This window comes from Streptomyces melanogenes (assembly GCF_014649795.1).
Classification (GTDB): Bacteria; Actinomycetota; Actinomycetes; order Streptomycetales; family Streptomycetaceae; genus Streptomyces; species Streptomyces noboritoensis.
In genome coordinates, this window is the sequence record NZ_BMTS01000001.1 from 793757 (window position 1) to 850192 (window position 56436).

Here is a 56436-nt window from a genome sequence, read left to right on the forward strand (position 1 = left end):
GCTCGCTGTTCGAGCACACGGGCCCGATCGGCGAGGCGGAGCGCAACGCGGCGCGGGTGTTCGGCTCCGCACTCACCTTCTTCGTCCTGCACGGCGACTCCACGTGCAACCGTCTGGTCGGCCACTTCAGCGTCACCCGCGACGAGATCGCGCTCGTGGACCGCAACTGCCACAAGTCGGTCCTGCACGGCCTCGTCGTCTCGGGCGCCCGGCCGGTGTATCTCATCCCCACCCGCAACGGCTACGGTCTGGCCGGACCCCTGCCCCTGGCCGAGATCGAGGCGGACGCGGTGGCGTCCCGGATCGCCACCAATCCGCTGGCCCGCGAGGCCATCTCACTGGACTGCCAGTACGCGGTGTTCACCAACTCCACGTACGACGGCCTGTGTTACGACGCCGTGTCGACGGCCCGGTCCTTCGCCGCCAGCACCCCTCGCGTCCACTTCGACGAAGCGTGGTTCGCCTACGCACGCTTCCACCCCCTCTACCGCGGGCGCTACGGCATGTCGGTGGACGAGAACACCCTCCCCGGCCCCGAGCGGCCCACCGTCTTCGCGACCCAGTCCACGCACAAACTGCTGGCGGCCCTCTCCCAGGCCGCCATGGTGCACGTCAGGCCCGCACCCCGGGCGCCGGTGGAGGACGCCCGTTTCAACGAGGCGTTGATGATGCACGGCACGACGTCACCGCTGTATCCGATGATCGCCTCGCTGGACGTGGCGACCGGAATGATGGACGGCGCTCAGGGCCGCTGGCTGATCGACGAAGCGGTGACCGAGGCGATCCGCTTCCGTCAGGAAATGGTGCGCATCGGGCGGCGGATCGAGGCCGCGGGCGACCGGCCCCTTTGGTTCTTCGGGGTGTGGCAGCCCGAGACTGTGACCGACCCGGCGAGCGGCACCCGCCTGCCCTTCGACGAGGCGTCCGCCGACCTGCTGCGTACCGAGCCGTCCTGCTGGCACCTCGAACCGGACGCCGACTGGCACGGCTTCCCCGGCCTCACCGAGGGCCACTGCATGCTCGACCCCATCAAGGTCACCCTGACCTGCCCGGGCATCAACGCCACCGGCGACATGAGCGACTGGGGCATCCCCGCCCGGGTGCTCACCGCGTACCTGGACACGCGGAAGATCGTCGTGGAGAAGACCGACAGCTACACCACCCTGGTGCTGTTCTCCATGGGCATCACCAAGGGCAAGTGGGGCACGCTGCTGGATGCCCTGATGGACTTCAAGGCTCTCTACGACGAGGACGCACCGCTCGACCGAGTCCTTCCGACGCTGGTCGGTGAGCACCCGCAGCGCTACTCGGGCCGTACGCTGCGGCAGTTGTGCCAGGAGATGCACGACTATCTGCGCTCGGTCCGCCTGGTCGCTCTGCTCGACGCCGCCTTCCAGGAGCTTCCCGAGCCCGTCGAGCCGCCTCAACTGTGCTACCAGCGCCTGATCCGAGGCGGCACCGAGCGGGTACGGCTGGCCGATGCGGCGGGCCGGGTGGCGGCGGCCATGGTCACCGTCACCCCGCCCGGCATCCCCGTCCTCATGCCCGGCGAGAGCACCGGCGCCCCGGACGGCCCCCTGCTGCGCTACCTCACCGCACTGGAGACCTTCGACCGCCACTTCCCCGGATTCCGCAGCGAGACCCACGGCGTGACCCTCGACTCCGACACGGGCGACTACCTGATCGAGTGCCTGCGCCCCCAGGCGGACGAAGTGCCGAGCGAATCGCGTACGCACAGTGCGTCGACGCCGGCACAACGCCGAGGCACCGAAGCTGTGCGCCCACCCCAATGAACGGGCGTGCCGGTCTGCCCGCCCCGCCCAGCCGCCGCGCCGCGCCCCGCGCTCTTGCCGGGCCGGTCGGCGGAGGAGCACCCTGGAGCCAGTGCGGCATCGGTACCCCTGGATGGAGGCCGAAGTGGCCAAGGACCGTTCTTCGCGTTCCCTCCGGTGTTCCTCCTGTCTGCGGTGTGGACGCCGACCGTGTGCCGCCTGGCAAGGGCCGCGCAGAGTGGCCCGGCTGCGGCGTACGGTCGTGACGTATCTCGGTTGTTTCCGCTGGTCGTTGGCCGCCTGGGTGGCGGTCGCCGGGCTGCTGGTGGGCGGTGGGGTCGCCGGTGTGCTGCTGCCCACAGGGGCTGCTGCCTCCGTGGTCGCTCTGGTCTGGCTGGCCCTGACCGTACGGGTACTGCGACGCGCCACCGCGTGCCCCGGCCCGGGCGGGGGCTTCGGACCGGGGGCGGGCGGGGTCCGCGAGCCTCGCCGCCCCAACCCCTCCCCGCCGGGCGGGGCCGTCGCCCTGGCGCTGCCCGAGGATCCGTCGGGTGGTGTGGTCTCCCTCGTCTGAGCACCGCCCGTCCTCGTCGCGTCGAGCGGGGCTGTCGAAGAGCGGGGCTGTCGAATATTCAGTGCCCTGTCGGCCCGTGGAAGTGCAGACTCGTTGCATGGCGGACATGTGGGCGTTCCGGGACGCGGTGAGTGGCTGGGCAGCCGGTGGGACCGGTGAAGCGGCGAGTGAACTGGCCGTACGACTGGGGTTGAGGACGGCGGTACTGCTGGAGGGGCCCAGTGATCTCGCGGCCGTCGAGGGTCTGGCCGCACGGCGTGGCCGGGACCTGGCCGCCGAAGGGGTGTGCGTCGTGCCGATGGGCGGGGCGATGAGCGTCGGCCGCTACGCCGGTCTGCTCGGGCCGCCCGGTCTCGGCCTCAGCCTGAGGGGACTGTGCGACGAGCGTGAGCAGTCCTTCTACGACCGCGGTCTGACCCGGGCCGGGGCGCCGCCCGGGGGCTTCTTCGTGTGCGTGGCGGACCTGGAGGACGAGCTGATCCGCGCGCTGGGCACGGCACGGGTCGAGGAGATCATCGAGGCCGAGGGCGACCTGCGCGCCTGGCAGACCTTCCTGCACCAGCCCGCACAGCAGGGCCGCCCCCGGCAGCGGCAGTTGCGGCGCTTCCTCGGCACCAAGAAGGGCCGCAAGATCCGCTACGGCAGTCTGCTGGTGGAGGCCCTGGAGCCGGGGCAGGTACCTGCGCCGCTGGACGAGCTCCTCGCGAGCGTGTGACGGAGGCACGACAGGCGGTCGGCACCGACCTCGGGAGCGTCGGCGCATGCGCGTACCGAGACGCACCCCGTCACGCCTCGTCAAGGCGCCCCAGATGCCGGATGTTCTGCTGGTCGGTGTGGTCCTGGCTCGCACTGGTGTCGAACCACGCGTCCAGGATCTCCCCGAGTGTCGCGGTAGATGTCAGCCGCAGGCTCAGGGCCAGGACGTTCGCGTCGTTCCAGCGGCGGGCACCACTGGCCGTGTAGGCATCCGTGCACAGCGCCGCGCGCACGCCGGGAACCTTGTTCGCGGCGATGCTCGCGCCGGTCCCGGTCCAGCAGCAGACCACGGCCTGGTCCGCCCGCCCCTCGGCCACGTCCCGCGCGGCAGTCTCCGTGCAGAACGCCCAGTCAGCCGTCTCCTCCGGTGCCAGCACGCCATGAGGGATCACCTCGTACCCCCGGCGGCCCAGCTCCGCCACGAGCGGACGGGCCACCCCATCGTCGGAGTCGGCGGAGACAGAGATCCGCAGGTTCGCCATGACATTCCCCTTCCGGCAGGTACGTAAGGTGCAGGAAACACCATGGTCTTACAGCAACGCCCCTGGACGCTCCGTCGGCGGGGGTCGGCCTGGAAGGTTGCCTGGAAAACCCCGAGGCGGGCGGCGGGCGTTCGGGCCCAGCGCCCCGCCCCGGGGCCGGTTGCTCGTACGAGGTGTGGCTACTGGCAGAGCGCGAAGGCCGTCAGGCTCTGCGATCTGCTACCGGTGTTGGTCCCCCGGATGTACCAGGCGTTCCCGGAGGCGTACGAGTCGGTGAAGAAGATGTCGTAGCCGCTGGTCACGCCCCCACCACCGGTCGGCGCGGTACCCGCCGGGCACTCGGCGTACACGATCCCGTGGTCGCGGTTGCCTTGGACGGTCACGGAGGCGCCGTACACCGGTGTTCCGGCCTGTGCCGCTGCGGCCTTGACCGGTTTCGGCGGCGGTTTGGGCGCGCCGGAATCCGACGACGCCGATGCGGCGGTGGCGATACCCACGGTCGCGATGACAGCGGCCGCGATACCCGCCGCCTCCCGCGCACTCTGGTTCCAACCAGTGGACCGGTCCGCTGAGCGGACCGCCGACTGGCGTGCCCGACCGGGCCCGGGCATTCTCGCGCTGTGCCGCATCTGTTCGTACGCGCGGGACTTCGAGGGAGCAGGTACGGGCCAAGCAGCCGTCACCGTATGGCTGTTGGGCGCTCCAGAAGCCGATGAGACGGGAGTGGGCAAAGGTGAAGAGATCGGAAAACGTGAGCCGGAGAGGTGTGCTCCGCATCGGCGGAACTGCGGTCGCGGCGGGTCTCGTCGGCCTCGCTGTCCCCCCGGCGGCCTCGGCGGCGGTACGAGGGCGTGCCCCGCTGGGCATCAGCGCCGGAAGCACGTTCATGGCGTGGAAGGGTATTTCCGGGGACCAGCGGATCTGGTGGAACGGGCTGCAGAACGGCGGTACTTGGACCGGGCCGCAGCCGGTGCCGGGCGCGAACACGAATGCCGGGGTTGCCTTGGCGGGCCAGTCCGGTGGTCCGCTCCACATGACGTGGAAGGGCGTTGAAGGGGATCAGCGGGTCTTCTGGAACACGTATCTCGGCAGTTCCACGGGCTGGACCGGGCCGCAGCCGATCGACGGCGCGTTCACCAGCGGCGGCGTCGCCCTGGCCGGCCCACCGGACGGGAGCCTGCAGCTGGCGTGGAAGGGCGCCCCCGGCGACCAGCGGATCTGGTGGAGCCGGCTCTACGCGGGGGCGACGAGTTGGACGGCTCCGCAGGTGGTACCCAGCGCCAACACCAGTGTGGGCCCGGCTCTCACCGTCTACGGCGATTCCCCCTACATGACCTGGAAGGGCGTCGAGGGCGACGAGCTCATCTGGTGGAGCCGTTTCAACGGCAGCACGTGGACCGCGCCCCAGTCCGTCCCCAGTGCCAGCACAAGTTTCCGTCCTGCGTTGGCGACTCTGGGGGTTTGAGGGGGTACGGGCTGTGGGCGGGGCCAGGGGAAAGCCGCTTTTCACGGCTCGTCAGACACCAGCGACAGCTCCCACAATGTCTCCAAGGCGCAGTTGGCCGGGTAGTCGTACGGCAGGTGGCGGGCGTAGTGCTGCTGGGCGATCGTGATCTGTTGGACCATGGTGTGGGTCAGGCGCAGGTTCTGTGTGGTGTCCAGGCCTGGGGCGTAGCCCGCGACGAAGGTGTCGAACGGGAGGCCCTCGGTGTGGTGGGCCAGGGCGGTGCCCAGAGTGCGCAGGGGGCCCGTCATGTGGCGGCGGGCGGCGCTGTGGAAGTGCATGCCCTGCCGGTAGGACGCGTCCAGCAGCATGCACACCGCCCAGTAGTGGAGGTTCGCGAGGTGGCGTAGGGCCGGGACCGTTTCGTCGGGGACGGGGGTGCCGGACGGGGGCAGCCCGCTGGAGTGGCTGAGGGGGACGACCGGGTGGTCGGGGCTGGCCGGGTTCCATACGTCCGTGCAGTCCTGGAGGGCGGGGTGGGTGGCTTCGAACATGGACCGGAACAGCGTGAAGTGTTCGCTTTCCCCTTCCTCGCGCAGCAGCTCCAGGCGGGCGAACCAGGACGTGTAGTCGAGCCGGTCCGGCTCCCGCTCCTGGAGGAGTTCCAGCACCCGGGTGACTTTGCGGTAGAGGCTGCCGACCTGGTTGGGGCGCGGAGCCGCAGGTGCCGTCGAGCCGAGCACCTCGTACAGGCGGTCGACGAAGGCGCGGTCCTCGGGTGTGTGCTGCTGGGCGGGGTCGACCGCGCTGGGCGACGCCTCGACGTACACGTACTTGGCCAGAGAGTGCAGGCTCAGTGGTTCCAGTACGAAGTCGAAGGGATAGATGTCCTGCTCGTACGGGAACTGCTGGCGGCCGAGGTGAGGGGCCGCTCCGAGAGCGACGAGCAGCGAGTTGACGATGTCGAGGTGGGTCATCTCCTCGATGGCCACGCCCATCAGGTGCAGTGGGCGGCCTCCGTAGCGGTGGCTGGGCCAGCCGGCGAGGTCGGCGAAACGCGGCACCTTGATCGAGAAGGCGGCGTAGAGGTACTGGACGAGCAGCGAGTGCTCGATCTCCGCGCCGTCGCGCAGCAGACGGATCAGTTCCAGCGTCGGATCGTCGAACACGGGGGTGTATCCGAGCCGTTCGGTGTCTGCCGTGGTGAGCGTTGGTGTCCTGCTCAGCCGGGGTGTGGTCTCGGGAGGTGTGGCGGGCGGGCCGAGTTCGCGTTCTGGCGGGGCCGCGCTCTGTGCGGCGGCCAGTACGGCCGCCCGGTAGCGCTCGTAGTCCGTGCAGCGGCATACGTGTGAGCCGAGTACGGTGTCGATGGTCTCCTGCAGTGGTTGTTCCGCTTCGTTTGCGGCGTGGTCGACGACGACGCTTCCGGCGACCGCGAACCCGGCCGCGCAGTATCCGCACTGGAACGCCTCACGCTCCAGGAACGCCTGCTGTACGGGGTGCAGTGCGCCCTCGGCCGCCAGGCCCTCGACGGTGGTGACGTCCCATCCGCGCACGTGCCGCATGCTGGTCATACAGGCCTGACGGGTCACCAGGGGCGCTTGGGGGCGGGTGCGGACCGCGACGGTGCAGGCGCGGCACTCCCCGATGGAGCAGCCGATCTTCGTTCCGGTCAGGCCCAGGTCCTCGTGCAGGAAGTGGACGAGCGACATGTCGCCGGGCACGGAACGGCCGTGGTGGCGCACGCCGTTGACGGTCAGGTCCAGGTCGGTGTTCGGCTCTTGCATCACGACCGCCCGTCGTCGGGGAGTGGCAGGTCCGCCAGGCGGATGGGGGTACGGGAGGGCCAGCAGCGGTCGTCGCCCTGTCCGAGGGCGTGCGCGACGGCGTTGGCCACGGCCGGTGCGACGCTCGTCATGGTCGCTTCTCCGATCCCCTTGTGGCGCAGGCTCGGACTTCCTGGACCGAGCACACCCGCCGACGGCAGGGGAACGAGGACCGTCTCGCGCCGGATCCCGGTGATGTCGGCGTAGCGTGCCAGCCGGTAGCGGTCGAAGTTGACGTAGGGACCGGCACCGGTCTCCGGCGGCAGTTCCTCGTGCAGGGTGTGGGAGATCCCCATGGCCAGCCCGCCCGCCACCTGGCCCTCCAACGCGGTCGGCAGCAGTGGGTCGCCCGCGTCCAGGAACGTCACCGCGTCCACGACACGGATCGTCCCGTGCCGGGGCACGATCTCCACGCCGATGAGGTGTCCGGCGGCCGCGTACAGCGACCGGGGCACGACGTCCCCGCCCGGCCCGCGCGCGGTCGGGGCTCTGAGCGGGCCGACCGGTGGGAGTGGCACGGGGTCGTCGTCCGGCGAGCGGACGAGCGCCAGCGCGTCGACGGACGCCTCGTGGGACACCCCGTCCACCTGGAACGTCGCCTGCGACCAGCCGTTGCAGAAGTAGCCGTGCGCCATGACGCACGTCTGGCCGCCCGTACGCACCAGCTCACCCGCCAGTGCGGCCAGCGGCACTTCGGGGCGGCCCGGCAGCCGTACCGCACCGTCGTGCCAGGCCGCCAGCAGGTCGGCGTCGCTCAAGGCGGGCTCGTTGAGGAGCGTGCGTGCCACGGGCAGCAGGCGCAGCCGCAGGAGTGCGCGGCACGCCTCCCGTACCGCGTGCACATGGAAGAACGCCGTCTTCGACGCGCTGCTCGCCCCGTGCGACAGCGAGATCTTGACCTGGTCGTGCAGTCCGAGCTCCTTGAGCCGCTGGGCGAAGCGCTCGAAGGGACCCACCACACCGAGCCGGGCCACCGCCTCCGCCCCCAGCACGTCGTGGGCGGCCCGCTCCAGAGCGGCGCGGGAGCCCTGCCCCATCTCCACGCTCTGGCCCCACACCACGATCCGGCCGTCCCCGGTCACCTGCACGGCCGTGTAGACACTGTCCTGGCTGGTTCCGTACGCCTCCATGCAGCAGGCGAAGCCGACCCCGTACAGCGTGCCGTCGCCGCGCGCGGCGACCCGGTCGCGGGCCTCGTCGCGCTGCCGCCACAGGGTGTGGTCGCGGGCCGCCGCACAGACTTCGGCGGCGCCGACGTGGAACCGCAGCGGAGTCCCCGCGAGGTCCGTGTCCGGGGCAGGAGCGCCGGGTGACCCGTCGGCGCCGGCGCGGACCACGTTGGCCAGGCGGACGTCGATGGGATCCATGCCCAGGCCCCGTACCGCGAACCGGTCGAGCGCGGTCTCCAGGTTGAACGCCACCTGCGGGATGCCGAAGCCGCGCATGGAGCCGACGGCGGGGATCGCCCGCTCCATCACGATGGCGTGCACCGAGGCCCGCGGCACCCGGTAGGGGCCGGTGGCGTGCAGGGCCGCGAGCCCCAGGACCGGACCGTTGAGGTTGGCCTCGACACCCCCGTGCAGCACGACGAACGACCGCACCGCCCGGATCCGCCCGTCGGGGTCCGCCCGGATCCAGCTGCGGACGCCGGAGGCGTGTCGCTTCAGACCGCCCTGGAACTGCTCGCGCCGGTCGTACGCCAGCCGGACCGGCCCGGGCGCGAACACCGCGGCGAGCGCCAGGTAGTACGGGAACGGCGACTTGTCCCGGCCCCCGAACCCACCCCCGCAGTCCTTCGACCACAGCCGCACGGCCCGCACGCTCGGATGTGCCGCGCGGCCGAGCAGCGTCTGGATGTCCGGCACGTCACCGTGCGGCGACTGCGTGCCGAGCACCAGATGCAGTGTGCCGGAGGAGTGGTCCAGCCAGGCAAGTCCGGCCTCCGGTTCCAGGAACCCCGGGTCGGTCTGCTGGGTGAACGTCGTGGTGACGGCGCCGAGCGCTCCGGGCTGGGCCATGTCGCCCGCGATCGCCGAGAACAGCTGTTCCGCGTCGGTGTCGGGCTGCCCGTTCCTGACGAACGTGCTCTGGGCGGCGTCGTAGGTGACACGCCCCCGGTTCCAGTGGGAGTACCCGTTGGGCACGGTGGCGTCCAGCAGGTAGTGCGCCTGGCGCGGCGTGCCGGTGAAGCTCCGCTGCGTCCATGCCTCCAGATCCTGCGCGAGCAGCTGCTCTTCCGTGGGCGGCTGGACGCCGGTGGCGGGGGCGGGCCCGTACACGACAGGAGCAGCGCCTTCGCGCAGCTCCTGTGCCGCGCGTCGGAACCGTACGAAGTCGTCGTAGACCACAATCGCCACTGGCTGGCCGATGTAGTCGGCCTTCTCGCCCGCGGGCAGCAGCGCCTGGACGTTGTCGGCGGACACCCGGTTGCTGTACGGGGGCTGCGGGAGGTCCGCGGCGGTGACGACCACGTCGGGCCGCAGCTCGACCGGCAGCCGTGCGAAATCCACCCCCGTGAAGACCCGGTCGACGTGCCGGCTGCGCAGCAGCAGGGCGTGTCCGCAGTCCGTGGGCCACCCCACGGCGGCCATGTCCACCGGCCGGAAGTCGCTGGCGAACACCTTTTCCCCGGTCACTCTGCGCATGCGCCCGTCGGCGGCGTCGCCGTCACTGCCCATGCGTCCGACCTCAACACCCCCCACCGCGCCCGGCAACATACGGTGCGCCTTATGGGGCCGTCGAGGTCACCCCGAAGGGCGGCCGAGGCGACGAGCCTCCTTGTGGGCGCCGATGCTCTTCAGGGCCCGGATCACCTCCTGGGCCCGGCTGGGGCCGGGCCGCCGGTCGTGGCTGAGCAGACCTTGGACGGCGTTTCTCACCAGGGCGAGCGCGGGGGTGCCGTCGAGTTCCCGGTGGGCGAGGTCGAGATCGGATGTGAGCGCCTCCCATTCGTAGTCGGACTCGACACCGGAGACTCTGCGGCGGACGGCCTCCGCCAGTGCCCGGGCCGCCTCGTCGCGTCGGCCGATGGCGAGGAGGAGGCGGGCCTTGCGTCGGAAGTGTGGGGGGACCTGCCAGTCCAGGACCGCACCGCGCGCGTGATCCTCGTCCAGCTTGGTGATCAGCTCGGCGATGTCGATGTCGGCGAGGGTGTGCGGCACGGCGGCGGCCCGTTCCTCGGGCGAGCGCGTGAGGGTGTCGGCCCACTCCAGCTCGTAGACGGCCCAGCCGTCCAGCATCAGGTCGATCTGCCCGTAGCCGAGGCCGGGAGCGGAACGGGACTGCCGGTAGTGGTGGTTGAGCTGGAAGCGCCGGTGCGTGTTGTTCGTCCGGTCCGCCACGTCCAGCACCATGACGCTGTTCGCGTCGATGTCCACCGTCAGCTCGACGTGCACCGCCGACTGCGGGGAGGGCAGGGTGATCGTGCAGATCTCGACGTCTTCGTGGGACGTCTTGGACTTCTCGATCACCGGAATGACGACGTCGGCTCCCGGTGGGCCTTCGAACACGAACTCCTCGGACCGCTTCGTGGGGATCGTGGTCAGCCTGTCCACCAGCACATGGCTGCTCGCGTCCGCAGCCGGTGTCTTGCGCAGCCGGTGTTCGCCACCGGTCCCCTGTGCGCCGCTTCCGCTCACGGGCGTGCATCGGATGCCGATACCCCGATGGCTCATGTCGAGCAGCAGCACGTCCTTTTGCAGCCCTTGCAGTACCCCGGCTTGCATCGCCAGTCCGTGGCAGACGGCGAACTCCTGGTAGAGGTCGATGAATTCGGCGTCGGGCAGCAGTCTTTCGAGGGCTTCGCGGACGGTGAACGTCTTTCCGCCCTGTCCGGTGAGCAGGACGGCGTCGATGGGCGGGCGGTCCCACGCGTCGTCGACGGCCGTGCGCGCGACGTACGCGAACCGTGCCGTCAGTTCTTCGCACACGTCCCGGAACTCGGCGCGGTCGACGGTGAAGTCGTGCGACATCACCTGCGATCCGACCTCGATGTCCTGGATGGCGACCACCGCCGACTGGTGCGTGGTCAGCAACTGCTTGGCGCGCTCGGCCTCTTTGAGGACCTGTGCCTCCAGCGCGGCGTCGAAGACCACCGCGCTGTTCCAGGCGAAGAGGCGCTGCTTCAGCCGGGCCGCGAGCGCCGCGTCGAAGTCGAGGCCGCCGAGGTGGTTGTCGCCGTAGACCGACTTGACCTCCAGCACACCGTCGCCCGCTTCGACGACCGCGACGTCCAGGGTGCCGCCGCCGAGGTCGACGACGAGGGCGTGGCCCTCCCAGCCGGGACGGTCCACGAGCAGCAGATAGGCCGCGACATTGGGTTCGCCGACCATCCGGGCGACGCGCAGCCCCGCCAGTTCGAAGGCGCGCAACAGGCTGTTGGCCTGTCGGATGCTGAAGTTGGCGGGGTAGGCGATCACGGCGTCCTGCGGCAGCCGCCCCAGGGCGTCCTCGGCGTTGCCGCGCAGGCTTCTGATGACCAGCGACGCCAGTAGTTCCGGCGACAGCTCCTTTCCGTCGAGCGACAGGGCGTAGTCGGTGCCGAGGTGACGCTTGACGGCCCGCACGGTGCGCCCGGGGGAGAAGTGCTCCAGCTCCACGGCGCGCGAGCCCACCAGATAGCTGAAGTCCGGGAGGAACGTGACCACGGACGGCACCAGTTTCCTGCCGTCCCCGGCTGGTAGGAGGTGTACGTTGCGGTCGGTGTCCATCACCGCGATGACCGAGGTCGTGGTGCCGAAGTCGATGGCGAAGATCGCCCGGTCGGGGATCCTGGTGCTGGCCGCCCGGACGACCGACCGCTGTCTGATCTCCTCGCCCACCCCGGCCGAGGCCCGCCACTCGTTTCTCTTGCGCGGCGAGACGAGTTCGAGGTCGACGAGTGCCGCCGGTTCGACGCGGGAGTACGGGCGCTGGAGCGGCTTCTCGTACTGCCGGGCGAGCCTGGGGACCCGTTCCGTCAGGAACGCGTCGAGCTGTCCGACGGTGACACATCGCCCTTCGTCCCCGAAGGCCTCCTGGAGGGCCTGGGAGAAGATGCCCGACTCCAGCCGGGCGCTCTCGTACGAACTCGTCTCGGGTGCGCACGAGCAGAACGACACCATGCCGGGCGGGCAGAGCTTCTCCACGTCCACCTTGGCGGCGGTCGGGGAGAGTGACTTGCCGCCCGCCACGGCGGTACGGCAGGCGTCCAGCAGCAGCACGACGTGGGCGGCGCCGGTGGCCCGGAGCATCCGCACGAGGAGGTCGAACCTGAGGCTCGTCTCCTCCAGGGCCGAGGTGAGGGACTCCCGCGTGATGAGGTAGTCGTTCCCGTCCACGGTGGAGTGGAAGCCGTGGCCGCTGAAGAAGAAGAAAAGCCGGTCGATGGGGGCGGTGGCGTGCGTGGCCAGCTTGGCGATCGTACGGAGCACGTTGTGGCGGGTCGGCAGTGCCTCCGGCAGCCCGTCGGCGAAGGCGAAGACGGCGTCCGCCGGAATGTCCATGGACGCGGCGAGCGTGTCCCGCATCCGCAGCGCGTCCCGGTGGGCGAAGCGCAGATCCGCGATGTCCTCGTCCTCGTAGCGGGAGCATCCGACGGCCACCGCCACGTTCACACCGAGCCTCCCGCCCTCCGCTGGAAGATCAGCTTCATGCCGCCGTTGACCTCGGCGGAGGTGGCGCCGACGAGCCGGACCTCTCCCTTGGCGGTGACCTGGACGTGCACCTCCAGGCCGGTCAGCTCCAGCGTGTCCGAGGCGGTGGAGGCCTGCTCGAAGACCCCGCCCACGTACTGGCACAGCGTGGCCACGTTCTGCGCCAGCGTGTCGGAACTGATCCGCGTGACCTGGGTGACGGCGGTGCGGGTACGGGAGAGGAACGACTTCTCCCCGTCGTCGACGCCGTAGTCGACGGTGATCACCGGTACACCGGCATTCCGCGGATCTGACACCCGGGCCCCCTGTGAAATGCTGCCTTACCGTCGAACTGTGCCTGTGTACACGGAACGTGGCCGTGTGAAAGCGAGCGTACTGAACCCGGCGCCGAAATGTGCATGTTCTTGCATGAGGTGATTTTCGCGGAAAGTGCTCCTTGTGGCGCCGCGGCTGTCATGGTCGTGAGGATTTCACACAAGTCCGGTCACCGATATTGACGCCGACTTGGCGGCGCCTCACATTACCTATGGGTAGAACCGGGCGGTAATCCCGCACCGGCCTTTCGTTGTTCGAGCCGCTCCTTCGTCGCGCCGGTCCGGCGCGCGCACCGTTCTCCGGGAAGAGAGAGCAACCATGGGTAAGTCACTTCGATATGTCATGTCTGCGTCAGTCGCGGCAGGTGCGCTGGCCCTCGGCCTCGTCGGCACCACCGCCGCGCACGCGGACACCACCTCCGTCCAGGCCCTGAACTACGTCGCCCTCGGGGACAGTTACAGCGCGGGCTCCGGCGTCCTGCCCGTGGATCCGACCAATCTGCTGTGCCTGCGGTCCACCGTGAACTACCCCCACGTCATCGCCTCCCGCACCGGTGCGCACCTCAAGGACGTGACCTGCGGCGGCGCCCAGACCAAGGACTTCTCCCAGTCCCAGTACCCGGGCACCGCACCCCAGTTGGACGCCGTCACGGCCGACACCGACCTGGTGACGCTGACCATCGGCGGCAACGACAACAACACGTTCATCGGCGCCATCCTGGCCTGCGGCACCGCGGGCGTTTTCAGTGGCGGTCAGGGCAGCCCCTGCAAGGACCAGAACGGCACCGCGTTCGACGACCAGATCGACGCGAACACGTATCCCGCGCTCAAGACCGCCCTGCGCGCCGTCCGCGCCAAGGCGCCCCACGCCCGTGTGGCGGTGCTGGGTTACCCCTGGATCACCCCGGCCACCGCCGACCCGTCCTGCTTCCTGAAGCTGCCCATCGCCTCCGGCGACGTCCCGTACCTACGCGGCATCCAGGCGCACCTCAACGCCGTCGTCGAACGCGCCGCCGACGAGACCGGAGCCACCTACGTGGACTTCTCCCGGGCGTCCGAGGGTCACGACGCGTGCGCACCCGCCGGGACGCGCTGGATCGAACCGCTCCTGTTCGGGCAGAACATCGTCCCCGTCCACCCCAACGCGCTCGGGGAGCAGCGGATGGCCGAGCAGACTCTGAGTACGCCCGGACTCGGACTCTCCGGACGGTAACTTTAGTTCCCAATTGGGCTTGCGTGAACTATGGTTGTCGCATGATGGTGCCTGAGATCACCCCAGAAGAGCAGGTGGAGCTCGACAAGGCTCTGTACGACGCCTTGAATCCCCTGGCCTCAGCCATACGCTCCCGAGAGACGGGTCTCCCGGCCGACCGCATATGGGACGCGGACCCCGTCGAAGTGACTCTGTCCGTCCTCGCCGCGTGGAAGGTGGTGGACGCCGAGGTCAAGCGGCTGACTGCGAACGCGGCGGCGACCGCCGGCTCCTACGGCGCGAGCTACGAGCAGTTGGGGGCCGTGTGGGGCATCACCCGGCAGGGCGCACGCAAGAAGTGGCCCGACGCGGTCAGCCGCCCGGCGCCCCCGACGAGCACCCTTGAACTCTTCGGCGGAACGGCTGCATTGGTGCAGGCGTCATCAGGCGGTTGGAGCTGGACAGGCAAGGGTGCCGATGGGGCATCGAGTGCGGCCGACGAGGGGACGTGCTACCCGAGCGCAGAGGAAGCGGCAGCCCATGCGGGTGCGTTCCTCAAGGAGCATGCCCTCGACGCTGTCGGTCGGCCCTGACGCATCGTCGCCGCGAACGGGCTGAGGGTTTCGGCCGGGAAGATCAGCTCAGTACTGCCAATGAGGGCGGCCGCTGACGGTCCGGCAGTAGATCATCCGCCCGTTCGCGGCATGCGTGGAACGGCCGAGGTCGGCTTTGCGGCAGAACTGGCCGGCGTTGTAGCAGTTGCCCGCGTTGGAGACGATCTCGCAGCTGCCGGAGTGGGTGGCGGCAGTCGGCTTCGTGCTCGGGTTGCCGCCCGGCGCCGGGGGCTTCGGGGTGCGTGACTTCGTCGGCGCCGGAGCCGGGGTGTGCGGCTTCGCGCTCGTCCGGGTCGGGGTCGGTGTGTGGCTGGGCGAGGCGGCGGGAAGCGTGGCCGGGGTGGTCGGGGGAGTGGCGGTGGGAGATCCGGTCCCCGGAGTGGCGCTCGCCGTGAGCGACGGCGGCGTCGAGGCCGCGCCGGAGGAGCTGTCCTGGCAGCCCGCGAGGGTGAGGACGGCCGCCAGGGCCGCGCCGACGACGGCCGCCGCTCTGGCGCGTGAGTGCGAGGGTCTGGATATGCGCATGGCGGAGCACTCCTCTTACGGGACGGATCGTGCACGCAGCGAACCTGCTCGCTCGCGCTGCGCAGCAGGCTACGCGCTCGACGCCGGTCGTACTGGGCAAATGGACTGCCTACTGCCGACGCTGAGGAGCTGGCAGGTTGGGAGCGGCGGTCCGGAGGTTTCTCCACCCCACGATGGCGCGTTCCCGAAGGGAGCTGCTGCCCACGGTCACCCGGACAGGCCCTGGTTCATGGAGCGGGGATTCTCCCAGTCGCCCAGCCGGTTGCCCATGCGGACGGCTCGGGACGACGGATGGGCGATGGCCTGGGTCGAGGGGCCTTCCTCGGCGTCGGGGCCGTGGCGCAGTTCGTGTGACCGGTGCATGAGCCGTCGCGCGAGGTCATGGTTTTCCAGCGCCCATTCGATCTTGGCGATCAGGCGGTAGGCGTAGCTGAGATGGGCGGGGGTGCCGACCACCTCGAAGTGCTCCAGCGCGAGACGGGCATGGTGGCGTGCCGTTGCCAGGGTTCCGGCCTTGCGGAGGGCTTCCGCCGCCGTCGCGTGTGCGTGGGCCGCTCCCTCCCGGTCGCCCCGCTCGTCCAGCAACCGGGCCGCCCTCTGGGCCAGTTCGGCCGCGTCCGGATGCTGACCGGCGTGGACACGCAGTGCCGCCTCGCCCACCAGGCACTCGGCCAGGAGTGCGAGGTCCCCGGCCTCCTCCACGCAGGAGCGTGCCTCGGCCTGGAACCGCAGGGCCTCCTCGACGAGATCGGCGGCCAGCGCCCGCTCGGCCAGGTCCATGAGGTGCCGGCCGTGCTCGGCCGCGCCTTCGGGTGCCGCCTCGGCGGCGCGCTGGAGTTCGTCGGCCACGTCCTGTCGGGTGGCCGAGGGGGCGCTCACCGTCGTCGCGACACGGCCGGGCGCGGGCTGCGCGCCCAGGCGGGCCAGTACGGCCCGGGCTCGGGCGACGCCGACTCCGTGGCTGTGGTCCTTGGCGTGGCGGTACGCGGCCTCGGCCTCCTCCTTGGCCTCCTCGGGCCGTTCCTCCTCGTGCAGGGCCTTCGCCACGTCGCAGGTGAGCTCGGTCGCGAGGTTCCACCGGTCCTCGCGCGCGGCCCGGGCCGCCGCGCGCAGTTCGCCGAGCGCGGCGGTCCGCCAGGCCGTGAGCGCACTGTCCTCACCCGCGGGTCTCAGTCGGCTGCGCAGGTGCAGATACAGCGAGGTCCGCCGCAGCGCCTCCTCCGCCGGTGTGGTGCGCGAGTAGCTGCGGTAGAGGTCGTGGAAGGCATAACGGCCGTTGGCGCGCTGGAGGAGTCCTCCGTCGACGAGCTCCTCCAGCATCAGCCCGCAGATGCCGGGTGGCAGTTGGCACAGGACAGCGGCGGAGCGGCGATCGAAGTCCGGGCCGGGGTGTCCGGCGCAGTCCCGGAGCACTTGCTTCTGCTGGTCGTTGAGTGCCTCGTACGAGACGGTGAAGGCCGTACGGACGCGGTCGTCGTCGGAGTGCAGGTGCTGCAGCGGGCGGTCCGACTCCCGCATGGCGTCCAGGAGCAGGTCGGGCGGGGTGCGGCGCAGCCGGGCGGCGATGGGGAGCAGGGCGAGCGGGAAGCAGCTCAACAGCTCGGCGATCTCGGCGAGCTCGCCGTCGTGCCCGGTCAGCCCGCTGATGTCCTGCATCAGCGCCACCGCGTCGCCCACCGCCAGCGGAGCGAGCGCGTAGCGGCGGACGTGCTGCGGTGGCATCGCGTCGGTGAGTGAGGCGCGGCTGGTGACGATGACCAGCGCGTCGCGCGCGGTCGCGGCGGTGTGGTTGAGCTCGGTGGCGTCCGTGACGTCGTCGAGCAGTACGACGGGTGTGACGGTTTGCCCCTCGGCGCGGTGGGTGAGCCGTTGGTGCAGCGACGCCGCCAGCGCCGACTTGCCGACGCCGGGAGGTCCGTGGATGACGAGGACGCCGGGCCCCTGGGCGGCTTCCGCCGTGAGCTCCCGCAGCTCGCGTTCGCGGCCGAACAGGCGTGTGGCGGGCAGGGGCCCCGGCACGTCGGCGGTGCGGTCGGCTTCGTGCGGGGTTGGCGCCGTGTAGGCGGGGTTGTGGAAGACGGCGATCCGCTCACCCGAGTTGTGGGCCCCGATCTGCGGATGTTGAGCGTGTTCCCGGTTGCTCAGGCTCTGGTGCAGCCGGGCGTGCACGGTCCCGAAGTCGAGCACCGGACCGGCCTCGGGCACGCCCGTGCGCAGCAGGTGGAGCAGGGCGCCGGTGAAGGCGGACAGCTCCTCGTCGGCCATCGAGTAGGCGACTTCGGTGGCCGCGCTGGAGGTGAGGACGCAGACGCCGTCGATGTCGGCGGCCTGTTTGAGCAGGGTCTCGCGGGCACTCATACCGCCTTCGACGGCGGCTCCGCTGAAGCAGCAGTCGAGGACCATGGCGCACTTGAGGCCGTGCCGCCGGTGGGCCGCACGCACCTCGTCGCGGATGTGCGCGTAGGGCAGGGCGCGCCACATCTGCTGTTCGTTGGAGTCGTGCAGCGCGAGGTGGAGTTCGGTCGGGCGGTCGGGGTGCAGCAGTCCGTGTCCGGCGTAGTAGACGAGCAGGGTGTCCGAGGCTTCCTGGACGGCCGTGTCGATGGCCCGCATGATGTCGCCGGTGTCGGCCTTGCCGTCGAGGATGCGGCAGCTCGCCGGGGCCAGGCCCCAGACGGTGTCGTCGCACAGGGCGTCCCGTAGCGCCGTGATGTTGCGTTCCACGGCGGGCAGTTGGGCGAGCCGACTGCCCGCGGCGTACTGGGGGATGCCGATCAGTACCGCCCGGGAGGCCGCCGGGTCGGACAGTCGGGCGGTCATGAGTCGGACTGCTCCGGCTCCCGACGGGCCTGGAGTATCCGCAGGACGTCCTCGGGCGTTCCCTCAAGCACGGTGCCGTCGCTCTCGGTGATCCGTACGGTGGGAGTCCGCGCTCCGCGTGGGCGGCGCCAGGCGGCGGTGCTGACCAGCAGTCCGAGCAGGCTCACCGTGCTGTTGGCCACGGCGGTGATCGTGTCCACGGACCCCATGGTGGTGGCCGGTGCGGCGGCGGGGCTCGCAGGCTCGATCGTGGTGCCGGAGCGTGCCACCGAGGGATCGCGGAGCAGCCATCCGGTCAGGGCCGTGGCGCCCGCGGCGCTTCCTACGCTGATCCGTACCTCGGCCATCCGGCTCCCCCGTGGAACATGCGACCAGCACCTGTTCAGCAAGGTCAGTATCCCAGGTCCGTCCGGCGCATGGGCGGATTTTCGACAGCTGGCCAGCCGGACGGATTACTACAGCGGCGTTTCGGCCTCATGGCGGAAACCCGTAAACCCTGGTGTCGCTTCACAGGTACGGACCAGACTCGGGCTCGCACGTCTGTGCATACGTTCTGTACCTCCAGAAGGCTCCACCGCGCATGTATACCTCCCTCAGATTCCGTGCCCCCGGGGCACACCTCCCGCGTGCGGTGAGGAGGTGGCGGGCGTGGTGCGGTATGTGACCCGCAAGGCGCTGGGCTGGCTCCTGATGATCGTGGTCGCGACCAACGCGACCTACTTCCTGGCCAGTTGGTTCCTGGATCCGCGGTCGAACTTCAAGGAGCTGCGACCCGTCCGCAGCGAGGAGCAGATCGACCGGGCCCTGGCGCCGTACAACCTGGACCCGAGCGTCCCCCTGGTGCACCGGTGGTGGGACTGGTTCACCGGGGTGTTCCTCCGCTTCGACTGGGGGAAGTCACCGACCGGTGTCTCGGTCAACGGGGAGATCGGCTACCGGTCGCTCATCAGCGCGGAGTTGGTGGTCATCGCGACGGTCCTGTCCGTGGTGATCGGCGTCGCGCTCGGGGTGTACACCGCGTCGCGGCAGTACGGCTGGGCCGACCGCGTCACGCAGGCGGTGTCCATCGCGGTGTTCAACATACCGACGTCGGTCGCCGCGCTCGCCGTGGTCTTCGTCGCCATCTGGCTCAACCAGCACGCCGGGCTGCACTTCCTCTACGTCGCCGGGGAGAACTCACCGAACGTCGAGGGGCTGCTCCCCACCGTCGGCGACCGGCTGCTGCACCTGATCCTGCCGACCCTGACGCTGACCCTGATGGGTTACGTGGGCTACCACCTGACGCAGCGTGCGCTGCTGCTCGACACGATCAACGCCGAGTTCGTACGCACCGCCCAGGCCACCGGGCTCACCCGGACCCAGGCGATCCGCCGACACGCCCTGCGCGCCGCGCTCATCCCGACGGCGGCGTCCGTGGCGTTCAGCATCCCGTCCATCTTCACCGGGGCCATCATCACCGAGACGATCTTCGGCTGGAACGGCATGGGCCGCTACTTCATCCAGACCATCAGCAAGAACGACGTGCACGGCACGGTCGCGACGGCCGCCTTCGCCGCGGCGCTGACCGCGATCGGCGCGATCCTCGCGGACATCGCCACCGTCTTCCTCGACCCGCGAGTGAGGGTGAGCTGACGTGACCACCGATGTGACCACAGAGGCGACGAGCGCCGACGCCTCCCCGGCGACGGCACACCCGGTGCCGCACAAGGCGCCCTCCGCCCGGCGCGACGGCCGCCACCTCGGCCGCGGACGGCTCTTCCTGCGCCGCTTCCTGCGCAACCGCCTCGCCGTCGTGGGTGTGCTGATCTTCGTGCTGCTGGTGGCGTTCAGCGCGTTCGGCGGCCTGTTCACCTCCTACGCGTACTCCGACGCCGACTTCGCCGCACTCACCCAGCCGCCGAGCGCCACCCATTGGTTCGGAACCAACCAGGGCGGCAACGACATCTACGCCTCCACCGTGCACGGACTCCAGCGCTCCCTGGTGATCGCCGTCAGCGTCTCCGTCCTGACCGTCGTCGTCGCCGCGATCGTCGGCTCCAGCGCCGCCTACTTCGGCGGGCGGGTGGAGAAGGCGACGCTCGCCGTCATCCACTTCCTGCTGATCGTCCCCTCGTTCCTCATCCTCGCCCTGGTCTCGCACCGCCTCGCGGGCGACTGGCGGGTCCTCATCGCCGTCCTGACGGTCTTCGGCTGGATGTCCACCGCGCGCGTGATCTGGTCGGTGTCGACCTCACTGCGCGAACGCGACTACGTGACCGCGGCCGAGTTCATGGGGGTGCGCCCGCTGCGCATCATCCTGCGCCACATCATCCCCAACCTCGGCTCCCTGCTGATCGTCAACCTGACGCTCGGAGTCGTGGCGACCGTACTGAGCGAAACCGCCCTGTCGTTCCTCGGGTTCGGCGTCCAGACCCCGGACGTGTCGCTGGGCACGATGCTCGCGGACGGCGCGGGCACCGTCACCAGCGCCCCCTGGCTCTTCGCCTTCCCCGCGGGCCTGGTCGTCCTGCTCACCGTGTCGATGACGTTCGTCGGCGACGGACTGCGCGACGCCCTCGACCCCACATCCGTGACCGGTGCGGCAGGAGGCCGACGATGACCCTCGCGACGACCGTCCCCACCCAACCGGCCACGCCCACCGGCGCCACTCCCGTGCTCTCGGTGCGTGACCTGCGGATCTCCTTCCCCTCCGAAGCCGGCCCCGTCCAAGCGGTGCGCGGCGTCAGCTTCGACCTCCTGCCGGGCCGCACCCTCGGCATCGTCGGCGAGTCGGGCTCCGGCAAGTCGGCCACCGCGATGGGCATCATGGGACTGCTGCCGCCCACCGCGGACCTGCGGGGCCAGGTGCTGCTCGGCGGACGCGACCTGGTCGGCCTCGGCGACAAGGCGCTCTCCGAGGTACGGGGCAACGCCATCGGCATGGTCTTCCAGGACCCGCTCTCCGCGCTCACCCCGATCTTCTCCGTCGGACGGCTGCTCAGCGACGCCCTCCGCGTCCACCAGGACCTCAGCAAGCGGGCCGCCTGGGAGCAGGCCGTCGAACTGCTCGGCCTCGTCGGCATCCCCGACCCGCGCGAGCGCGCCAAGTCCTTCCCGCACGAGTTCTCCGGCGGTATGCGCCAGCGCGTCGTCATCGCCATGGCGATCGCCAACAAACCCTCCGTCCTCGTCGCCGACGAACCCACCACCGCGCTCGACGTCACCGTGCAGGCCCAGATCCTCGACGTCCTGCGCCTGGCGCAGCGCGAGACCGGCGCGGGCCTCGTCCTGATCACCCACGACCTCGGAGTCGTCGCCGGTCACGCCGACGACATCGCCGTCATGTACGCGGGCCGGTTCGTGGAGCAGGCGGGAGTACGAGAACTGTTCCGCCGCCCGACCATGCCGTACACCGCCCGGCTGCTCGCCGCCGTACCGACCGTGGACAGCGGCGTCCACCGCCCGCTGGTGCCCATCGGCGGGGAACCGCCGCGTCTGGTGGACCTCCCGCCGGGCTGCCCGTTCGCGAGCCGCTGCGCCGTGGCCCTCGACGCGTGCCGCACCGACGAGCCGGAGCTGCGCGAGGTCACCGGCCACGGCCACGTGGCCTGCGTACGCGCCGACGAGATCGCCGACGGGTCGCTGGATCCGGCGGGCGGTGTCGCACCCGTCCACCGGGCCGCCGAACGTTCCGGGACAGGTGAGGTGGTGCTCCGCGTGGAGGACCTCGTCAAGACCTTCCCGATCACCAAGGGCGCCCTCCTCAAGCGCCGGGTCGGCACGCTGCGGGCGGTCAACGGGGTGGGCTTCGAGCTGCGGGCGGGGGAGACCCTGGGCCTGGTGGGGGAGTCGGGCAGCGGCAAGACCACGACCCTGCTGGAGGTCCTGCGGCTCAGGAAGCCCGAGGGCGGCCGGATCGAGATCGCCGGAACCGACGTCAGCACGGTCGAAACCACCGCGCGCAAACGGGAGTTGCGGCGGGACGTGCAGATCGTCATGCAGGACCCGCTGGGAGCCCTGGATCCGCGACTGCCCGTCTTCGACCTGCTGGCCGAGCCCCTCCAGGCCATCGGGCGGGACCGCGAGTCGATCCGCTCCCGCATCGCGGAGCTGCTGGCCCTGGTCGGGCTCGACCCCTCGGTGGGCGACCGGTTCCCGGCCGCTCTGTCGGGCGGCCAGCGCCAGCGGGTGGGCATCGCCCGCGCCCTGGCCACCGAACCCAAGCTGCTCGCCCTGGACGAGCCGCTCTCCGCCCTGGACGTGTCGGTGCAGGCCGGAGTGATCAACCTGCTGGCGCGGCTCCAGCGCGAACTCGGGCTCGCCTACCTCGTGGTGGCCCATGACCTGGCCGTGGTCCGGTACGTGTCCGACCGCATCGCGGTGATGTATCTGGGGCACATCGTCGAGACCGGCGACACCGAGACGATTTTCGCCGACCCCAAACACCCGTACACCCGGGCCCTGCTGTCGGCGATCCCGGTGCCCGACCCGGAGCGCGAACGCACCCGCGAACGCGTCGTGCTGCAGGGCGAACAGCCCAGCGCCGCCCGGCTGCCCGCCGGCTGCGCCTTCGTCGACCGGTGCCCGCTGTACCGCCTGGCCGCCGACGACGTACGCGAGCGCTGCCGTACGGAACGTCCCGCACCGGCCGAGGTGGCCGGGCAGCCGGGACACCAGTACGCCTGTCACGCGGTCTGAGCGGCCAGGCCCGAACCTCCAGAACTTTCATCCGTACCGAACCACAAAGGAACCACTCCGCCATGCGCACAAGACTGGCCCTGCCCGTCGCCCTTCTCGCCGCCATCTCCGTCGCCGCCACCGCGTGCCAGTCCTCCTCGGGGAAGGACGCGGCGAAGACGGACGGCAAGGACGTGCAGAAGGCCGCGTCGTCGGCCGCCGACTACAACCCGCAGCCGTACGAGAACATCAAGGACGGCGGCACCTACACCACCGTCGGAACCTTCGACGAGCAGGGCAACCCCTTCAACGTCAACTCCACCCTGACCGCGTCCCGGGTCTGGTCCTGGTACAACGCCGACGCCATCACCTACGCGCCCACCGGCGAAGTCCAGTACAACCCCGACTACTACAGCGACGTGAAGAGATCCGTGGAGGGCGGCAACCAGAAGGTCACGCTCACGATCAACCCGAAGGCCGCCTTCAACGACGGCACCCCCATCGACTGGACCGCGATCCAGGCCACCTGGAAGGCCAACAACGGGTCGGACAAAGCCTACGCGGCCTCGTCCACGGACGGCTACGACCGGATCACCTCCGTCGAGCAGGGCAAGGACGCCAAGCAGGCCGTCATCACCTTCAAGGGCGTCAACGCCGCCTGGTCGAGCCTGTTCACCACGTTCCTGCACCCCAAGGCCGCCACGGTCGACAACTTCAACAAGGCGTACGTCAAGACGGCCCACCCCGAGTGGGGCGCGGGCCCGTACACCGTCGGGAGCTGGGACACCCACTCGGGCAACATCACCTTCGTACGCAACCCGAAGTGGTGGGGGAAGAAGGGCAAGCTCGACAAGCGCGTCTACGTCAACCTGGAGTCGACCGCGGCGGTCAACGCCTTCAAGAACGGCCAGGTCGACTACGCCTCCGCCTCCGACGCGGAAAGCCTCAAGCAGGTCAAGGGGCTCAAGGGCACGGAGATCCGCAGCGGCGGCAGCCCGTTCGAGTACGCGCTGTACTTCAACACCAAGTCGTCCGTCCTCGCCGAGAGCGACGTCCGCAAGGCCATCCAGCAGAGCATCGACCGCACCCAGATCGCGAAGATCCAGTTCCAGGGCCTCGACTACAAGGAGCCGCTGCCCGGCTCGGCCGTGCTCTACAGCTTCCAGAAGGGCTACCAGGACAACGTCTCGGCGGTGCTGAAGTACGCGCCCGACGAGGCCAAGAAGACGCTCGACGCGGCGGGTTGGAAGCCTGGGGACGACGGCATCCGCGTCAAGAACGGCAAGAAGCTCGAAGTCGGCTACACGCTCATGGGCGACGACCCGCTGGCCAAGGCCACCGCCGGTGCGTTCGCCGCGATGCTGAAGCCGGCCGGCGTCCACGTCGTGATCAAGAAGGCCGACGACGCGGACTTCTCCAAGATCCTCAGCGAGCGCAGGTTCGACCTCTTCGTGTCGGGAAACCGCTCCATGGACCCGTTCGGAGCCCGCTACCTGTGCGACTTCTACTGCTCCGACCGTGACTCCAACATCACCGGCTCGGGCACGCCGGAACTGGACAAGGAGATCCGCGCCGCCGCGGACATCGCCGACCTGGACCAGCAGATCACGGCGGTCAACAAGATCGAGCAGAAGGCGCTCCAGCAGTACGCCTTCCTGCCCCTGTACAGCGGCCCCTCGACGTACGGCGTGAAGAAGGGACTCGCCAACGTCGGCGCGACCATCTTCAACAGCCCGCTGCCGGAGACGGTCGGCTGGCAGAAGTAACGCACAGCGAGGGAGGCTTGGAGGCGGTCCGGCCCGTCAGCCGTCGTGGCTGGCGGGCCGGCGCTGCTTGGCGCGGTGGGCGAGCGCGTCGGGTGAAGCCTCGGAGATCCGGCCCGGCGCCCTAGCGCACCCGGTAGACCTGCCCCGTCTGCGCCCCCTCGATCGAGCGGATGTACGCCGTCGCGACGCGTGCCGCCGGGACGGCTTCCATGCCCGCGAAGAACGGACCGTAGGCGGGCAGGGACTCCTCGGCCACCGTCGGGCTCACCGCGTTGATCCGCTGCGGCGGGAGCTCGATCGCGGCGGCCCGTACGAACGCCTCGACCGCGCCGTTGGCCGCGGAGGCGGCGGCGCCGGCCACGATCGGCTCCTCCGTGAGGATCCCGCTGACCAGCGTGAACGAGCCGGTCGCGGCCACGTGCCGGGCGCCCTGGCGGACCAGCTCCAGCTGGCTGAGGGCCTTTCCGCGGAACGTCGCCGCGAAGTCCTCCGCGGCCAGCTCGGCCAGCGGCTTGAACACGGCGTCGCCCGCCGCGACGGCCACCGCGTCCAGCGGACCGGCCTGCGCGTACAGCCGGGCCACGGCCTCCGGGTCGGTGACGTCGAAGACCAGGTCCCCGCGCGTGCGGCCCACGCCGATCACCTCGTGGCCGCGCTCCGCGAGAGCCTTGTGCACCGCCGAGCCCAGCGTGCCGCCCGCGCCGATCAGAAGAACCTTCACAACCCACCGTCCAATGCCTGGTAGACGCCTCCCGGAGTCACCGGGAGTTGCCTGCGAAATCCTGGGAGTGCCCCAGGAGGGAGCCGGGCGAACGAGCCACCCGGTGCACCCGACGCTACGGATCGCGCCCCGTACCCGGAAATGCCATCTGGGCAGTGACTATGCTTGGTGGGCATGGATGTGGAACTGCGTCATCTCAAGGCCCTGGCCGCCATCGCCGAGGCGGGCACCGTCACCGCCGCGGCCGCCGAGCTGCACATGACGCAGCCCGCCCTCTCCCGCACGCTCGCCCAGCTGGAAGCACGTGTGGGGGTCCGCCTGGTGGACCGCTCGTCCCGGCATCTGGACCTCACCCGGGCCGGGGCGACCCTCCTCGGCCACGGGCGGGCCATCCTCGCGCACCTCGACGCGGCACTCGCCGAGACCCGAACCGTCGACCGGCCGCTGCGGCTCGGCTACACCTGCGCGGTCCTGGGGCAGCAGACCGTCCCCCTGCTGCGCTCATGGCGCCAGGCGCACCCGGACGCGCCGCTCGAAGTGGTCCGGCGGGACAACAGCACCGCGGGTCTGGCGACCGGCGACACCGACGTGGCGGTGCTCCGCACGATCCCCGCCGACCCGCGCATCCGCACCGAGGCCCTCTACACCGAGGACCGCGTCGCCGCCCTGCCCGACGACCACCCGCTCGCGACCCGCGACCGGGTGCGCCTGGCGGAGCTCACCTCCGGCCCGCCCCTGCCGCTGGCCCTGTGGCCGGACACCGGCACCGCCTCGGTGGACCTCTGGCCCCCGGCGCAGCGCCCGGACCGCACGGTCGAGGTGCACAACGTCGACGAGTGGCTGAACCTCATCGCCACGGGCGGCGCCTTCGGCATCGGCGCCGCGGGCACGGCGGAGAGCCACGGCCACCCCGGCGTACGCTTCGTCCCGCTCGACGACGCCCCCGTCGCCACGGTCTACCTGGCCCGCCCGGCCCACCCCACACACCCGCAGACGGAGGACTTCCTGGCGGCTGTGCGTGAGGTGGTCAGCATCTGACGTGCGCCTTCAGGCGGTGTGGCCGACGAGCAGGGACGCGAGCCTGCTGAGGCGCTGCACCGAGCGGTTCTCGGTGGCCGCGGGAGCCGGGTCGACGCGTTCGTCGCGGTCGTAGTACGCGCCGTTGACGATCTCGACGGCCGGGTCGCAGAGGCGTACGACGTGGGCGGCGCCCTCGGCGGCCGGGGTGCCCTCGTGTGCGTACAGCGGCAGCAGGGCGGTGTCGCAGACGCCCGGGTGCACGGAGACGGCGGCCACGCGCGGATCCGCGGCGAAGACCGTCAGCGCCAGCTGGGACTGGGCGTAGGCGGCGAGCCGGGAGTAGCGCCGGGAGCGGTTCGGGTCGCTCCACTGGATGTTGCCGGTCCGGTGCAGCGACGACGACACGTTGACGACGCGGCCGCCCGGGCCGGTGGTGAGCGCGGGCTCAAGGAGGCAGGTCAGCAGGTAGTGGGCGAGGAAGTTGACCTGGAAGGCGATCTCGTTGCCGTCGGCCGTGACGGTGTGCCGCTCGGGGGCGGCCATGCCCGCGTTGTTGACGAGGACGTCGAGGTGGGGGTGGGCATCGACGACCCGGCGGGCCATCGCCTCGACGTCGTCGAGGTGGGTGAAGTCGGCGGCGTACGCGCACAGATGGGCGGCATCGATGCCCGCTGTGGCGATGAGCCGGTCGGCGGCGGCTTGGGCCTCTTCGCGGGTGCGGCCGTGGATGAGGACGGTGGCGCCGCGCTCGGCGAGCTGCCGCGCGGTCTCGTAGCCGATTCCGGAGGTCGCTCCGGTGACCAGGACGGTACGGCCGGACAGGGTTGCGGAAGTCATGGTGGATTCCTGGGTACGGGCACGGCTCAGTCGCCCCGGGACGGGGCGGTGGACGTGCGGGAAAGGGAGACGCGCGTACGCCGCCGGGAATGGGACGGCGGCGTACGCGCGGGGGAGGCGCGGCTCTACGGAGCCGGCGCGGGAACAGCACGCACTACCGGAGGCACCGGATGCGGTGGCCGGTCGTCATGGCGCGGACTGCTGTTCACGACATTCATCCAACTCCGGGACGATCCCGGTCACAAGAGACCGGCCCAGTCCTTGACGGCCTTCTGATGCCGGTTTCTGATGCCGCCTTCTGATGCGGGGAACCACGGCGGCGCCCACGGGCTCGGCGAAACACCCCTGCGTGTGCCAGCCGCGGTCAGTCCGCCAACTCCCGTACGTCCAGGGGAAGTCGCCACGAGACGCGGCGGTGCACGGCGTCGAGTTCGCGCTGGAGGGGTGAGGGCGGAACGGCCAGCACCGGGCAGGTGGCGTGTGCCAGGCAGTACCGGGCGACCGAGGGCCGCACCATCCGCTGGAGCCGCCCGCGGGTTCCCGCGCCGACGACCAGCAGGTCGCCGTTGCCACCGGCGGCCTCGACCAGCGCCGCCCCCGGCCTGCCTCGTACGACAAGACCCTGGAGCGGCACCCCGGGCCCGCTCGGCCCGAAGGCGCGGTCCAAGGCGTCGAGCAACTGCTCGCCCGCGATTCGCCGACAGTGGGCCAGCAGGTCGGGCGTGGCCGAGTCGCGGTGCCCGAGCTCGCCACCGGGCGCGGCCCAGGCCAGTACGGCGCAGAGAGTGGCGCCCGAGCGCCGGGCTTCGACGGCTGCGCGATGGAGAGCGGTCAGGCTGCCCAGCGTGCCGCTCACCCCGACGACGACCCGTGGCTCGGGTGTCGCGTCCACGGCCGTCACCGCTCCTCGACGTGCAATGCGTTCATACGCCCCATGAGAAGGCAGGGCACCGGTGAGTCGGCTCCTTGTTGGCGGGTCCCATACGGGGAAGCGGTCTGTCCTGACGCGCTCCTGACGACGGAGAGGCGGCATCGCACGTCAGGCGGATGGGCCGCCGTCGTCTCCTGTCGGGGAGGGCACGATCCGAATGCTCTGCCGCCCCTCGTGGAGGGTGACGCGGTAGTCGGCGTCGGTGTAGGTGGGCCAGGTGCCGGTCACCTCCGGCCAGCCGAGTTCGTCGTACGGGAGTTCATCGCGTTGCCCGCGGACCTTCATGAACGCCACGCCCGTCACCAACCGGCCCTCTGCGCCGCCGTCTCCGTCGGCGACGAGCCGTAGCAAGGCGTCGTGGCCGAAGGGGCCGTTGAGCGGGGTGACGATGACCGCGCCGGGCGCGGCCTGGTCGAGCCAGGCCTGGGGGACGCGGCGGACCGCGGCGGTCGAGATGATCCTCGTGTAGGGGGCCCGGCTTTGGTATCCCTGCTCCCCGTCCGCGCACACGACGGTCGGACGCAGGCCGAGGTGGGTGAGCTTGTCCCGGGCCAGGTCGGCGAGTTGCCGGTCGATCTCCACGGTGACCAGTCGCCCGGGAGGGATCCGTTGGGCCAGGAGCGCGGCGCTGTAGCCGGTGCCGGTGCCGATCTCCAGGGCGCTGTCGCCGGGGTGGGGGTCGAGGTAGTACAGCATGTCGACGACCACGGCCGGGCAGGAGGCGGCCGAGGTGAACGCCTCTTTGGTCGGTCCGTCCTGCGGCCGCACCCGGCCGTCGGCGACCTGCGTGATGAGTGACGCCTGCGCGGTGTAGACGGCCCGCAGCCACGAACGCGGTCGCGCCGCACGGTCGATGACCGGGTGCAGTCCGTCCTCGCCCGGGTGGGGCCACCAGACCTGGTCGGGTACGAAGTGCTCGCGCGGCACCGTCAGGAACGCCTCCCGCAGCCAGGGTCGCCCGTTGAAGTGGCCCGTCCGCCGGGAATCGAGTTCGGCCGCGCACTGAGCACGCAGCTCCCGCGCGTCCAACCGGCTCGGCATGCCGGTCGTGCCCGCCTAGTCGTCTTCCGATGGCGGGGTGGGCTCGGGCTCCGGAGCGGGGTTGCCCGGATCGCCCGGCGAACTGTGCGGCCCGCCCACCTGACCGTCCGAGTCCTGACGGCTGCCCATGAACACCTCCGGCGTGATCGCGGCGACCAACTCGCGGCTGTGGCAGCCGCGTTGTCCGGACGCTACCCGCCCTCGCCGGTATGGATTCACCCCGGTGATTCCCCAGGGGGCGGCCCGGCCGTCCGATCAGGGTCATCAAGCAGTCATCAACCAGCTGGTTAGTAGAAATGTCGATTATATTTACCTTGTATACCTACATGCCCTCCGCGCCCCGCGATGGGAGTACGGACATGGCCGAGCGGGATGGTCCAGCGAAGCGGGGGCGGCTGAGTCGGGCGCTGGTGCTCGCCGCCGCCGTCGCGCTGGTGGACCGGGAGGGGCTCGGTGCGCTGACCATGCGGCGGCTGGCCGCCGATCTGGGTGTGGAGCCGATGGCCATCTACCGGTACACCGCCGGTAAGGAGGCCCTGCTCGACGGGCTCGTCGAGGCGTTCTTCGCCGAGGTCAACGAGCGGTTGCGGACCTCCGCCGACCAACGCGACGACGACGGCCCGGCCTGGCGGGCCGAGCTGCGGCGGATCGCCCGCGCCTTCGCCGCCGTGGTGCACGCCCACCCCGAGATCCTGCCCGTGGTGGCCACCCGCCCGCTGACCGTGCCCGTGGCCCGGCGCCCCGCACCGCTGCTCCAACTCACCGAGCACATCCTGGCCGTACTCGGCCGCGCCGGGTTCGACGACGCCGCCACCCTCACGATCTACCGCGCCTTCGTCGCCTGGAACATCGGCCGCCTCCTGGTCGACAGACGCCAGGTCGTCGACAACCCCGAGGAGCCGGACCCCCTGCTGCGCCTGGGGCTGCACCGGCTGCCCGCCGCCGAGTACCCGCGGCTGCGCGCACTCGTACCGCGGCTCGCCGAGTACGACGACGAGCAGGAGCTGATCACCGGGCTCGACGGGCTGTTGAGGGGGATGCCCGAGGCGCCGCTTGACTCGTTCTACGGCTGAAGCGCACCCTGGGAATACGAGGTACACATCGGACATACATCTACATCAGCCACGCGTCGTCGGTACCGCTGATGTGAGCCGGACGGCGCCCGGAAGAGGCCGTCATGTCCACCGCTCGTCAGCTTCTGCGCGTCCGCGTCACAGCCAAGGACGCCGAAACCCTGCGTTCCCTCCTGCGCGAGGCCCGTCCCGATGTCGGGGGCCGCCCGCGCCAGGGCGAGGACGGCACGTTCAGCATCGAGGCGTACGCCTCCCCGGAGGAGGCCGAGGCCCTCGAACGCGAGGGTGTGGTGGTCACGACCATCGAGGACGCCACGGCAACCGGCCGCGCCCGCCAGGCCGAAGTCGGCGAGGGCGACCGGTTCGCCCCCGACGACGCGGTCCCGCGAGGCCTCGCCCTCAAGGTGAAGGACGCCTAGCAGGCCGCCCAGGAGGGACACCATGTCGTACTTGAACACCACCGAGGTCGAGTCCGCCGTGACCAGCCTGGCCACCGCCTTCCCGTCCGCGTGCGACCTCATCGACCTGCCCGAGCCGTCCGTGGAGGGCCGGGCCGGACACGCCCTGCGGATCGGTACCGCACCCGCCGGTACCCACGACTGCGTCGTCCTCATCGGCGGCGTGCACGCCCGCGAGTGGGGCAGCTGCGAGATCCTCGTCCACCTCGCGGCCGACCTCCTGGAAGCCGGTACCGAAGGCGCCGGGCTCGCGTACGGCGGCAAGACCTACACCGCCGCCCAGGTACGGAACGTCCTCGACAACCTCGACGTCGTCGTCTTCCCCCTCGTCAACCCGGACGGCCGCCACTACAGCCAGACCGTCGACCCGATGTGGCGCAAGAACCGCAACCCGGCCAACTCCGGCGGCGACCCCTCCCGTATCGGCGTCGACATCAACCGCAACTACGACTTCCTCTTCGACTTCGCCACCGCCTTCGACCCGACCGCCGGTGTACAGGTCTCCGACGACCCGGGCGACATCCAGGTGTACCAGGGCCCCAGCCCCTTCTCGGAGCCCGAGACCCGCAACGTCCGCTGGCTGCTCGACGCGTTCCCGCGCACCCGCTGGTTCGTCGACGTGCACAGCTACTCCGAGGACATGCTCTTCGTCTGGGGCGACGACGAGAACCAGTCGCTCGACCCGGCCAAGAACTTCCGCAACACCGCCTTCGACGGCAAACGCGGCGTGGCCGGCGACCTCGCGTACGCGGAGTTCATCCCGAAGGACGACGCCGACGACAGCACCGTACTCGCCGAGCAGTTCTGCAAGGGCCTGCACGGCGTACGCGGCCGCGCCTACAGCCCGATGTCCGCCTTCCACCTCTACCCGACGAGCGGCACCAGCGACGACTACGCCTACTCCCGGCACATCGCCGACCCCCACAAGGGCAAGATCCTCGGCTTCACCATCGAGTGGGGCAAGAGCTTCCATCCGCCGTGGTCGGAGATGAAGCGGATTGTGCTGGATGTGGATTCGGGGCTTGTGCAGTTCTGCCTTACTGCGCTTGCGTAGGGGGTTGGGTGGAGTACGTCGACGTACGGGGCAGGAGAACGAGGCGATCGACGGCGAACCGGGATCACTGCCCTCACAGCGTCCGGGTCTGTGCTGGCCGCCGCCGCGTGGACGACGGGGCCGGGAAGATGCATCGTGTCGAACCGCTGGCCCGTCGGCACGAGCGCGATACCCACGTCGAACTCACATCGGGCCTGCGCCAGCACGTGGTGCGCGGAGGCGAGCCAGTCCGTGATGGCTCTGCGGGCTTCGTCCATCACGGCGCTGCCGTCTGAGACGCAGGCGTACAGGGCGACCTGGACATGGCTGCTCCCGCCTGTTCCGGGAGCGATGGCGAACGCGGGAAAGCCCCTCGTCGGTGGCGGGTTGGTTCCACCACCGACCGTAGGGGCGTGCGCGCGGGATCACGGGTACAGGTTGCCCCTTATCTGTAGGTACAGGTTGTACCTACGCGGCAACGGGGACATGCCAGTGGAGCGAAGGATGTGCGAGGTTGCTGTAGGTGGAAGCGGTGATGTGGTCGTCGCCGGTGAGGTCGGTGACGGATACTTCGAGGATGTCGGCCATGCACATGGGCATGGGCAGCCGGGGAGTTCGAAGACGTCCGGATTCGATGCCTTTCCACCATTCCATGGACGTGCCCGCTCGGGCAGCGAGAAGGTGTCGGTGTCCACCGCGTTGTCATGGGGATCGGGCATAGTGAAGCTCCGTTCTGACCTGGACGCTCAGAACGCTACTCCCTCTGAGTGATGGGGTGCACAGCCGCTCTGGATGCAGTTCACCCGGTTGGCGTGACACGTATGGGCGGTCCAACTCCGCTGTTTTATAGGCCTGTTTGACGTGATCGGATGCGACGGTGGGTCGTGCGTGCCAGTAGGAGTGCCGTCAGGGCGCCGGCCAAGAGGCCTCCGGCTACGAGCAGCGTGGTCTCGTGGATGGCGTGTGCGGAGGCGTGCGTCATGTGCCGGTCCGCGCCGGATACGTACACACTCCCGTAGGTTGCGATGCCGAGTGCCTGTGCGACCTGGGCCGAGGTGGTCATGATGCCGCTGGCATCCGCGGCGTCGGCGGGGTCGACGTGGGCGAGTGCGACGGTCAGCAGTGGGCTGGTGAGGTACCCCATGGCGAGTCCGCACACCAACTGCAGTACGGGGAGGGCGATGCCCCCATGGCTGCCCGAGCGCATGGCGAGTCCGATGCCGAGGTAGCCGGCTGCCGCGACCGCGCAAGCAGCGGCGATCATAGGCCGGTGCCAGTTCGTGGGCAGCTTCTGCCAGGTGAGGCTGCCCGTCGCGACACCGATGGCCAGTGGCGCGAAGGTGAGGCCGGTCCGGGTGGCGGACTCGCCCAGACCGGTTTGCAGGTGTTGGGAGAAGGAGAACAGGAATCCCGCGTACCCGGCCATGGCGAAGAACATAGTGGTGGCGCCGAGCGCCAGGCCCGGGGCCTTCAGCACCGCGCCGGGCATCAGCGGCGCGCCGCCACGACGTGCCACCGCACGTTCTACCAGGACGAACACGCCGAGCATGGGGAGCGAGGCGGCGAGACAGGCCTGCGCCCAGCCCGGCCAGTGCCGGTCGTGCCCCAGGACCAGCGGTACGACCAGCAAGAACAGTGTCACGGTCAGCGTGATCAGGCCAGGGACATCCAGGCCCTTGGCCACTGGGGGCTTGCCCGGCGGGAGAACGCGCAGTCCGGCGAGCGCCAGCAGTACCCCGACCGGCAGGTTGATGAGGAACACCGGACGCCAGCCGGTGCCGAACACATCCGCGCTGACCAACAGTCCGCCGGTGACTTGGCCGACCACGACGCCGAGCCCGATCACCGCCGCGTACACACTGAGCGCCCGTGCTCGCGCGGGACCCTCGAACTTCAGCTGGATCAGGCTGTAGACCTGAGGCATCATCATCGCCGAGCCGACGCCCTGTACCACCCGGGCCCCGATGAGTACGCCCGTGCCCGGAGCGAGGCCGCAGGCGAGCGAGGCGGCGGTGAACGTGACCAGTCCGCACAGGAACACGGCACGGAAGCCGTTACGGGCACCGAGGCGGGCACCGGTGACCAGTAGCGCGGCGTAGGAGATGGTGTAGCCGGAGACGATCCACTGCAGGGCCGAGCCGTTTGCGTGGAGATCGGTGCGGATGGTCGGGGTGGCGACGTTGACGATGGTCGAGTCGAGTAGCGCCATGAAGACCGCACCCAGCAGGACCACGAGCATCCGGTTGTCGCGGCGCGTGGATGCGATGGGGTCCGGTGCTCCGGTGCTTCCAGGTCGAGTTGCGGCGACCTGTCCAGGTTCTGTTCTGCTCATGGCCCGATGATCCGCAGAGTCGTAGAGGGGTACCAGATAACCCGTCATCCTGGTATCAGCGGGTACCTGGTCATACCTCGGCGGTGCCGCGCAAGATGGTGCGGTGACCTTGATCGACCCCAATGCCCCGCGACGTACCGAACTGGCCGCCTTCTTGAGGGCTCGCCGTGAACGCATCACCCCTGAGGAGGCCGGCCTGCCGAACAGAGGCCGGCGGCGCACGCCAGGGCTGCGACGCGAGGAGGTCGCGGAGCTCTCCGGGGTCGGGGTGGTCTGGTACACGTGGCTTGAGCAAGGGCGGCCCATCAACCCGAGCGCTCAGGTGCTCGACGCGATCGCCAGGACCCTGCGGCTGGACTCGACCGAGCACAACCACCTCTACCGGCTCGTCGAAAGCCCCAGTGCGCCATTGAGTGCGTCGACGTATCCGCAGCCTGCGGAGAACCAGGTGATCCTGGACGCCCTGGCCCCGCTCCCGGCGACCATCACGACGACCCGCTACGACGTCCTCGCGTTCAACGAGGCATACGCGGCGCTCGACCCAGCGATGGCGCTGCTGCCGGACTCCGAGCGCAACGTGCTGTGGCACCTGTTCACCACGGACGAGCTGGTGCAGCCGCTTGTCGACTGGGAACGTGAGGTCTCCTTCATGGTCGCCCAACTACGGGCCGAGTTCGGCCATCGCGTCAACGACCCTCACTGGACCGAGTTCCTCCGTCGGCTCTCCGCCGCGAGCCCGCGTTTCGCCGTGATGTGGGCCAGGCAGGAGGTCGCCTCGCCGACCCCGCGCAGCAAGTCCTTCTTCACCGTCGACGGCGACACGGTCACGGTGACCGCGTCCAGCTTCGCGGCGGCCTCCGCCCCCGATACCAAACTGTGGATCTACACACCGGACAGCCCGGCGACGGCCCAACTGATCGAGGACCTCATCGACCGCTACCGGCAACGCGGACCCGCCGACATGCTGACCACTGGACTGCGCACCGGTGGTGGCCGTTGAGATGGCGTGCCCGAAGGGCGCAGGGATCCGCCAGGTCATCAGGTCAGGCGAGTGCGGTGCAGGGTCACGAGCAGGAGCCATACCCGTTGTGCGATCCCGGCGGGGGTGGCTTCGACGAGGCCGTGGAGCCAGTCGGCGAGTACTCCGGCGAAGGTCGCGGCCACGGCCGAGGCGATCAGGTCGGGCTCCGGTGCGCCGGCCAGGGTGCGTTCGGTGCGGCTGCGGTTGCGTAGGTCCTCGTGGAGGGTGCGGCCGAGTGGGCCGCCGCCGCCCGGGCGCAGCAGCTCGCGGTAGAGCCCGGCGTGCGGGGTGAGGCGGTCGAAGAAGGCGAGCAGGGCGGGCGGCGGGGTGACGGGGTCGGGTGTGCCGCGCCAGGCGTGCAGGGCGTCGACGGCCTCGCGGACGACATCGGCGCAGGCGTCGACGGCGAGCGCCTCCAGGTCGGTGTAGTGGAGGTAGAACGTGGCGCGGCCGACCTTCGCCCTGCGTACCAGCGCCGCCACGCTGACCTCCGCCAGTGGGCGACTGGAGCACTCCTCCAGCAGCGCCTGACGCAGTTTGGCCCGGGTTCGTGCCGCACGAGGGTCTTCGTGCACCACGGTCACCGCGCGAGCAGGACGGCACCGAGCGCGAGCGCGCCGGGCAGCGCCTGGGCGATCAGGATGCGGCGGTTGGCGGTGAGGCCCCCGTACAGCCCGGCGACCACCACGCAGGCGAGGAAGAAGACCTGGACCCGGAACCCGGTCGGATCCCCGGCGATCAGCCCCCAGATCAGCCCGGCCGCCAGGAAGCCGTTGTAGAGACCCTGGTTCGCGGCGAGCGGGGCGGTGGCCCGGGCCATGTCGGCGTCGAAGCCGGACAGCTCGCGGCCCGGCTTCTTCTCCCACAGGAACATCTCCAGGATCAGGATGTACGCGTGCAGTGCGGCCACCAGGCCCACCAGCACCGTTGCGGTCGTCTCCATCGGTGTATTCACCCCTCGCATCTCCTGGACAAGTGTCCAGGATACATGGACAGGTGTCCAGTAGTGGCGACGTATGTTTGCCGGATCAGTTGCTTCCTCGTGTGCGTCGGAATCCCCGGGCGATGAGCCGTACGGCCAGCGTCACCTCCCACGCGAAGACCGGGAGCGCGGCCAGCGACCCCGGCACGGAGAGCTGTGCGTACAGCCCGAACATCACGGCGGCGGCCGACGCGCAGATCAGCGGGCCGCCGACCAGGCCGAGTAGGGCGATGGGTCTGGGTACGAGCCGCGAGCGGTACATCAGCCAGGCCAATAGGGTGGTGTTCAGCCCGAGGGCGATGTTGGGGCCGAGCAGGAACGTCCAGTCGTGCACGGCCACCAGGGCCGCGTCGGCTGCGGCCGCACCGGGCCGAACCGCCTCCTGTCGCAGGGTGGTGAGGGTCAGTACGGCGACGATGCCGAGGAGGATCAGGGCGGCCTCCAGGAGGCGGGCGCAGAGGTATCCGAGTGCTATGCCCTCGCCCCACCGTTTGACGACCGGGAACAGCGTCACGCCCGTGCCCGCGACGGCGGCGACCAGGACCAGCTCGCACACCGCCCCGATCAGCGCCCGGTCGTCGGCCCCCGGCTCGCCGCCGAGCAGGGGGCGGTAGAGGAACGCCCCCGCGATGGCGGCGACTTCGGTGATGAGGAACAGCACCCCCGCGACAAGTGCCGTTCGTCTGTCCGTGTCGTCGTCCGCACTCACTGCGGCGCCTGCGTCCGAGCTCATCTTCGATCCCTCCGAGAAAAGGTGTACGGCGTACACCTTGGTGGGACCATAGGTGTACGCCGTACACTCGTCAAGGGGAAAGGGAGGCCTTGATGACGCGACTGAACCGGGAACGGGTCCTGCGCGCCGCCGTCGCGCTGGCCGACGAGAGCGGGATCGAATCGCTCAGCATGCGCAGGCTCGCGCAGGAGTTGGGCGTCGTGCCGATGGCGCTCTACAAGCACGTGGCCAACAAGGAGCAACTGCTCGACGGCATGGTGGACACGGTCGTCGGCGAGATCGATCCGCCGGAGCCCGGCTCCGACTGGAGGGGCGTGGTGCGGCAGCGGATCCTCTCCGCCCGGCGGGTCCTGCTGCGCCACCGCTGGGCGTACCGGGTCATCGAGTCGCGGACCGGCCCGACCCCGGCGGTGCTGGAGTACCTGGACTCGATGATCGGGGTGTTCCGGGACGGTGGACTCTCCGTCGACCTCACGCACCACGTGATGCACGCGATGGGGAGCCGACTGCTGGGGTTCAGCCAGGAGTTGTTCGAAGCATCAGGGGCGTCAGGGGGAGCCGAGCCCCCGGGCCCCGCGTTGGCGCAGCGCTACCCCCGCATCGCGGAACTGGCGGCGGCGGCCGCGCACGACGGGGATTCCGTGGTGGGCGGGGGTTGCGACGACCAGTTCGAGTTCGAGTTCGCGCTGGATCTGCTGCTCGACGGGTTCGAGCGGCTCCGGGTGGAGGGGTGGTCGCCGCCGGGCCGTGGTTGACCTGAGGGCGGCCGCCCTACACCCAGTACGCGGCCCATGCTCGTGCCGCCCGTGCGATGGCGGCGATCCGCGGTTCCCCCTTGGCCGCGACGTCCTCCCAGCTGTCCGCCTCCGCCGCGGTGAACACCCGCAGGGCCTCCGGCTCCGCCTTGCTCCACACGGGCACCCGGGACACCCACCGCAGGGCCTGCTCGGGGCTCTGGCCGCCGTCGGAGATCAGACGTACCCCCCACAGCGCCGCGTCCGCCCAGGCCGGGCCGAGGGCGGGCCACGCCCAGTCGACCAGGTGGGCGCCGCTGCCGTCGATGAGGACGTTCTGGGCGGCCGGATCGGTGTGCAGGAGGTTCAGGCCGAACAGGTGCCTCTGGTGGCCGGGGGCCACGTAGTAGCCCCAGCGGTCCCGGGCCGTCATCAGCGGCGTTCCCGGGGCCAGGCAGCCGCCCAGTTTGGCCAAGGCCTGGACGACGAGGTCGAGTTCGGGCGAGTCGGCGGCGTAGTCGGCCCGCTCGCCGTCGATCCCGTCGAACGCGAGCAGATGCCACCCGCTGACGTGCATCCGCCACAGGACGCGCGGCGCGCAACTCGGCAGCGCGGGGTTGATCTGTTCCTCGCGGTCGAGTTCGTCGAGCGGACCGTCGTCCGCCTGCCCCTTGACGAAGACCGTCCGGCCGTCGCCGAGGGTGAGCAGCGCGGCGGTGCCGCAGTTCGCGCCGTCCCGGGGATCCCGGGCGGCGAACCGGCTGCCCAGTCTGGTGGCGACCGCCGCCCGGACCTCGGCCGGGAGGTCCCGCCACGCGATGCGCTCGACCACGTCATGCTCCCGGGGGGGGGCGGATGCTGGGGAGGGCTCCGAGGGGTCTTGTCCGGGCCGGTGGGGCCGGGTGAACGTGGCTGCGGTGTCGGAGAGATCGGCCGCGCCGGTGGGGTGCGCGCGTGAGTCGTCATCGTCATGTCTTTGGAGCGTAGCCACCCGCGCGGTGGACGCGAGGGGCCTTCTCGAACGTGGGATGACTTGCTACGGGTTCACGCCGTGGCGGACAGCGCCGCGAGGTAATCCGTCAGGGCCGCTGCTGTACGGGCGAGGGGGAAGCGCGTGCTGAGTTGCCCGTCCGGGCGGACCACGAAGCCGGTCGGGCCGTCGGGGCGATAGAGGCGGGCGAACTCCCCGGCGGCGTCCCGGTATCCGGGGATGGCCAGAGTGCCGGCGAGCATATCGGCAGTGGCTGGTGGGGCTTCGCGGGCGAGGACGGCGATGGTGTGTGGGGCGGTCGCGGGGGCCGGGCTGCCGGGTGTGTGCGCTCTCTCGTCAGTGATCAGTGGCCCGCCCGCACCCCTGCTCGCCTCGGCGGCCCGAGCCAGGTCGACGCTGTCGGCGCCGTACAGCAGCACCGTGTGCCCGGTGCGGCCGCGCAGGATGTCGAGCAGACGCAACGGGTAGGCGGCCAGGGGAGTGGTCAGCCCGGCGCAGTCCGGGGCGCGGTCGCCGGGCTGGGGTGCGTCGGCCGGGCCGTACGGGCTGCGGGCGAGCGGGCCGTCCCGGTAGCTGACGAGCAGTTGGGCCTCGCGGAGCATCATCGTCCGGGGGCTGTCGGGGTCGGTCTCGATGCCGTGCGTGGCATGTCGGACGGTACGGCCGACGACCTCCTCGCCGATGGGGCGGCGCTCGGCGTCGTAGGTGGTGAGCAGGGCGGGCCTGGCCTCGCCCCGGATGACCAGGGCCAGTTTCCAGGCCAGGTTGCAGGCGTCCTGGATTCCGGTGTTCATGCCCTGGGCGCCGGTGGGCGGGTGGATGTGGGCGGCGTCGCCCGCGACGAAGACGCGTCCGTCGGCGTAGCGGTCGACGATGCGATGGCTGATGCGGAAGACGGAGGACCAGCGCATCTCGGAGAGGCGGGCGGGGCTGGGTGCCAGGCGGTCGACGACGTCCTGGATGTGGGCGAGCTCCGGGGTGCGGCCACCCTCAAGGCCGTGTGCGACACCGTCGCCCCGCGCCGGTGGCGCGGACAGCGTGGAGAGTTCGGGCGGCACCAGCATCGACATGCGGTAACGGCCCGCGCCGGGCAGCGGGATGCAGACCAGCAGGTCGTCGGTGGAACCGTCGTCGGCGCGGTGACTGGACCGTACGCCGTATCCGTACGGCAGGTCCCAGTCGGCCTCGACGTCGGCCAGCATGTACTCCTCCGGGAAGGCCGCACCCTCGAACGTGAGGCCCAGCCCCTTGCGGACCAGGCTGTGCGCTCCGTCGCAGCCGATCAGATAGCGGACGCGCACCTCCTCGTCGGCGCCGGAGGCGGTGCGCATGCGGGCGGTGACCCCGTCCTCGTCCTGGGTGAACGACAGGAGCTCGGTGCCGCGTTCGATGACGGTTCCCAGGGAGGCCAGGTACTCCTCAAGGAGGCGCTCGGTCTCGTACTGCGGCAGCGCGGCGAATCCGTAGGGCACCTCGGGCGGCAGCGCGAGGTCGATGCGCGCCTGCTCCCGGCCGTTGACGTACATGAGCTGGCCGCGCAGCGGAACGGCGGCCTCCAGAACGGCGCGGGCCAGGCCCATCCGGTCCCAGATCTCCAGGGTGCGCGGCTGGATCCCGACCGCCTTGGCGAACGGGAGGCGGCCCGGCAACCGGTCGACGAGACGGCAGTCCACCCCTTGGCGCCGCAGCTCGGCGGCCGCACTCAGCCCGACCGGTCCGGCGCCCGCGATCAGTACGTCAACCGTGTACGTGTGCGCCACGGGTGCCTCCCGGTGACTGCTCCGGACCTTCCTGGTACGTCCATGGTCACGCCGTGGGAGGCGAGCAGCGAGCCGGGCGTGGAGGGAAGGCCTCAGTGGGCAGGGCGGCTATCCGGCCCCACGGGCCTCAATCCTGCCCGAGTTCGGGCAAGATCTGGACTGTTTGGGCTGGTGGAGGAGATGATGTGCCGAGTCGGAATCGGGGGGACCACACATGCCGCTGAGCGGGCTGCACGTGCGCCAGGCCGTTGCCCACTGCGTCGACGTCCTCGGAGGCGTCCCGGACGCGCAGTGGGACGAGCGGGCCAGTGGTTTGGAGTGGACGTGCTGGGAGACCCTCGAACACCTCGCGGACGACCTGCTCACCTACGCGCTGCGGTTCGGCCTCGCGCAGCCCTTCGCCGTACCGCGCGTCCCGCTGCGTATTTCCAGTGACCGACCGGATGGACCGGGCAACGTCATCTTCGGGGACCGCGACGCGGGGCCCGGGGGACTGCTGACGGTCGTGGAGGCTTGCGGCGGACTGCTCGCGAGTGTTGTCGACACCAGCGAGGCAACCGCCTTGGCCCCGCACGTCTTCGGGGCCTCCGACCCGGAGGGCTTCGCGGCGATGGGTGTCGTCGAGACCCTCGTCCACACCCACGACATCGCCCAGGGCCTGGGCCACTTCCGGGAGCCCCCGCGGGATCTGACCGAGGGAGTGCTCGCGCGACTGTTTCCCGATGTCTCCGTCGTCGACTCCCCGTGGTCGACTCTTCTCTGGGCCACCGGACGCATCGAGACGCCCGATCGTCCACGCCGGACGAGCTGGCGCTGGTACGGCACACCGCGGGACGGCGGCTGACGCGGAGGCGTGGATCAGGTCGGTTGCGGTGGCCTCAGTCGGCGCACGGGGGCCGGTAGGTGATCTCGGGGAAGTAGCGTTCCCATTCGGCGCGGGTGATCGTGGGGTGGACGGTGGCGCAGACCCGTGCGGCGACCCGGTCGACGGAGGTGTCCCACAGTCGTGCCGTGTGGTCGTCGCTGCCGGTGGCCAGGGTGTGGCCGTCGGGCAGGAACACCACCGACGTGACACTGTCGGTGTGGCCGGTGAGGGTGGCCAGGAGTTTGGGGTGCCGTGGGTCGGCGATGTTCCAGACCCGGACGGTCTTGTCGTTGGCGGCGGTCGCCAGCGTGCGGCCGTCGGGGCTGAAGGCCACCGCGCGGATCTTGCCGGTGTGGCTGGTGATCGTGGCCAACTGCCGTGGTGCGGAAAGGTGGTTGATGTCGACCAGCCGTACGAGGTTGTCGTTGTCGAGGTCGTTGCTGACCGTGGCCAGGATCCGGCCGTCGGGGCTGAACGCGCCGGGCGGAACGGAGTCGGTCCTGCCGAACGGGTAGGCCAGCTCGCGCGGGTGGCGGGGGTCGCCGATGTCCCACAGGCGGGCGGTGACGCCCCGGCCACTGGCGACGCCCAGGATGCGGCTGTCGGGGCTGAAGGCCACGGTCCAGGTCATCATCTGCGGAAAGTCGTCCAGGTTGGCCACTTCCCTGGGGTTGTCGCGGGTGGTCACATCCCACAGGTTCACCTGTTGGTACGCGCCGGTGGCCAGCCATCGGCCGTCCGGGCTGAAGGCGACGGCGGCGACCTCCGAGGCGTGTGGCTCCAGCGTCTTCACGGCGTGTGGTGCACGGGGATCGACGACGTCCCACAGCCGTACGGTGTTGTCGTCGCTGGCGCTGGCGAGGGTCCGGCCGTCGGGGCTGAAGGCCACGGACCGTACGAAATTGGTGTGGCCGGTGAGAGTCGCGAGCGGGCGTCGGACGCGGGGGTCGCCGACGTCCCACAGCCGTACGGTGTCGTCCCAGCCGGCCGTGGCCAGGATGTGGCCGCGCGGGCTGAGGGCCACCGAGGGAACGACGTTGCCGTGGCCGACGAGCGGGAGTTCGCGCAGGTCGACGAGGCGCGCGGTGTGGTCGACGTCGGTTGTGACGAGGGCGTGGCCGTCGGGGGTGAAGGCGGCCGCGTAGAACCCGGGAACGGTGGTCATGTGGACCGGACGGCGGGGGTCGGAGACGTCCCAGAGCCGGGCGCCGTCACCGGACGAGACGAGGCTGCGGCCGTCGGGGCTGAAGGCCACCGCCCACACGATGGCGGTGTGGTCCGTCAAAGTGGCCAGTGGGTGCGGGGAGTCGGGACGGCTCAGGTCCCACAGTCGTACGGTGTGGTCCCAGGCAGCGGTCGCCACGGTGTGACCGTCGGGGCTGAACACCGCCGAACCGACGCCGCCGGTGTGCCCGGTGAGGAAGGCGATGGTGCGTGGGGTGCGCGGATCGCTGATGTCCCACACCCGGGGAGTGGGGCCGGAGGCGCTGATCAGTGTGCGGCCGTCCGGGCTGAAGACCACTGTGCCCAGCTGTGCCGCGTGCCCGGTCAGCGTGGACAGGAGCCGGGGTCGCCGGGGCTCGGTCACATCCCACAGGCGTACGGTGTGGTCGCTGCTCGCGGTGGCCAGGGTGCGGCCGTCCGGGCTGAACGCGAGCGCCTTGACGGTGTCGGTGTGGCCGCTCAGGACGGCCAGTTCCCGTCGTTGGCGCACATCGGAGGCGTCCCACAGCCGGGCGGTGTGCCCGCTGGCGGTGGCAAGGACGTGGCCGCCAGGGGCGAAGGCGACCGCCTTGACCTCCTCGGCCTGCTCGAGGACGGTCAGTTGCCGGGGTCGGTGCTCGTCGGTGATGTCCCACAGCCGCGCGGTGCGGTCCGCGCTGCCGGTGATCGCGGTGCGGCCGTCCGGGCTGATGGCCAGGGCGAACACGTCGGACGTGTGGCCGACCAGACGGCTGGCGTAGGGGAGGACGAACGAGCCGAGGAGGGTGTCCCTGGTCTCGGCGGTCGGCGCCAGACGATAGGCGGCCAGGCTCAGTTGGAGGGACAGGGCGGGGTTGGTGGCCCGCATCGCGGCTGCCTCACCGGCGGCTCTGCGCGCGACCGCGATGTTGCGCTGCTTCTTGGCCTGGTGCTCGGCGTCCATCGCATAGCCCACCGAGACGGACGCGATCAGGAGCAGGACGGTGAGAAGGCCGACCAACTGGCGCAGCCGCCGCGTCCGGCGCCGGGTCGCCTGCTGCTCGGCGGCCTCCGCGGCCGAGCTCGCCCGCAGGAACCGCTCCTCGCGTTCGGACAGGGCATCGCGGTGGACGGCGGCCCATTCGCCGACCAGGGCGAGGCGTGTGCCGCGGAACAGGGTGCCGGGATCGTGCTGGAGGGCTTCCCAGGCGTCGGCGGCTTCGGCGAGCTGGTCGAGTGCGCGCAGCCCTTGGCGGTCCTCCGCGAGCCAGTCCCGCAGCCGGGGCCAGGCGCGCAGCAGCGCCTCGTGCGTGATCTCGACGGTGGTGTCGTCCAGGGTCAGCAGCCGGGCCGCCGCCAGCGCCTCCACGATGTCCGGGGCCCGGCCGCCGGACTGGTCCACCAGCCGGTCGCGGTCGACGCGGCGCCGTGTGTCGGTGCCGTCCTCGCCGACGCGTATCAGGCGCAGCAGCAGTTGGCGGGCCGCTTGCCGGGCGGCGGGATCAAGCCGGGTGTAGACGCGCTCGGCGGTCGTGGCCACGGCGCCGTGGATACCTCCGGTGAGCTGGTAGCCGGCCACGGTCAGGTGGGAGTCGGTGCGTTGCTGCCAGGTGGACAGGAGCGCGTGGGACAGCAGGGGCAGCGCGCCCGGGTCGTACGTCGTGTGGTGGCCGGTGCCGGGCGCCACGCCGAGGTCCCGCAGCAGGAGTTCGGTCAGTCCGGGCTCCAGGGCGAGCCGGGCGGCCAGTGCCGGGGCGGTGATCGCCTCGACGAGCTCCTCCCGGCTCATCGCGCCCACCGCGAACTGGTTGTCCTGGGCCGCCCGCAGCAGCTCGGGATGGTCCAGGCACCGGCTGTAGAAGTCGGCCCGTATCCCGAGCACCACCACGGCGGCCGCGATGCCGTCCGGGCCGGGTCGGGCGGCGTCGCAGACGGCCGTGATGAACGCCCGGCGCTCGGCTTCGTCGTCGCAGACGGCGAAGACCTCTTCGAACTGGTCCACGACCAGGAGGAGTCGTCGGCCCGCGAGCGCGGTCCGCAGTGCGGCACTCAGGCCTCCTGTGTCGATCTCCTTCCGTAACCGCTCGGCGGGTACCTTCAGCAACTCGGCCACCGTTTCGGCGAGCGCGTTCACCGGGTGTGCCGTCGGGGTCATCACCAGCATCGGCCAGGCAGCGGCGCCCGGGGCCGGGAGGGCGCCGCGGGCGACCGCCGGGACGAGCCCGGCGCGCAGCAGCGAGGACTTGCCGGCCCCCGACGCGCCGAACACCGCCAGGGGAAGGGAACCGGACACGCAGTCGGTGACCCGGCCGACCAGATCCGCCGTCATCCGCGCGCGCCCGAAGAACCACTCGGCGTCCTCCGGTTCGAACGCCGCCAGACCCCGGTACGGACACGCGGGCTCCTCGCGGGCCTCGGCGAGCGCGAGCAAGGCGCCGTCGGCGCCGAGCGCGGTGTCGAGTCGGCGGGCCAGCGCGGGTGAGGCGGGCTTGCGGGCGTTTTCGAGGTTGCTCAGATACCCCTTGCTGTAGTGGGTCAGCGCGGCCAGCTCGGCGAGCGACAGCCCCCGATCCTCGCGCAGACGGCGTAACTCCGCCCCGAAACCCGAACCGGCACCCACCTGGTTCCCCCAGCTCAACGGCCGTATCCCGCATCCCGCTCGGCAAAGGATACGGGCGACGTCTTCCGGTGACGCGTGGTGTCTGCGCCAGACTCGCAGTCTCGAACCCGCCGCGCGCGATCCCGGTCGAGAGGGGGCGGCGGGGGTTCGGGCACCGATCGGCGTGACACGTACTCACTCCCGCCACCACCCTGGAGTCTCGATGGAGCTCGCCGGCGACATGCCCGCGCCCGCAAATGCCGCAAATACCTCAAGTTCCTCAAGTTCCTCAAGACGAAGCACAGTTCGTCCGGAAGATCGCCGAGAGAGCGGGAGCGAACCGGGCCCCGACGCGCCCCGGCACACCACGTCGAAGGCCTCGCCCGGACGCGGCGTCCTGGAAGGGGCCTTCCTGTTGCTGGAGGAGCTGGCCCGGGTGGACGAGGCCGGGCTGACCGAGCTCGCGGCCGGTGCGGGGTTGCCCAAGGCGACCGCGCACCGCCTGCTGGAGCAACTTGCCGCGGTCGGCGGGGTGGAGCGCCGCGCGGGCCGCTACCGCATGGGGGCGACGATGGTACGCCTGGGGTACTCCTGGACACCCCACCGCAGGCTGGGCCAGGCCGCCTCCCTGCCCCTGCGGCACCTCGCGGCGTCGACCGGAGCCGCCGTCGCCGTCGCGGCCCCCGTCCGCGGCCGGATGATGATCCTCAAAGGGCTGCCCGGAGCGGCGGACGCGGTCCTGCCCCACCGGCCGGGGGTGTTCCTGCCGCCCGGCAACGCCGCCGAGGTCGTCATGGCGGCCGCCGAGCGCGCCACCGAGCCGCCTCCCGGACAGGCCGCGTCGCGGTGGATGGAACGTCTGCGCGCGGCCCGCGAGCACGGCATGGCCGTCCACCGCTGGGAAGGCGACATGGTGATCTCCTGTGTGGCCGCCCCCGTCCGCACCCGTACTGGCAAGGTCGTCGCCGTCATCGGCGCCGCCGTCCACGACAGCCGCCGACTCGCCGCCGCCACGGCCGCGACCCGGCAGGCGGCCCGGTTGGCCAGCGCGAACCTGGCACGGCTGCCTCATACCGCGCGGTCGTGAATCGGGGAGCGCGCGAATCCCTTGAGGGTGGGCTTGTGCTGCCGAGCTGCCGAGCTGCCGGGCGGAGGAAGGGCGCCTGCACCCGCCCCCTGCCCTGGGGCCCCGTAAGACCCCGGCACCCAGAGAAAACACGAGTAACCCGTACAACCACCGCCCCTCATCGCAAGTCTGATCGAGCGGCGTGCACCGATGTGTGTGCCGCTCGGCTCATCAGGAGGGACTTCCTTGGTTTCCGCACGCACCACCCGACGCCGTCTCGGCGCCTCCGTCGCGACCGTTCTCGCCGCGACGGTCGGCGCCGGCGTCCTGGCCTCGCCCGGCGCCGTGGCCGCTCCCGCCGCCGCGACCAGGGCCACCGCCGACGCCGCCGACGAGGCGCACCTGCCCGTCGGCGCCGAGATCGTCAGCACCGGCGACACCGGATACCTCACGTCCCGTACGGACGATTCGGGCAACGCGGTCCTGGAGTGGCACAAGTACGCCGACGGCTCGGTGCTGCCGATCAACACGGGCACCGTGGGTCACGACAGCGGCTCCGACACCGTCGTGACCAGCGACGGCGGCAGCACGGTCTTCCTGCGGGACATGAAGGCGAACGGCAGCTGGTCCACGTCCTTCAACCTCGCGTCCGTGTTCAAGCCCGGGGCGAAGCTCGTGGGCGTGGTGGGCGAGAACCTCTTCGTGAGCGTGCCGACCACGGGCGACTACCACGAGCTGTGGCAGCTCGCCCAGGTCAACGGGGTCACCAGCAAGACGAAGCTCACCTCCAACACCTACGGAGTGGATTACAAGGTCGTCGCCTCCACCGGCTACGACATGCTCGTCCTGGGCAGCGCCCGAGTCTTCTCCGGACCCACCTACCGGACCGAGTACTGGAAGGCGCTCACCAACGTCAACAACCACTCGGTCATCGACTGGGGCGGCACGGAGAGCACCGGGGCGTGGACCCAGGACTCCACGGGTGCCTACACCGCCGACTACAAGGCGTGGGCCGAGGCCGCGGCCGGACGCACCGAGCTCGTCGTGGCCGCGCGCGGCACCCGTAAGAAGTTCGCCATGGACAGCTCCATGAGCGGCGCCGTCATCGCGGGCATCCAAGGGAACACGCTGCTCTACGGAGTCCCGGGCAAGGCCGCCGACGAGGCGCGGAGCCCGTTGTACGCCCGGAGTGTCACCGCCGACACCGCGCCGTACAAGCTCCTGGAGCACTTCTCCAGCGTGGCCCACGCACCGGACGGCAGCCTGCTCGTGCGCGGTGCCACGGCCGACGCCGACGGGCTGTTCCGGATCCACGACGGGGGCAGCGGTACCCCGGCTGTCACGCTCGTGGCGAACACCGGCCGGGACCTGGGTATCAAGGTGACCGAGTCGAAGGTCCCCACCGCGGTGGACCTGGAGAAGCCGGGAACCACGGTCCCGATGGAGTGGACGCTGTCGCGCGCGAACGCGACCGTCGACCTCACCCTCACACACGCGGCCACCGGCAAGAAGCTCACCAGGCACCTGTCCCAGCCGGTCTCCGACAGCCGTTTCGCCTTCGCCTGGGACGGCGTCCTGGACGGCATCAGCGCGCCCAACGGCGTCTACACCTGGCAGATCACCGCCACGGCGGCCAACGGCGCCGGCGCTCCGGCGATCGCGTCGGGGAGCATCCAGGTCGCGCGTCTGGCCAACCCGCACGACTTCAACGACAACGGCTCGACGGACGTCCTCGCGCGGGACGCCTCGGGCGCGCTGTGGCGGGACGACCTCTTCGACTGGCCGTCGGGCAGCCAGGTCACTCCCGCCAAGCGGACGAAGGTCGGTTCCGGTTGGCAGGTGTACAACCAGATCGAGGCCGCGGGCAACCTCGCAGGTGCCCCGGCGGGTGACCTGATCGCCCGTGACGCGTCGGGCGTCCTGTGGCTCTACCAGGGCGACGGCGCGGGCAACTTCACCGCCCGCGTCAAGGTCGGCGCCGGTTGGCAGATCTACAACAAGCTCGCCGGTGGCAGCGATCTCACCGGTGACGGACGCCCCGACCTCCTCGCCACCGACACCTCCGGCGTTCTGTGGCTCTACAAGGGCACCGGCAGCGCGTCGGCCCCCTTCGCGACCCGCACCCGGGTGGGCGGCGGTTGGCAGATCTACAACCAGATCACCGCCGTCGGCAACATCGCGGGCGGCCCGGCGGGCGACCTCGTGGCCCGTGACGCGTCGGGCGTCCTGTGGCTCTACCAGGGCAACGGCACGGGCAACTTCACCTCCCGCGTCAGGATCGGGGGCGGCTGGAACGCCTTCTCCCAGCTCGTCGGCGCCGGAGACGTCACCGGCGACGGACGCCCCGACCTGATCGCGTACGGCCCGAACGGCACGTACGTCTACCAGTCGACCGGCTCGACGACGGCCCTGTTCAGTCGGCAGACGACCGGTCTGTACACGGGCGAGGGCAGCAAGTTCAACGCCATCGGCTAGGGCTTGGCACTGCATGGGAGTCGAGTGGCCGTCCGCCGAGCCTTCGCGTCGGCGGACGGCACCGGCCGCCGCGTGGACGGTCACCCGTGCCAGAGCTGGGTGGCGCCTCCGTAGCAGTCCCACTGGTTCACGACGGTGCCGTTGTCGTGGCTCCACACGGCGTCCAGACACTTCCCGCTGTCCACGTTGACGACCTCCCACCCGTTGTTGACCCATCGCAGCGACCACAGCTGGGTCGCGCCCCCGTAGCAGTCCCACTGCGTGACGGCGGTGCCGTTGGTGTGACTCCATACGGCGTCCAGGCACTTGCCGCTGTCGGCGTTCACGATCTCCTGGCCGTTCCAGCTCCACTGCTGGGTGGCGCCGCCGTAGCACTCCCACTGGGTCACCTTGGTGCCGTTGGTGTGGCTCCACACCGCGTCCAGGCACTTGCCGCTGTCGGCGTTGACGAAGTATCCACCGGCCGCCGCGAGAGCCGGGGCGCCGGGCTTGGTCTGTGCCTCGGCCGGGGCCGCCGTGACGAGACCGGCCGCGATGAGGGTGGCCGCGCCGACCGCGAGAGTAGCCAGGTGCTTTACGTGGTTTCGCGCCATGATGGGTGCTCCTTCGCTGATGCCCGGTGTCGAGGCCGCTCACGTTGATCGGCCCAGTGGTGACCTTCTGGTATCCCTGGCCGCCGAGCCAGGCGTACGTCCCGGTGAGCAGACGCCACCCGTCGAACGGATGCGGGGCAGGCCCGAGAGTGCCGCAGGGGGAGCGAGCACACCAGGAATCAGTCCGCTGAGCGGAACGCCGCGGGTCCGGTGAGTCCGGCCCGGTCGCCGTGGGCGAAGACGTGGGGGCAGCTCCACGGCCCACACTTGCAAGATGTTGAAAACCAGCCAATCGGCGGCGACTTGATCATATTCTTTCCCCGGCTTGCAAGATCATCTGGCCTGTGCGTGTCCGGTGGACGGCACCACCCATGCCGCCGCCGGTCCGTCAACGAGGGGGTAGACCAATGTTCGTCCCGAGAAAGCGCCCGGGGTACGGAAGACGCGGCGCGGCTCTCGCGTTAGGGGCTCTCGCGCTCGCATCGAGCGTGGCCCTGGCCGCACCGGTGGCCGCTCAGGCGGCCGACTCCGGCGGGGTCCTCATACCGGCGCCCGACGCCTACACCGACCTCGCCGACACGCTCCTCTCCACCAGCAACAACGGGGTGCTGCACCAGGAGGAGGGCTCCGCGAGCTATCTGTGGACCAATACCTACAACCGCCGGACCGTCCCCGTGACGGCGCTGGACGGCGTGCCCAGGGAAGCGATCTTCACGCAGCACGACGAGTACGACCGGGCGGCGTACGCCACCACGGTGGACGGCACCACCACCATCACGCTGGTCGACGTCGAGAAGAACACGAAGACGGACCTGACCCTGCCGCAGGGCTACGCCCATCCGCGGATCTCCGGCGGCTTCGTCCTCGCCACCCGGGCGACGGGGGACGGCGGGCACGACCTGCGGGTGCTGCGGCCCAGCGGCACGAGCACGCCGTACGACGTCGCCGTACGCCTGCCGGCGGGAGCCACCGCCGAGGCCGAGCCGGTGCTGTACGGCGGCGAGTACTCCTCGCTGGTCATCCGCTACCGCATCGGATCGACGTACGGCTATGGCGTCCTCAACGGCATCTCCGGCACTGTCAGCGCGCTGCCGGTCACCGGCGAGGCGAGCAGCTTCCGTATCACCCGCGACGTGGTCACCTGGTTCACGCGGCAGGGCGGGCAGGGGGTGCGGGTGCTGTCGCGCGACAGGCCCGGCGGCACGCCCAAGGTCGTGGCGCTGGCGCCGAAGTCCGCCGACAGCGAGGTCACCGCGTACGTCGTGGGCCGGAACGTCCTGTGGACGGAGGGGCGCAAGGGGGCGCTGAACCTGACGCCGATCGACGGCGCGGAGACCTCCCGCGTACTGCTCACGGAGTTCGAGCAGGGCCTCGAGCGGTCCGACAGCATGCTCACCGCGCTCGGCCGCACCTCGGACGGCACCCGCGCCGTCCACCTGTTCACGGTGGACGGCAGCGGACTCGTCTTCGACCTGCCGCTGCGCGTGCTGAAGCCCGTCAAGAAGGCGGACGGCTCGGTGCGGGCGCTCGGCCTGGACCGGGGAACCGTCCGCTTCGCCGACGCGCTGCCGGACGCGGTGAGGCTGTACGGCAAGGACGTCGGCACCGGCCTCGACCCCGTCGCCGGAACGGATCTGCCGGTCTTCGACGACGCCGCGCCGGGACGGTTCGCCGACGGCGGCGACGAGGGGCTGGCCCGGCTGGTCACGGATCCGGACACTGGCAAGGACGTCCTGGTGACCGGCGACGACCCCGCCAAGTCCGGCGACCGTCTGCCGCTGCCCGCCGCAGGCGGCCGTATCGTGGACGTCTCGCCCGAGTTCCTGCTCTACCGGGCGCCCGGCGCCGACGGCAGGAACTACGTCGTCGACACCGCCCGCGACAAGATCGTCCAGGAACAGCCCGCGCAGGCGGCCGCCCTGGACCACTCCACGCTCTGGACCGCGCAGCCCAACGGCTCCGGCACGCTGATCGCCACCGATCTGCGCACCGGCGCGGAACGCGGCGCCGTCGCACTCCAGGCGGGCTGCGTCCCCGACGAGCTCCAGTCCAACGGGAAGCTCATCTACTGGAGTTGCACCGGCCAGGACCGGGCGGGGGTGTACGACGCGGCGGCCGACCTCGCCTACCCCGCGCCGGCCCATGACGTGCTGCTCGGCGACGGTTTCCTCGCCCAGCGCGTGGCGGGCGCCGACACCGTCCGCCTCACCGGGCTGAACGACGACGGCACCACCGCCGACCTGGGCGCCGTCAGCGGCGTCAAGGACACCGCGACGGCCGACAGCCGCGGCGTGACCTGGACCGTCGACCGGCACGCGGGCAAGATCGCCTTCGTCGACAAGGACGACACCGTCCACGTCACCACGGTCCAGCGTGCCGCCTCGGCGCTGACGGTCGCCGACAGCACCGTCCCGGCGGCCTTCCGGCCCGGCGACGGCGCGGTCTGGCAGGCCCGGTGGTGGCTGTCCAAGCCCGCCGCCTCCTGGAAGCTGACCCTGCGCAGCCGGGACACGGGCGCCGTCGTCCGTACCTGGACCGGCACCGCGACGCGCGGCACCGTACCGGTCTCGTGGAACCGTGGCATCGCGGACGGCACCGCGGCCGCCGGTGGCTACACCTGGTCCCTGATCGCGGTACCCGCCGACGGCCAGGGACCCTCGCTCCGGGCGTCCGGGGCACTGGATCTCACGGGCTCGTAACCCGTCGGGCCGGGGAGGGGCCGGGGGCCGCGGTCCTCCCGGCCCCTCCCGTGCCGAGGGCGCCTGCGCGACAGCAGAAGCAGCATGCTGGCGGCGGTATGAGGACCGCCGTATACCCATCCAGTGGGGGTGTGGCTCCGTGATGGGTATTGCATGCTGGACAGGTGGAAGTTTCACTGGGGACGTTCGGAAGGGAGGGCGTAGTGTGCTCCCAGGAGAACGGAGATGGTCATGTGTCCTTCCATGACACCAGAGGCCTCGGGGAGCCGTGGTCTTCCTGCGGCTGCCGGTGAGAACGCGCGCACCGAGGCACTGGACGGACGGCGGCTTGAGCAGCTGATCGACGAACTGCGTGCGCGCCAGCAGCACCTTCCGGGACTGGCCGAGCAGCGGCACCAGTTCCTCGACATCGACCCTGACCTGGCGGGACGCAGCTACGTGCCGTAGCCGGAAAACCAGAAAAGGCGACCGCCGCAGGGCCACCCGTCGCAGACGACGGGCCGGTGGCCGCCGTGCTCCCCGCAGATCGTATCGGGCCACGTGCGGGCCTTCCGGGCGACGCCGAGTGTGTATTATCAGCCACCTCGCCGACCGGGCCTGTCGCCCTCCTCGGCCTCGCCCCTCACCCGTGTCAGCTTGATCAAAGTATCGGCTAATGCCATGTAACGGACGCACTGGTCGTCCCTGTCGGTGATGCCGACGCGCGGCTGACCCTGCGGCATACATCTCGTCGGTGGCGTAAATACGTCGGTATGTCGGCAGCCGTGTCGACCAACATCATTACCCGCTGGTTCACTTGCGCACCGGGAGCCTCTCTCGCCCGATCGGGTAACTCTGGAGGCTCCTTCTTGACGCATGCGCCCCAATCGGAGGGATCAGGATGTCGACCGCCGCGTATCCGCACCTGCACGAGGAGCCGACCGGGCGGGCACAGCTCAGCCTGGGGATCGCCGCCGCGCGGAACCTGACGACCACTACCAAGAGCGTCCCGCAGATGCAGGGCCTCAGCTCGCGGTGGCTGCTGCGCATGCTGCCCTGGGTGGAGGTGAAGGGCGGCACGTACCGGGTCAACCGGCGTCTGGTGTACGAGGTCGGCGACGGCCGGGTCACCTTCGTCCAGGAGGGAAGCGCGGTCCGCGTCATCCCCGCCGAGCTGGGAGAACTTCCGCTGCTGCGCGGGTTCGAGGACGAAGCGGCGCTGCGGGCGCTCGCCGAGCGGTGCGTCCAGCAGCAGTACGGCCCCGGCCAGTTGATCGCGGAACAGGGCGGGTCCGTCGACCACGTCTATCTGATCGTGCACGGCAAGGTCGAGAAGGTCGGCACCGGAAGCTACGGGGAGGAGACCCGCCGGGGTGTGCTCTCCGACGGCGGGTTCTTCGGCGGGCAGGCGGTGTCCGAGGAGCCGGGGGAGTGGGGCTTCACGGCTCGCGCGACGACCGCGTGCACGGTGCTGGCCCTGCCCCGTGCCGCGTACGAGGAAGTCGCCGACCGTAACGGCCGGTTGCGCGAGCACGTCCGCGAGCGCGAGGCCGAGAAGACGCTGCCGCGGAACAAGAAGGGTGAGGCGAACATCGCCCTCGCCTCCGGCCACACCGGCGAGCCGGTGATCCCGGGGACCTTCGTCGACTACGAACTCGACCCGCGCGAGTACGAGTTGAGCGTCGCCCAGACGGTCCTGCGCGTGCACAGCCGCGTCGCCGACCTCTACAACGACCCGATGGACCAGGTCGAGCAGCAGCTGCGGCTGACCATCGAGGCCCTGCGCGAACGCCAGGAGTCCGAGCTGGTCAACAACCCCGAGTTCGGGCTGTTGCACAACGCCGACTACAGCCAGCGCATCTCCACCCACTCCGGCCCGCCCACTCCGGACGACATGGACGAGCTGCTGGCCATGCGGCGCGGGACCAAGGCGTTCTTCGCGCACCCCCGGGCCATCTCCGCCTTCGGCCGCGAGTGCAACAAGCGGGGCCTGTCCTTCGACACCGCCGACATGAACGGCCACCCGGTGCCCGCCTGGCGCGGCGTGCCGATCCTGCCCTGCGGCAAGATACCCGTCTCGGACGAGGGAACCTCCGCCATCCTCGCGATGCGCCTGGGAGAGGCCGAGGGAGGGGTGGTGGGTCTGCGGCAGACGGGCATCCCGGACGAGTACGAGCCCGGCCTCAACGTGCGGTTCATGGGCATCAACGACCAGGCCCTGATCTCCTACCTGGTCAGCACCTACTACTCGGCGGCCGTTCTGGTGCCCGACGCGCTCGGCGTTCTGGAGAACGTCGAGGTCTTCCACAGCCCGTCCTGACCCCAGCGGCGCGAACGGAGAAGAACCGGTGTCCCAGCTGTCCCGGATGACCGCGCCCGCGGCTCACCACCAAGTGGCGCGACTCGTGGCCACGCTCCTCACCCACAGCCAGAAGAACCGCCTTCCGGCGCCGAAGGCACTGCCGGGATCCACCTTTCGACCGGTGGGCGTCGGCGTGCCCACCGGGCCGACCGGCCTGGGTACCTCCGCCGCCCGCATCGCGGCCCGCACACCGGCCGGCGACGCTCCGGGCAGCGAGGCCGAGCGCGGCAGCGGTGTCCCCGAGCTGTACTGCCCGCCCGCCATACGGGACGATCCGGCGCTCGGCCGGGAGGTCAACGACCGGCTGGTGGAGTGGGCCGAGGGGGTCGGCCTCTACGCCGGACGCCTGGAACGCGTACGCGCGGCCGACTTCGGGCGGCTGATGATGCTGGCCCACCCCGACAGCGACGACCCGGACCGGCTGCTGGCCGCGGCGAAGTGCGCGCTGGCGGAGTGGGCCACCGACGACTACTACTGCGACGACGAGACGATGGGGTCGCGGCCCGAACTCCTCGGCTCGCACCTCGGTCTCGCCTACGCGGCGCTCGACCCCGCCCACCTCCCGGCGGCTCACGCGTCCGCCTGGGAGAAGGAGATGGACGAGGACCCCGTACGGGTGGCCCTGCGCTCGGGTCTTCGGGACCTGGCCACCTATGCCGACTCCTCCCAGGTGGCCCGGCTGCGCCATGAAGTCGCCGTGCTCTTCGTGGGGTACGGACAGGAGGGGTCCTGGCGCTCTCGCGGGTACATGCCCTCCGTCCGCGAATATCTGGCACACCGTCAGATCAACAGCTTCCTGCCCTGCATCGCCCTCGTCGACGTGGTCGGGGGCCATCCGCTGACCGCCTCCGAGTACGCGGAGCCGCGGGTCCGGCGCGCGGTGACGATGGCCGCCACGGCCAGCACGCTCGTCAACGACCTGTACTCGATGGCCAAGGAGCACGACTCCTCCGGCGTGGAGTTCAACCTGCCCACCGTGATCGCCGAGGAGGAGCGGTGCTCACCGCGCGAGGCGATCGAGCGGAGCGTGGAGATCCACGACGAGCTGGTGCGCACCTTCGAGACGGAAGCCGCCGCCCTCGCCCTCACCGGATCGCCCCAGCTGTGCCGCTTCCTCGCCGGGGTCTGGGCCTGGCTGGGCGGCAATCGTGAATGGCACAGCGGCAGCCTCCGCTACAACGAAGCCTGAGCACACCGCTCTCCCCTCTATCTCGGTAACCACCCACGCGGTCATACCCGCATGCACCAAGGAGCCCCCCTATGACGAGCACGCCCACCTCCTCCACGGCCCCGGTGCTGCGCACGGCCTACCAGAAGTCCGTCGCGGAGTACTGGAACAACGAGAAGGACCCGGTCAACCTGAGCCTGGGCGACGTCGACGGCCTCTACCACCACCACTACGGGATCGGCGAGTACGACCCGTCCGTACTGGAAGGCCCGCAGGAGACCCGCGACGCGCGGATCATCGAGGAGCTGCACCGGCTGGAGTCGGCCCAGGCGGACGTCCTCCTCGACCACCTCGGCCCCATCGCCCCCGAGCACCGCCTCCTCGACGCGGGCTGCGGCCGGGGCGGCAGCAGCATCATGGCCAACGCACGCTTCGGCTGCCAGGTGGACGGCGTGTCCATCTCCCAGCAGCAGGTCGACTTCGCCAACGGCCAGGCCCGCAAGCGCGGTGTGGACGACAAGGTGGGCTACCACTTCCGCAACATGCTGGACACCGGCTTCCCGACCGGCGCCTTCCAGGGCATCTGGAACAACGAGTCCACCATGTACGTGGACCTGTTCGACCTCTTCGCCGAGCACGCGCGCCAGCTGGCCTTCGGTGGCCGCTACGTCGTCATCACCGGCTGCTACAACGACGTGACCGGCGGCCGCTCCAAGGCGGTCAGCCGGATCGACGAGCACTACACCTGCAACATCCACCCCCGCAGCGCCTACTTCAAGGCCATGGCGGCCAACGGCCTCGTCCCGATGAACGTCGTCGACCTCACGGCCGCGACGATCCCGTACTGGGAGCTGCGCGCCCAGTCCTCCCTGGCCACCGGGGTGGAGGACCCGTTCCTGACCGCGTACCGGGAGGGCAGCTTCCACTACCTCCTCATCGCCGCCGACCGCGTCTGACGGCCGGGGTCGCGACGGCGGTCGTCCGCTCAGCGGCCCCCGCGGAGCAGCGTCGCCGCGTGGTCCGGTACGTAGGACTGGAGATTGCGCGGCGGGCGCTGGTACGAGGTGGCGGGCGGGCGTTCGGGCAGGGACAGCGGGGTGCGGGGGACCTCGTGGTAGGGCACCGCGGCCAGCAGATGGGCGATCGTGTTGAGCCGTGCCTTGCGCTTGTCGTCGCTCTCGACGACGTGCCAGGGGGCCTCGCGGATGTCGGTGTGCTGGAACATCTCGTCCTTCGCCCGGGAGTAGGCTTCCCAGCGGGTGATGGACTCCAGGTCCATGGGGGAGAGCTTCCAGCGGCGTGCGGGGTCCTCGAGGCGGCGGTGGAAGCGCTGTTCCTGCACGGCGTCGCTCACCGAGAACCAGTACTTGAGCAGCAGGATGCCGTCCTCCACGAGCATCCGCTCGA

At 70.7% G+C, this 56436-nt stretch carries 46 protein-coding genes (1 of these 46 running past the window's edge); 24 read left to right on the forward strand and 22 right to left on the reverse strand.

Annotated features, from left to right (window positions below; all coding sequences use genetic code 11):
- The 3 genes from IE252_RS03650 to IE252_RS03660 all read left to right on the forward strand — a co-directional run.
- Positions 1-1793, forward strand: the 3' portion of a protein-coding gene (locus tag IE252_RS03650) for an Orn/Lys/Arg family decarboxylase (protein ID WP_190087743.1). Its footprint begins 607 nt before the window's first position; the window shows 1793 of its 2400 coding nt (coding positions 608-2400); its start codon lies off the left edge, out of view; it ends in the stop codon at positions 1791-1793.
- 241 nt (positions 1794-2034) lie between these two features.
- A complete protein-coding gene (locus IE252_RS03655; RefSeq protein WP_190087744.1) occupies positions 2035-2346 on the forward strand; it encodes a hypothetical protein in 312 nt (103 codons plus the stop codon).
- Between the two features lie 97 nt (positions 2347-2443).
- A complete protein-coding gene (locus tag IE252_RS03660) occupies positions 2444-3061 on the forward strand; it encodes a TOPRIM nucleotidyl transferase/hydrolase domain-containing protein (protein ID WP_190087745.1) in 618 nt (205 codons plus the stop codon).
- A 70-nt stretch (positions 3062-3131) separates the two neighbouring features.
- Here IE252_RS03660 and IE252_RS03665 read toward each other — a convergent pair whose 3' ends face one another.
- Positions 3132-3575, reverse strand: a complete 444-nt coding sequence (locus IE252_RS03665) for an RpiB/LacA/LacB family sugar-phosphate isomerase (RefSeq protein WP_190087861.1) — start codon at positions 3573-3575, stop codon at positions 3132-3134.
- 188 nt (positions 3576-3763) lie between these two features.
- On the reverse strand, positions 3764-4081 hold the full coding sequence (locus IE252_RS03670) for a hypothetical protein (RefSeq protein ID WP_190087746.1): 318 nt from the start codon (positions 4079-4081) through the stop codon (positions 3764-3766).
- 254 nt (positions 4082-4335) lie between these two features.
- On the opposite strand from IE252_RS03670, the gene IE252_RS03675 reads away from it, so the two are divergent.
- Positions 4336-5049 carry a hypothetical protein gene (locus IE252_RS03675; protein WP_190087747.1) on the forward strand — a complete coding sequence of 238 codons (714 nt, stop codon included), beginning with the start codon at positions 4336-4338 and terminating at the stop codon, positions 5047-5049.
- Between the two features lie 41 nt (positions 5050-5090).
- Here the strand turns inward: IE252_RS03675 and IE252_RS03680 are convergent, their stop codons facing one another.
- From IE252_RS03680 to IE252_RS03695, 4 genes are all read right to left on the reverse strand, one after another.
- Positions 5091-6815, reverse strand: coding sequence for a 2Fe-2S iron-sulfur cluster-binding protein (locus IE252_RS03680; RefSeq protein ID WP_190087748.1), 1725 nt, complete (start codon positions 6813-6815; stop codon positions 5091-5093).
- Positions 6815-9532, reverse strand: coding sequence for a xanthine dehydrogenase family protein molybdopterin-binding subunit (locus IE252_RS03685; protein WP_190087749.1), 2718 nt, complete (start codon positions 9530-9532; stop codon positions 6815-6817). The genes IE252_RS03680 and IE252_RS03685 overlap by 1 nt, the downstream gene beginning before the upstream one ends.
- A 66-nt stretch (positions 9533-9598) precedes the next feature.
- Positions 9599-12448: an Hsp70 family protein gene (locus IE252_RS03690; protein ID WP_190087750.1), complete on the reverse strand. Its 2850-nt coding sequence runs from the start codon at positions 12446-12448 to the stop codon at positions 9599-9601.
- The gene (locus IE252_RS03695) at positions 12445-12783 is read right to left on the reverse strand and encodes a Pepco domain-containing protein (RefSeq protein ID WP_190087751.1); all 339 of its coding nucleotides are present in this window, start codon (positions 12781-12783) and stop codon (positions 12445-12447) included. The genes IE252_RS03690 and IE252_RS03695 overlap by 4 nt, the downstream gene beginning before the upstream one ends.
- A 361-nt stretch (positions 12784-13144) precedes the next feature.
- On the opposite strand from IE252_RS03695, the gene IE252_RS03700 reads away from it, so the two are divergent.
- Entirely contained in the window at positions 13145-14014 is an 870-nt protein-coding gene (locus tag IE252_RS03700) for an SGNH/GDSL hydrolase family protein (protein WP_373298496.1), read from the forward strand.
- 41 nt (positions 14015-14055) lie between these two features.
- Positions 14056-14586: a hypothetical protein gene (locus IE252_RS03705; RefSeq protein ID WP_229847929.1), complete on the forward strand. Its 531-nt coding sequence runs from the start codon at positions 14056-14058 to the stop codon at positions 14584-14586.
- 48 nt (positions 14587-14634) lie between these two features.
- Here the strand turns inward: IE252_RS03705 and IE252_RS03710 are convergent, their stop codons facing one another.
- The 3 genes from IE252_RS03710 to IE252_RS03720 all read right to left on the reverse strand — a co-directional run bounded on the left by IE252_RS03710 (position 14635) and on the right by IE252_RS03720 (position 18299).
- On the reverse strand, positions 14635-15132 hold the full coding sequence (locus IE252_RS03710; protein ID WP_190087753.1) for a hypothetical protein: 498 nt from the start codon (positions 15130-15132) through the stop codon (positions 14635-14637).
- Positions 15133-15339: 207 nt separating this feature from the next.
- Positions 15340-17952 (reverse strand): ATP-binding protein, encoded by a 2613-nt coding sequence (locus IE252_RS03715; RefSeq protein WP_190087754.1) that lies wholly within the window; start codon positions 17950-17952, stop codon positions 15340-15342.
- Positions 17949-18299: an effector-associated constant component EACC1 gene (locus tag IE252_RS03720; protein ID WP_190087755.1), complete on the reverse strand. Its 351-nt coding sequence runs from the start codon at positions 18297-18299 to the stop codon at positions 17949-17951. The genes IE252_RS03715 and IE252_RS03720 overlap by 4 nt, the downstream gene beginning before the upstream one ends.
- A gap of 301 nt (positions 18300-18600) precedes the next feature.
- Here IE252_RS03720 and IE252_RS03725 point away from each other — a divergent pair, with 301 nt between their 5' ends.
- The 4 genes from IE252_RS03725 to IE252_RS03740 all read left to right on the forward strand — a co-directional run bounded on the left by IE252_RS03725 (position 18601) and on the right by IE252_RS03740 (position 24374).
- Positions 18601-19584, forward strand: coding sequence for an ABC transporter permease (locus IE252_RS03725; protein WP_190087756.1), 984 nt, complete (start codon positions 18601-18603; stop codon positions 19582-19584).
- A 64-nt stretch (positions 19585-19648) separates the two neighbouring features.
- Positions 19649-20551, forward strand: a complete 903-nt coding sequence (locus tag IE252_RS03730) for an ABC transporter permease (RefSeq protein WP_190087863.1) — start codon at positions 19649-19651, stop codon at positions 20549-20551.
- Positions 20548-22629: a dipeptide ABC transporter ATP-binding protein gene (locus IE252_RS03735; protein WP_190087757.1), complete on the forward strand. Its 2082-nt coding sequence runs from the start codon at positions 20548-20550 to the stop codon at positions 22627-22629. The genes IE252_RS03730 and IE252_RS03735 overlap by 4 nt, the downstream gene beginning before the upstream one ends.
- A 62-nt stretch (positions 22630-22691) precedes the next feature.
- Positions 22692-24374: an ABC transporter family substrate-binding protein gene (locus tag IE252_RS03740; RefSeq protein WP_190087758.1), complete on the forward strand. Its 1683-nt coding sequence runs from the start codon at positions 22692-22694 to the stop codon at positions 24372-24374.
- A 121-nt stretch (positions 24375-24495) separates the two neighbouring features.
- Here IE252_RS03740 and IE252_RS03745 read toward each other — a convergent pair whose 3' ends face one another.
- Positions 24496-25095, reverse strand: a complete 600-nt coding sequence (locus IE252_RS03745; protein ID WP_190087759.1) for a short chain dehydrogenase — start codon at positions 25093-25095, stop codon at positions 24496-24498.
- A gap of 174 nt (positions 25096-25269) precedes the next feature.
- On the opposite strand from IE252_RS03745, the gene IE252_RS03750 reads away from it, so the two are divergent.
- Complete coding sequence (locus IE252_RS03750; RefSeq protein WP_190087760.1) at positions 25270-26133, forward strand: LysR family transcriptional regulator; 864 nt, start codon at positions 25270-25272, stop codon at positions 26131-26133.
- Positions 26134-26142: 9 nt separating this feature from the next.
- Here the strand turns inward: IE252_RS03750 and IE252_RS03755 are convergent, their stop codons facing one another.
- The 3 genes from IE252_RS03755 to IE252_RS03765 all read right to left on the reverse strand — a co-directional run bounded on the left by IE252_RS03755 (position 26143) and on the right by IE252_RS03765 (position 28924).
- A complete protein-coding gene (locus tag IE252_RS03755; RefSeq protein ID WP_190087761.1) occupies positions 26143-26952 on the reverse strand; it encodes an SDR family NAD(P)-dependent oxidoreductase in 810 nt (269 codons plus the stop codon).
- Between the two features lie 364 nt (positions 26953-27316).
- Positions 27317-27844: a universal stress protein gene (locus IE252_RS03760; protein WP_229847931.1), complete on the reverse strand. Its 528-nt coding sequence runs from the start codon at positions 27842-27844 to the stop codon at positions 27317-27319.
- A 147-nt stretch (positions 27845-27991) separates the two neighbouring features.
- On the reverse strand, positions 27992-28924 hold the full coding sequence (locus IE252_RS03765) for a methyltransferase domain-containing protein (protein WP_190087763.1): 933 nt from the start codon (positions 28922-28924) through the stop codon (positions 27992-27994).
- Positions 28925-29283: 359 nt separating this feature from the next.
- Here IE252_RS03765 and IE252_RS03770 point away from each other — a divergent pair, with 359 nt between their 5' ends.
- The 3 genes from IE252_RS03770 (at position 29284) to IE252_RS03780 (ending at position 31509) form a co-directional block, all read left to right on the forward strand.
- Positions 29284-29997, forward strand: a complete 714-nt coding sequence (locus IE252_RS03770; protein WP_229847933.1) for a TetR/AcrR family transcriptional regulator — start codon at positions 29284-29286, stop codon at positions 29995-29997.
- A gap of 104 nt (positions 29998-30101) precedes the next feature.
- Entirely contained in the window at positions 30102-30416 is a 315-nt protein-coding gene (locus tag IE252_RS03775) for a hypothetical protein (RefSeq protein ID WP_190087765.1), read from the forward strand.
- A 22-nt stretch (positions 30417-30438) separates the two neighbouring features.
- Positions 30439-31509 (forward strand): M14 family metallopeptidase, encoded by a 1071-nt coding sequence (locus tag IE252_RS03780; protein WP_190087766.1) that lies wholly within the window; start codon positions 30439-30441, stop codon positions 31507-31509.
- Between the two features lie 823 nt (positions 31510-32332).
- Here the strand turns inward: IE252_RS03780 and IE252_RS03785 are convergent.
- Positions 32333-33820 carry an MFS transporter gene (locus IE252_RS03785; RefSeq protein WP_229847935.1) on the reverse strand — a complete coding sequence of 496 codons (1488 nt, stop codon included), beginning with the start codon at positions 33818-33820 and terminating at the stop codon, positions 32333-32335.
- A gap of 103 nt (positions 33821-33923) precedes the next feature.
- On the opposite strand from IE252_RS03785, the gene IE252_RS03790 reads away from it, so the two are divergent.
- A complete protein-coding gene (locus IE252_RS03790; RefSeq protein WP_190087767.1) occupies positions 33924-34820 on the forward strand; it encodes a helix-turn-helix transcriptional regulator in 897 nt (298 codons plus the stop codon).
- A gap of 38 nt (positions 34821-34858) precedes the next feature.
- Here IE252_RS03790 and IE252_RS03795 read toward each other — a convergent pair whose 3' ends face one another.
- The 3 genes from IE252_RS03795 to IE252_RS03805 form a co-directional block, all read right to left on the reverse strand.
- On the reverse strand, positions 34859-35416 hold the full coding sequence (locus IE252_RS03795; protein WP_190087768.1) for a TetR/AcrR family transcriptional regulator: 558 nt from the start codon (positions 35414-35416) through the stop codon (positions 34859-34861).
- Positions 35417-35421: 5 nt separating this feature from the next.
- Complete coding sequence (locus IE252_RS03800) at positions 35422-35784, reverse strand: DUF1304 domain-containing protein (protein WP_190087769.1); 363 nt, start codon at positions 35782-35784, stop codon at positions 35422-35424.
- Between the two features lie 85 nt (positions 35785-35869).
- Positions 35870-36556: a DUF4386 domain-containing protein gene (locus IE252_RS03805; RefSeq protein ID WP_190087770.1), complete on the reverse strand. Its 687-nt coding sequence runs from the start codon at positions 36554-36556 to the stop codon at positions 35870-35872.
- A 92-nt stretch (positions 36557-36648) separates the two neighbouring features.
- On the opposite strand from IE252_RS03805, the gene IE252_RS03810 reads away from it, so the two are divergent.
- Positions 36649-37311: a TetR/AcrR family transcriptional regulator C-terminal domain-containing protein gene (locus IE252_RS03810; protein ID WP_190087771.1), complete on the forward strand. Its 663-nt coding sequence runs from the start codon at positions 36649-36651 to the stop codon at positions 37309-37311.
- A gap of 16 nt (positions 37312-37327) precedes the next feature.
- On the opposite strand, the gene IE252_RS03815 is transcribed toward IE252_RS03810, so the two are convergent.
- Complete coding sequence (locus IE252_RS03815) at positions 37328-38122, reverse strand: aminoglycoside phosphotransferase (protein ID WP_229847937.1); 795 nt, start codon at positions 38120-38122, stop codon at positions 37328-37330.
- A 212-nt stretch (positions 38123-38334) separates the two neighbouring features.
- Positions 38335-40041 carry an FAD-dependent monooxygenase gene (locus tag IE252_RS03820; protein WP_190087772.1) on the reverse strand — a complete coding sequence of 569 codons (1707 nt, stop codon included), beginning with the start codon at positions 40039-40041 and terminating at the stop codon, positions 38335-38337.
- Between the two features lie 214 nt (positions 40042-40255).
- Between IE252_RS03820 and IE252_RS03825 the strand changes: the two genes are divergently transcribed.
- Complete coding sequence (locus IE252_RS03825; protein ID WP_190087773.1) at positions 40256-40885, forward strand: DinB family protein; 630 nt, start codon at positions 40256-40258, stop codon at positions 40883-40885.
- A 34-nt stretch (positions 40886-40919) separates the two neighbouring features.
- Here IE252_RS03825 and IE252_RS03830 read toward each other — a convergent pair whose 3' ends face one another.
- Positions 40920-44726 carry an nSTAND1 domain-containing NTPase gene (locus IE252_RS03830; protein ID WP_190087774.1) on the reverse strand — a complete coding sequence of 1269 codons (3807 nt, stop codon included), beginning with the start codon at positions 44724-44726 and terminating at the stop codon, positions 40920-40922.
- Positions 44727-45102: 376 nt separating this feature from the next.
- Here IE252_RS03830 and IE252_RS03835 point away from each other — a divergent pair, with 376 nt between their 5' ends.
- Positions 45103-45774, forward strand: a complete 672-nt coding sequence (locus IE252_RS03835) for a helix-turn-helix domain-containing protein (RefSeq protein WP_229847939.1) — start codon at positions 45103-45105, stop codon at positions 45772-45774.
- Between the two features lie 225 nt (positions 45775-45999).
- Entirely contained in the window at positions 46000-48228 is a 2229-nt protein-coding gene (locus IE252_RS03840) for an FG-GAP repeat domain-containing protein (protein WP_190087775.1), read from the forward strand.
- An 80-nt stretch (positions 48229-48308) separates the two neighbouring features.
- Here IE252_RS03840 and IE252_RS03845 read toward each other — a convergent pair whose 3' ends face one another.
- Positions 48309-48821: an RICIN domain-containing protein gene (locus tag IE252_RS03845; RefSeq protein WP_190087776.1), complete on the reverse strand. Its 513-nt coding sequence runs from the start codon at positions 48819-48821 to the stop codon at positions 48309-48311.
- A 407-nt stretch (positions 48822-49228) separates the two neighbouring features.
- On the opposite strand from IE252_RS03845, the gene IE252_RS03850 reads away from it, so the two are divergent.
- The 5 genes from IE252_RS03850 (at position 49229) to IE252_RS03870 (ending at position 55985) form a co-directional block, all read left to right on the forward strand.
- Positions 49229-51520 carry a hypothetical protein gene (locus IE252_RS03850; RefSeq protein ID WP_229847941.1) on the forward strand — a complete coding sequence of 764 codons (2292 nt, stop codon included), beginning with the start codon at positions 49229-49231 and terminating at the stop codon, positions 51518-51520.
- Positions 51521-51763: 243 nt separating this feature from the next.
- Entirely contained in the window at positions 51764-51967 is a 204-nt protein-coding gene (locus IE252_RS03855; protein ID WP_190087777.1) for a hypothetical protein, read from the forward strand.
- A 433-nt stretch (positions 51968-52400) separates the two neighbouring features.
- Entirely contained in the window at positions 52401-53819 is a 1419-nt protein-coding gene (locus tag IE252_RS03860; RefSeq protein ID WP_190087778.1) for a family 2B encapsulin nanocompartment shell protein, read from the forward strand.
- 28 nt (positions 53820-53847) lie between these two features.
- Positions 53848-55050: a family 2 encapsulin nanocompartment cargo protein terpene cyclase gene (locus IE252_RS03865; protein WP_229847943.1), complete on the forward strand. Its 1203-nt coding sequence runs from the start codon at positions 53848-53850 to the stop codon at positions 55048-55050.
- A gap of 71 nt (positions 55051-55121) precedes the next feature.
- Positions 55122-55985 carry a geranyl diphosphate 2-C-methyltransferase gene (locus tag IE252_RS03870; protein WP_190087779.1) on the forward strand — a complete coding sequence of 288 codons (864 nt, stop codon included), beginning with the start codon at positions 55122-55124 and terminating at the stop codon, positions 55983-55985.
- 29 nt (positions 55986-56014) lie between these two features.
- On the opposite strand, the gene IE252_RS03875 is transcribed toward IE252_RS03870, so the two are convergent.
- Positions 56015-56436: polyphosphate kinase 2 family protein (locus IE252_RS03875; RefSeq protein WP_506417290.1), on the reverse strand; the 422-nt coding region annotated here is incomplete at its 5' end.

Coding starts and splice junctions, on each gene's coding strand:
- IE252_RS03660 (WP_190087745.1), top strand. CDS start 2,444: ATGGCGGACATGTGGGCGTTCCGGGACGCGGTGAGTGGCTGGGCAGCC.
- IE252_RS03680 (WP_190087748.1), bottom strand. CDS start 6,815: ATGCAAGAGCCGAACACCGACCTGGACCTGACCGTCAACGGCGTGCGC.
- IE252_RS03685 (WP_190087749.1), bottom strand. CDS start 9,532: ATGGGCAGTGACGGCGACGCCGCCGACGGGCGCATGCGCAGAGTGACC.
- IE252_RS03700 (WP_373298496.1), top strand. CDS start 13,145: ATGTCTGCGTCAGTCGCGGCAGGTGCGCTGGCCCTCGGCCTCGTCGGC.
- IE252_RS03705 (WP_229847929.1), top strand. CDS start 14,056: ATGATGGTGCCTGAGATCACCCCAGAAGAGCAGGTGGAGCTCGACAAG.
- IE252_RS03710 (WP_190087753.1), bottom strand. CDS start 15,132: ATGCGCATATCCAGACCCTCGCACTCACGCGCCAGAGCGGCGGCCGTC.
- IE252_RS03715 (WP_190087754.1), bottom strand. CDS start 17,952: ATGACCGCCCGACTGTCCGACCCGGCGGCCTCCCGGGCGGTACTGATC.
- IE252_RS03720 (WP_190087755.1), bottom strand. CDS start 18,299: ATGGCCGAGGTACGGATCAGCGTAGGAAGCGCCGCGGGCGCCACGGCC.
- IE252_RS03735 (WP_190087757.1), top strand. CDS start 20,548: ATGACCCTCGCGACGACCGTCCCCACCCAACCGGCCACGCCCACCGGC.
- IE252_RS03740 (WP_190087758.1), top strand. CDS start 22,692: ATGCGCACAAGACTGGCCCTGCCCGTCGCCCTTCTCGCCGCCATCTCC.
- IE252_RS03750 (WP_190087760.1), top strand. CDS start 25,270: ATGGATGTGGAACTGCGTCATCTCAAGGCCCTGGCCGCCATCGCCGAG.
- IE252_RS03755 (WP_190087761.1), bottom strand. CDS start 26,952: ATGACTTCCGCAACCCTGTCCGGCCGTACCGTCCTGGTCACCGGAGCG.
- IE252_RS03765 (WP_190087763.1), bottom strand. CDS start 28,924: ATGCCGAGCCGGTTGGACGCGCGGGAGCTGCGTGCTCAGTGCGCGGCC.
- IE252_RS03770 (WP_229847933.1), top strand. CDS start 29,284: ATGGCCGAGCGGGATGGTCCAGCGAAGCGGGGGCGGCTGAGTCGGGCG.
- IE252_RS03775 (WP_190087765.1), top strand. CDS start 30,102: ATGTCCACCGCTCGTCAGCTTCTGCGCGTCCGCGTCACAGCCAAGGAC.
- IE252_RS03780 (WP_190087766.1), top strand. CDS start 30,439: ATGTCGTACTTGAACACCACCGAGGTCGAGTCCGCCGTGACCAGCCTG.
- IE252_RS03785 (WP_229847935.1), bottom strand. CDS start 33,820: ATGAGCAGAACAGAACCTGGACAGGTCGCCGCAACTCGACCTGGAAGC.
- IE252_RS03800 (WP_190087769.1), bottom strand. CDS start 35,784: ATGGAGACGACCGCAACGGTGCTGGTGGGCCTGGTGGCCGCACTGCAC.
- IE252_RS03805 (WP_190087770.1), bottom strand. CDS start 36,556: ATGAGCTCGGACGCAGGCGCCGCAGTGAGTGCGGACGACGACACGGAC.
- IE252_RS03810 (WP_190087771.1), top strand. CDS start 36,649: ATGACGCGACTGAACCGGGAACGGGTCCTGCGCGCCGCCGTCGCGCTG.
- IE252_RS03825 (WP_190087773.1), top strand. CDS start 40,256: ATGCCGCTGAGCGGGCTGCACGTGCGCCAGGCCGTTGCCCACTGCGTC.
- IE252_RS03845 (WP_190087776.1), bottom strand. CDS start 48,821: ATGGCGCGAAACCACGTAAAGCACCTGGCTACTCTCGCGGTCGGCGCG.
- IE252_RS03850 (WP_229847941.1), top strand. CDS start 49,229: ATGTTCGTCCCGAGAAAGCGCCCGGGGTACGGAAGACGCGGCGCGGCT.
- IE252_RS03855 (WP_190087777.1), top strand. CDS start 51,764: ATGACACCAGAGGCCTCGGGGAGCCGTGGTCTTCCTGCGGCTGCCGGT.
- IE252_RS03860 (WP_190087778.1), top strand. CDS start 52,401: ATGTCGACCGCCGCGTATCCGCACCTGCACGAGGAGCCGACCGGGCGG.
- IE252_RS03870 (WP_190087779.1), top strand. CDS start 55,122: ATGACGAGCACGCCCACCTCCTCCACGGCCCCGGTGCTGCGCACGGCC.